Below are 43,419 nucleotides of genomic sequence, written 5' to 3'. Positions count from 1 at the left end.
AGGCAGTTCACAAGTGCCGAGCGCTGTGCAATCGCTTAAGGTTTTAACCTCGCTTTGACTATGCAGTCCGTTTAGTTCTCAGCCTTCTTGATCTTCTCGCCAAGTTTTTTATCAATGACGACGTAGAGGTAGCCCAGGGCAACAAAGACAACAATCAGAATCACAATGGTCAAAGTAACTGTTGGGACTCCTAGCTTGTCAAAGTCCATAAATCCATAAGGCCAGCGAGACTTCTCTTTAATCTGCACGCCAAAGCCCAGGACCAAGACAATGATGTACGCAAAATACGTGAGCGGATATAAAGGCCAGATCAGAGGCTCTTTAAAGCTCATAGTTGGCTTCTCGTCAAAGAGCAGCCAGTCCAAAACGGCGCAAATTGGAGTCACATCGTGCAGGATAAAATTATTGAACTTAAAGACGCCATTTACAAAGACCTCGCCGTGGTCAAGCAGGAAGTAAGCTACCAGGCCGGTTACCGTAATACCCAGCATAAGTGTGTGCTTAACCGTTGGCATCCATGGTTTCTGAGCGGTCTCGGGATGCTTGTAAGCTTGGAACAGCGCGCCCCAGAAATAGGCAACAAGCAGCACGTTAGAGATGTTAGTGAAGTAGTACAAGAAAGAAACGCGGAAGTTCATTCGGAAGACGCCTGCCGAATCACACAGCACAAAGGTGCCAATCACAGCAATAAACAGCTTAAAAATAAATGACGCTTTCTTTGATTTAATCAACGCAGTACCTCCTTCTGTAAAGCGAGAGGTCACTGTAAACCTACCGCGCCGCGTCAAAAATACGTAATTCTCAGAGTTAACAGTTATGTTTCAAATGAAAAAGATTCAAAAAATGCGGTCTTCTCGTTTTTGTGGCGAGAAGACCGTGGAGTCGCAAGAAAACCGTGGTGTTGCAGACTTTATTAGCGCGAGCCTAAGACCTGTGCAGAGCAAACCTTTGTCGTCTACCAGCACTTAATTACTGCAACGCATGCTTGATGACAAGAATTGGGTGGTGCAGTAAAAGTCGTGGACCCGAAGATTTCATGACCTCTTTGACTCGAGCTCGCATCTCTTTGTTGTAGCAATGCGATATGCATTTTGAGCAAAACGTCTTTGTCTCAATGTGAGGACAGCGGTCCACACGCGTATGCGCATACTTCTCAAGCTCAGCACACTCGTCACACAGAGGTTCGTGGGCTTTGGTACGATGGCACTTCTCGCAATAAAAGCGAATCATGAGCGAGAAGAGATCCTTTTCTTTTTGGCGCTTCCGTTCAATTTCTTCCGGTGTCATTAGCTCACACGTCCCCCATCAACGGTGTAAACAACATCTGCAATTCCCATGGTAGATGCTCTGTGAGAGACAAGAACCACGGATTTATGCTCGGTCTCTTTATCAAGTGAGCGCAAAATGATGGCCTCATTTAGGCTGTCCAGGTTACTGGTTGGCTCGTCAAGCAACATGATCGGTGCGTCATGTAGAAATGCGCGAGCAAGGCCAATACGCTGGCGTTCTCCACCAGAAAGCGAGTCACCAAGCTCTGCAACAGGCGTGTCGTAGCCCTGAGGCAGCGTGGAGATATACTCGTGAATTGAAGCCTTCTTGCATGCCTCAATAATCTCTTCATCTGTTGCTTCAAGCTTTGCAATGCGCAGATTGTTCTTGATGGAATCATGGTACAGATGTGTATCCTGCGTCATATAGCTCTCAAGATCACGCAGGTTAGAGGTGTTAATCTGCTCCAAAGGAGTTCCAGAAATCTCAATAGCACCAGGCGTTGCTGGCCAGAAACGCATCAAAAGTTTAAGCAGCGTAGACTTGCCAGAGCCGCTCTTTCCTACAATTCCCACGATCTTATCGGTAGGAATGTCAACGGAGATGTTGTCCAAAATCTGCTCGTCATCATACGCAAATGAAAGCTGAGAAACGCGAACACCCTCATAGGAGATATCTTTTTGACCCTCTACGTCTTCAACCAGGGGTTTCTCGTCCAGAATATCTAGAACGCGATTGCCTGCCGCAAACGTACTGGTAAGCGTTGTGCCCAGAGCTGCCAAAGCCACAACAGGACCAAACGAGCTCATCAATGCAATAGTGACAATAAAGGCTTCGTTCATAAGAATCTGCTGGTTATAAGCCAGATAAAACGAGCTAAAGAACATAACAAGACCGGAGAGCAAAATAATCGTTGAGGTGACGGCATCGTTGACACCAAATGCCTTCTTAACTGCCTGTTGTCTGTCACTTAACTGGTCAGCTAGTTGACTTGTTTCCTCAATCATCTGTGCGCCAGTGTTATATTGCAGAATCTCGTCAAGTCCACGCAGGTTATCAAGGGTAACCGTTGAGAGCTTACCAGCAAGATCTCTTGCCTCAGCAGAGTCCTGCTCGGAACGTTTAGACATAGCAAGTGGAATTGCCACGCCAACTATCAGGTAAGAGACAAGTGCAATAACGCCTAAAATCCAGTTGCTAGTACTTGCAATAAACCACACCATAACAATGCAGAACACGACCGCAATGCAAATAGGCGAGATAGTATGTGCATAGAAAACCTCAAGTAGCTCAATGTCTGAGGTAATGACGCTCATCAGGTTGCCCTTATTCTTGACCTCAAGCTTTGCAGGAGCAAGCTTTCTGAGCGCCGTAAATACGCGGTCTCTAATAAGTGCAAGCAGTTTAAACGCAATAAAGTGATTGCATTCCTGCTCAGCGTAGCGCAGCAGACCGCGGACCAGCGCAAACAGAAGCATGCCTCCAAAGAGCAACACCATAGGAGAAGACGAAGCAAATCCCATAGCGCTGAGCAGCGCATAGGCACCAAAAATGCTAATGAACGTAGCAGCAAGATTGCCTAACACACCCATCAAAATTGCAAGTATCATAAAGCCAGCCAGAGGGCGCACCAGTCCCACCAGTCTCAGCATAATAGTGAGCGCGCTACGGCGAGAAGTACGTGCAGTTGTGGCGTTGTTCTTAACTTCTGTCTTCATTACGCCTCAACTCCTTTCACATAATTCTCAAGCTCGGTCTGGGCCTGCGTCATTCGCTTGTACTCGTCATTTGTTGCAAGCAACTCTTGGTGTGTACCGCTTCCAACAACGCGACCACGTTGCATAACAACAATCTGATCGGCGTTTTTAACGTTTACCAGTCGATGTGAAATTACCAGCACCATCTTCGTCTGAGCAAGCTGGTGTACCTGCTGCATAATAACGTCTTCACTCTCGACATCAATGTTTGAAGTAGCTTCGTCAAAGATGTACATCTGGCTATTGTGAAGCAGTGCTCGAGCAAGTGCCAACCTCTGGCGCTGTCCACCTGACAAGTTGGAGCCCTTCTCGGCAACTGGAGCGTCAAGTCCACCTAAAGACTTTACAAACTCAGCAAGATTGACCTGCTCAAGGGCATGCCAAAGCTGCTCTTCGGTTGCTTCTGGGTTACCCATAGCAAGGTTAGATCGAACGCTTCCCATAAAGAGGTGCGCTTGATGTCCAATATAGGTAACGTTTCGAAGCAAATTCTGGTCAGAAATATCTGCCAGGCTGGTGGTTCCAAACAGTACATCTCCCGTATACGAGCGAAGCTTTCCCGTCAGAAGTGCGGCAATTGTTGATTTGCCACAGCCTGACTCTCCTACCAGGGCATTCAGAGAGTTGGCGCGCATTCCAAAAGAAACGTTCACTAAGACGGGTTTCTCGCCATCGTAGGAGAAAGAAACGTTGTGCAAAGCGACATCGCTAGATGCTGGAACGGTCTTGGTCCCTTGCTCTCGAACAGGCATATCAAGCAGGTCAAAGATCTTATCCGATGCCGCCATACCGTTCATGGCAATATGGAAATAACTGCCCAAAAGACGCATAGGCAAGAAAAACTCAGCTGAAATTAAAATGACAAAAACGCCCTCCCACATAAAAAGGAGCTGGTCATTTACCTGCTGAATTGCAAGAATTGTGCCAAGCGCGCTTCCACCAAATGCAACCACGTCCATGACGGTAATGGAGTTGAGCTGCATGGTTAGAACTTTCATAGTAATACGCCTAAAATGCTCGGCTTCCTCGTTCATCTGCTTGTGTTTAAAACCATCAGCCTTGTAAATCTTTGCCGTGGTCAGACCCTGCAAGTTCTCCAAAAACGTATCGCCAAGCTGCGTATACTGGCCCCAATACTTAGACAAAAGCTTCTTTGCAAACTTCTGGATAAGAACGATGGTCATGGGGATAAGCGGAACAAATACCAGCAAAACAATGCCAACTACCGGACTAATAAGGAGCAAAACAAGGAAAAGTGTGAGCGGAGCTAAAACAGCATAGAAGAACTGTGGCAGGTACTGCGCAAAATAGGTTTCCAGCTGATCAACGCCTTCCACGGCAAGCTGGACAATCTCGCTGGTAGCATACGAATTTTTATACGAAGGGCCAAACTCCAAAAGCTTTTGATAGATCTTCTGGCGAAGAGTCTTTTTGACCCTTCTAGCTGCGTAAAAACTTGTCTTGTGCTGAGCAAGTTTGCAGAAATACCTAATCACAATAACAATAAGGCAGAGTGCAATAAACACCAACTGCTCTTTGAGGACAAAATAATCCAAGAACAGGGCTTGTATCATTCTTGCCAAAGAATACATAAATACGATATTGGCGAGAAGCGCAATCCACTGATAAAGCACGGTCAAGCCAATGTATTTTTTACTCTCCTCAATAAGGGCAATGAGGCGTTTGTTGATCATCATAAAAACTTCTCTCGCTCTTCTTACAAGCAAAATCTTAAATCCGCTAACTGTTTCAACTACTTTATATGCAGTTCGGCCGTTGCAAATATGAGTTTGCCTTATGCAACATTTAAAAACAACACACAAAATAGCGAAAAGAACTGCTATTTTTGAACACGTTCCCAGTCCACTTTTGTGAGCATTGATATACCAAACTGCTCTTCTTTGCCTGTGTACTTATTAAAGTCTGTAATAGTACCCATCTCCGTGAAGCTGCACTTTCGAGCCACTGAAGCAGACCTTTTATTACGCTCAAGATATCTAATAATCACCTGGTCAATACCATGCTCTTCAAATGCATAGGTGACAAGAGCTTGAGTACCCTCAGATGCCAATCCTTGTCCCCAATAAGGACGACCAATCCAATAGCCAATTTCTGCCTGATGTAACTGCTTTGAGGAATCTTTTGGATCAGAAATTTCTTCAAAGTCCAATGACATCGAGCCAATTACATGACCAGTCTTCATATCCTTTACGGCATAACAGAACTTCTCGGACAATATATTTGCAAGAACTTGCTTGGAATCTTCTAGAGTCTTGTGTGGTTCCCAGCCACAAAGTGGTCCAATCTCCGGGTCTTTTGCCAGTTCATAAAGCTCATCGGCATCAGATGCATGCCATGGGATAAGAAACAATCTCTTAGTGGTAATCATGCAAACTCCCTTTGAAACTCATTTTCTCTTACTGCTTTGTCTTACAGCTATTTTTTACTGTCCAATCTGTTGGACACTCATTCTTTAACAAATCCGTATTCTGTTCTCAACATCTTCTAAGGAGGCTCTTATGTACAGTCCTACAAAGCTTGTTGATTCCTTCGTTATTTCCGGTCTTCCCTACTACGACGCTCCTCTTATCTTTGATCAGCTCAAACTAGGCTCAGATCTAACCATTGTTCCTGAACGCGATAACCCTTACGATCCAGAGGCTCTTGCTCTGTACTCTAATGACAACAAGCTTGGTTTTATTCCTAGAGAAAGCAATTCTCTCTGGAGTACTTTGCTCTTCTACGGACATCAAAACATTGTTACTTGCAAGATCACGCAGCTCAGCGATCACCATGGTCATCTTCTTGTTAAAGCAGGTCTTTACGTCATTGATGCTCGTTAATTGATACACGTGACTGTCCGGTTTAGCCCGTCCGTTTTATCCCGTCTTCGCCGTTTGGCTAATCCTCTTTCTCTGATTGGTAGCTCTGAAGAATTCCACTCAAGTACTCTTGATATTTCTGCCTGGTCTTCTTTGGAGCTACCAACTCAATATCTGTTCCAAAGGTTGCAAGCCAACCATAAAACGTTGGAGCTTCCATGACAGAAACGTGCACGTCAGCCGTTATGCCATCAGAACTTGGGTTATTCAAAATAATGTTCTTGCCAAAACGGTCATACACCGAGCACATTACGCGCTCATTAACACGAAGTGTGACCTCAACAACCTCGCCCGAGTACATACCAAAGACACGCTCTTGATACTTATCTATGTCAAACTGCTTGATTTGCTCGTTAACCGTAGCGTCGGCATCAGCAACCTCAAGCCTAAACATACGATCCACGCGATAATTGACAAAGTTTTGATGCTTATCGTTCCACACAATAAGATAGTAAAAATCGTCAATATACGTAAGTTGAACAGGTGTTTCTTCTCTTACAGGAAGCTCTTCAATAACCTTATCTTTAAAGCCCTTCTTGCGATACTTAAACGAGACTTTTTTCTTCTGCAAAAGCGCCGTCTGAATAGCATTAAGCGCATAAAACACAGACTCATTTTGCGACTTAATACGACCTTCAACATGAATACGCTTCTTGAGCGTGTCAGAGGTAGACTTCCCCCCCAGCTCTCCAATGAGGCTCACCAGATTGTTTGCCTTACGCTCCGTCAAAAACTTTGATGACTGTACGGCATCAGCCATCAGCATAAGTTCCTCAGCCTGAAATTTCCTGGTAGCCAGGCCGTATTCAACAGGATGGCGCTGATAAGACTGGATATCGTAACCAAAATTCTGCAACGATTTAATATCGTCATACAGCGTCTTACGCTCTACACTAAGCCCGCGTTCAGCAAGTCTTTCGATAAGCTGAGGGGTACTCAGACCGTGATCATCATCGGTTTCTTCTTCAAAAATCTGAATGAGATGCAAGCAGCGGGTCTTCTCGCTTGGCATACTGCCTCCGAAGTCTAGCGCCAATAAAAAAACTCCTGTCCATTTTAGTGGACAGGAGTCGAGAAGAACGTATGGTCAGAAACTCTTCGGTAAACGGCGTGTAAGTCGCAGGCAAGCCGTGAACCAGCCGATGTCTAGCCCCAAACCTCTTCTGCAATTTCTTTAACCAGCGCAATCTTTGCCCACTGCTCATCTTCGGTAAGCTTGTTACCAATCTCGCAGCTTGCAAAGCCGCACTGGGGAGAAAGGCAGAGATTCTCCAGAGGTACGTACTGAGCCGCCTCATGAACACGCTCAATAACCTTGGCTTTCTCTTCCAGCTGGGCGTGCTTGGTGGTGATCAGACCAAGCACAACTTTTTTACCAGCTGGAACAGAAGCCAGGGGCTCAAAGCCACCGGAGCGATGATCATCAAATTCTAAGAAGAAAGCGTTTACGTGCTCTTGAGCAAGAAGAGCGTCGGCCACATCGTCATAACCACCTTCGCAGGCCCAGGTACTGTGGAAGTTACCACGGCAAACATGCGTGTTAATAGTCAGGTCAGCTGGAGCCGCATCAAGAACACGGTTGTTAATCTCCAAGAGCAGTGCCTTAATCTTCTTAAGACCCTCCTGGTCAGCGCCAAAGAAAAGCTCTGCACGTGGGTCAACCAGCACGCCCCATGAGCAGTCATCAAGCTGAAGATTACGACAGCCTGCAGCATATACCTGCTTAATAAACGCACTGTAGCCAGCAACAATATCTTCAAGAAGGTCCTGGTCGTTGGCATAGTACTTGTTAGTCTGCTCGCGATTCATGGGCATAATGAACTGCTCAATAAACTGTGCAGGTGCAGGAATAGTAAGCTTGGCAACAGTTGTCTCGTCCTCAAACTGCTGAACAAAGCGGAAGTGCTCTATAAAGGGATGCTCTTTGGTGAGCTCCACTTTTCCTACGAGGAAGGTGTCGTCAATCTCTGCAGTCTCATCGTGGAAAGGCAGTCCAGTATTAGTTGGCGCATGGCCAATACCTTCAAACGCCCACATAAAATCGAGGTGCCAGGTTGCACGTCTAAACTCACCGTCAGTAATGACTTTAAGGCCTGCCTGCTTCTCCTTTTGGATAAGCTCTGTAATAGCTTTGTCCTCTACTTGCTTGAGCTCATGTGCATCAATCTGACCTTTTTCGAACTGAATACGAGCCTGCTTGAGATTCTCTGGACGAAGAAAGCTACCAACAACATCAAAGCGATGTGGAGTAGTTTTATCATTTTTGATTGCCATCATAGCCCCTTAGAACTGCTTACGAGAAACCAGTATGACAATCAAAACTTTACTTGTGAAATACAAATACTTAACTAATTCATATAGCTAAAAACTATATCTTAGCGTTCACCGTTCCACTCATCTAAGAACTGGTCAATATACTCACGCATGTACTTCTCGCGAGCTTTTCCTAGCTCTTTTCCACTGCGCGTATTCATCATGTCTGCCAGTAAAAAGAGTTTCTCGTAAAAGTGATTGAGCGACGTTGATTTGTGTGAGTGATACTCCTCACTGCTCATATTAAGAGTTGGTGGCTCATCTGGGTCATACATACCACGACCATGACTTCCACCATAGGCAAAGGTACGTGCGATGCCAACAGCACCAAGCGCGTCCAGGCGATCTGCGTCTTGAACACACATACCTTCAAGCGTTGAAGGAACTACCGAGTCTGTTCCCGAGAAAGAAACCTCATCGATTGCGGTACAAATTGCCTGGATAGTGGCCTCGTCAACAGCATGCTGGCGCAGAAAACCAACAACCCTATCCTTATTCTCATGCGTCTCTGGAGAAAGCTTGATGTCATCAACATCGTGCAAAAGCGCAGCAAGGGCAACAATCTCTTGATTTGCTCCTTCCTCTTGCGCAATTCTTACAGCCATTTTGTACACGCGCAACGTGTGGAAGTAATCGTGGCCACTAAAATCTGTGGAGAAGACCTCTTTTACAAAGTCCAAAGCGTCATCGATAATTTTTGAGTCCATAACTCCCCCGCTCAACACATTCAAACGTATCTTTCGCGCACTATTTGCGTAGACTGCACATCCTCTTAACTGTCTTTTTCTTAGTGTACAAAGCTTCTCTTGCTAGAAAATTTTGAACTCCAAATTTCATGAAATTGTTAACTATCCAGCTTCCGCTATTCAGTTTCCGCATAACTCACATTTGTCTTAAAATTTAATACATTTCTATTGCAATTTTTATCCGTTGCACGTTTATGACAAATGTCGAGAAAATCGTTAAAAATAGAGCAATTTAAATGCCATTTTTCAACGTACCAAATATTTTGATTAAATTATTTATATAACATGAGATGAAGACGTTTTTTGAAATGTGTTCAAACTATAAAAATCGCTGGTTGAGCTAACAATTTTTACCAAAATAATAGATAATTATCTATACAAAAAATGCTCTGAATATGTGTCATTTGTCTCCATCGTGCTTATCGTGATTTATCACTTTTGGCACAAGATTTAATTGCAAATTTTGTTGGGGTATTCACTATTTGTTAGGGGTAGGTATGGAAAGAAAAAACAAGAACTTTGCAAGCAAAGGGGCAAAGACAGCTATGTCTTTGGTACTCGCGCTCTCTTTGGTCCCTTCTTCAGCGTTAGCAGAAATTGCTAGCACTCAAGAAGTAACTCAGACGCAAGAAGTTGCAGCAACTCAAACAAGTGATGCAACTGCCTCAACTTCGGAGGCAACTGCAGAGAGCTCTACTGAGGCTACCACTACCGCAGAGTCTACTTCCAACCAGCAGACCTCTGAACAGACTGCTGCTCCTGCAGAAAGATCTTCTCGCCGTGTTACAAGAAGCCTTTCTTACATCTCAACTGAGCTCTGGGTAGACGGAACCAACGGTAGCGATACTAACGAGGGCTCCAGCTCCGATCCTGTTAAATCTCTCCAGAAAGCACTGGAGCTGTGGGGAGAAACTTCTTCAATCTACACCATTCATCTCAAAGGCAACCTCAATCTGACCTCTACGGTTACCATTCCTTCTGGTCTTACACTCAAGATTGAATCTGAGGGCGCAACGCTTACTGGCACTGGAAACAGCATTGACGGTCTGGTTCTATCACCTGGCTCAACGCTGACCGGCACGGGCACTCTTACCATGTCTGGCTTCAAGACAGCACTAACCGCACAGGATGGGTCTACCATCACTGATGGTACTTATGTCTTCAGGAACAACGCAGGTGCAAGCGGCTCGCGCGGTATTTCTCTTGGCGGAACCGTTAGCGGCAGCACCAACAAGAGCAGCGTTACCATCACCGCAGACGATAAGAGCAATACAAACTTCTTTGAGTCTGGTGTCACCTTTGAAAACGCTACTATCAAAGTAACTTCACAGGCTCGTACCTGGAATGACGCTCGCAACCTCAACCTTAGGAACACAGACCTTACCGTTGAAGGCTTTGGTCAGACTTTCTACGTCAACCAGCTCAACATGAATGACTCCACCCTTACCATTAATCCTTCATGGTACGGCGCTACGGGCATGACCATCCAGGGAACTTCCAATATCGTTAACTCCACCATTAATGCTAATGCTGGCTCAACTTCTGGCATTTCTGTTGGTGTAGCTGGTGGAACAGTAAACGTTACTAACTCAACCCTTAACTTCACCAACGGTGGAACTGGCGGTCTTAACGTCAACACTGGTGATGTCATCATTAACAACTCCACCATTAAGGGAGACGGTCGTAACTCTGGCGCCCTCTTTGGAGCCCAGACTAACGGCTCCATCCAATTCACCGGAAACAGCCTGGTAGAAACCCCTGCTACCAAGAACTCCGATAACGGCGCTGGCCAGACTCGTCAGAACTACAACGTTGTTGGCGGCTCTTACCTGCTCAAATACGCACCAAGCTACAACAGTGGCTTTGGTAGCACTATCCCTACAAACGGTGCAGCTAACGGCAACGAGGTTCTCTCGCTCTTTACCCTTGCTGACCCATCAACTAACTCTCTAAGCCTCATTAATGCTAACGGAGCAACCTATACCTACCCAGTTGCTAACGCATCAAGCGATGGTCAGAAGCACGTTTGGGCACCTGCCGCAACCGTTACCTTTGACCTCAATACCCCAGGCGTTACCGGCGTCAACCCAACATTTGCTGACGGCACTACTGCTAACAAGACTGCTCTTGCTATGCGCGGCAACTCTCTTGCAACTGCTTCTTCTGTAGCAGAAGGCTCCACTACCCTACCTGCAGATCCTTATGCAAGTGGTCAGGAGTTTGACGGCTGGTACTACACCGACGCTGCTGGTACCGAGCACCAGTTCACCGCTGATACCCAGGTCACCTCTGACATGACGGTCTATCCACATTGGAAGGCCAACACTGCTTGGCTCTATGTCAGATATCACAACGGCAACGGCGTTACCGTTATTGAGCGCGTTGCTACAAATGCTGGTCGCACCGTTAACGTTCTTTCTAACACTGACGTTAACAATCGCGACAGCAACTTCAACATTGCAGGTAAAACCTTCAAGCGCTGGACCACTCAGGCAAACGGAGCTGGCGATGAGGTAGCGGCTAATTCCAGCCTTGCTGTTCCTGCAGGTACTGATACCGTTGATCTGTATGCAGAGTGGGAAGAGCAGCACCTTACCGTGTCCTTCTCGGCAAATGGTGGAACCTTCTCTGCGAACAGCGTCTTTAAGCAGAATCCAAACGTCTTTGACATCACCACCGATGCAAACGGCGGAGAAGTTGCAACTATCAAGACTCACCCAACTGTTGCTGAGCAGACCAACGTCAATGCGCTGCTTCAGAACCTCAGTAGCAACACCCTTAGCGCTACAACTGCTGGAATTGCAAGTCCTACCAGTTCTAACACCAATACTGCCTACACAAATATTGCAACTTTTGAGAACCACATTCTGGACAACGCGGATGATCCAATGACCTTCTTTGGCATTGTTATTGGTCACAACTATCACTACTGGTTCACCGACGCTGCAGGTAACTCCCCTGCAACCATCAACGGTGGAGCAACGCTCACCAACGATGTCACCTATTACCTCAAGTGGAAGGAAGATCCTTCCATCCAGAGAGTAGAGCTTACTAGCGATCTTCCTGCTGATATGTGGAGTGATTCTCAGAGCAACACCACTCAGATCAAGGAAGTTTCTAACGATAAGAGCTTCAGTCTTACAGGCGCTATTGACGCTACTTCCGTCATTAATCAGATGAGCGCTTTTGAGAATGGCATTGCTGGCGGCCTCGACGACCTAACCAAGATTACGCTTTCTGGCACAACTTCTACCTTTACTGCAAAGCTCACGCTTCCTGCTGGCGTTGTTGTCCCAGCTAATCCAACAGTAACTACCTCTGGCCTTGGTGATCTCTTTGAGGTTACAAACGTTTCCGTGAACGGTCAGGAAGTTACCGTTACCCTGAAGCTCAAGGGCACTTACACCAACTACAAGCAGCTCAAAGACGCTGTCGAGACAGTTGGCAAAGACGATGCGGCTACCGCAGAAATTGCAAGACCTCTTACCGTAACTGTTGATGGTCTCACACTTGACCCAACTCAGGTAACCAATGGTCAGGAGCTCACCGCTACAGGTACTCTTACTGGCTCCTTTGAATCTTTTGCAAAGAACACCGTCACCAACGTCACCAAGAAGTTCGAACTTTCTTGGAACGGCGTTCAGATTGCTGCGAGCAGGGACCCTCGTGGTACCGGCATTCAGCAAACTCTGATTGTGAACAACCCAATTGAGATGAATCTTCCTGCAGATATGCTTGCTGACGAGAATACCGAGCATGACCAGGTCATCACTATGAAGGCAGGTTCTACCTTTAACCTCACTGGTTCCATTCTTGCTTCCTCTATCCAAGAGCAGATGAACAACATTGAGCGCGCCTACCCTAATACCAACCATGACACTATTACGCTGAGCAACCTCAAGTTCAAGTTCACAGCAACTCTGACCGTTCCTGAGGGAATGACACTTCCAAGCAACCTTGATGCCAACACTATCCAGGCTTCCAACTTTGGTAGTGGCTTTAAGGTCAGCGATGTTCAGGTCAACGGTCGTACGGTTACCGTCACCTTTGAGCTCAGCGATCCTTCCTCCATTAGGACGTACTCTGACCTTGAGCGCATTGTTGATGAGGCAAGTGCCAACGATGGCTGGATGAAGCTCACCATTCCTGGCGTCACCATTGACTCCAACGTTGCTGCAGGTACCCAGCTCACCGCTGTCGGCACCGTTACCGGCTCCTTCAGCGCTATTGCTGATTCCGCAGCTGGCAACCGCAAGGTCTTCTCGTTCACCTGGAATGGTGTCCAGTGGCCAGATGGTAAGGACGCCGTTGCAACTGATAACGACACAATCCAGCTAACCATTACTGTTGCAGAGGATGAGACTCCAGAGACTCCTTCTACTCCAACTAAGCCATCTAAGAAAAAGAAGCAGAAGACTCCATACACCGGAGATGCTTCTGCTGCAGCACCTCTTGCTGCACTTCTCGCTGGTATGACCGCTGTAATGACTTCACTTGGCATTACTAAGCGTCGTAAGAATAAGTAAGAAAGAAAGTGATTGGTTCTGTATCGCTCTAGTTAGGATGTGCTATGAAAAGTAAGGCAAGGATTGTAGCGGGGTTGCTTTTAGCTGCCGTTGCATTCGTCGCAGCATTGCTGCCCAACCTTAGCGTAGCTTACGCAGAAGACACCACAGGTCTTCAAATCAATGCTCTGAGCATTGAAGATGCGTCGACTCACGCCCAAGTTGCTGACCTTCTTGCAGGTCAAACCCCTGCTCTAAAGGCGGGAGTCACCTACGCCTTGAATGTTGGCTACACAATCCCTGCCTCGCTGCAGTTCTCGCCAACCTACCTCAACGTGAGGTTTGGAGACGGACTCTATGTCACAGGTCTTCCAGGTGCAACGTTTACCGTTGGTGGCATCTCAAACACCAGCTTCTCTGACCTGGTTACCACACCTACGGGAACGGGAACCCTTCCTTACGGCTATCCTGGCGCAAGTTCCGAGAAGAACCGCAGTGGTGATCTGGTCTACATGACCAAAAACGGCTTGACCCAGGTTTCTTCCGTAAGAGAAATTCAGTTCAAGCTTGACGATGCTGTTGAGAACCAGAGCGCAAGCCAGGTTATCGCAAATGCAATTCGTGTTAGCTTGAGCACCGCTGCAACACAAAACATTGATCCACATACCTCATCTGTTACTGCAGCTGACGCCATGACCTATGGTTTCTGGGCTGATCAGTCCACCGAGGTTCTCTCTAAGGGTGGCACCACCTCTACCCTGCAGGTTTCTACCACAGGCTCTAAGGTACTCACCGAGGCAAACAGCAAGACTACGGTTCAGGTTGTCTACCCAAGCGATATGGAGCTAGTTGGTGTCAACGAGACCAGCCTCTACAACACCGCAGGAACCATTGTTTCTACCACCGATGATGGTACTAACAAGACCGCAACAGTTGAGTGGAACGAGCCAGGTTCTTACGCAGGTACTCCAACCTTTAAGCCACAGATTAAGGTTCCCGCTTCAAGCACCAGACCTAACAACTCAACCTTTAACGTCACCATTAAGAATCTCACTATGTCCGTTTGGAATGACACTCCAAACGTCAACCGTACCTCTGCAAACGCTTCTTCTACTCTTACGGTTACCGTAATTGACGGTCTTAACCCAGAGCGTCTTACCACACACGCTCTTGTCGACACAGCTCCTAACTGGGCATACAAGAAAAACGATACCTACAACGTTCGTCTTGGTACCTACCTCATCAAGAACGAGCTCTCCACAGACACCGCTCCAAAGACGCTTGAGATGACCATCGATCAGAACCAGACCGCTATCATCCGCGGCGTCACCATCCCTTACAAGGCTGGTATGACCTATGGTCCAATCCACTGGACCGCATCGGACGGTACGAGCGGAACTGCTGACCCAAGCATTTTGCAAACCTCTGGTGTCTCCGCACTTATCACCAACACTGCTCTTGGCCTTGATATCAATACCTCCATCACTTCCATCAAGGTTGACCTTGGTCCAATTCTTGGCGGATACGATGGTATTAGGCCAATGAGCGATCTTCTCGATACATGGAATCCGAACAACAAGCATGTCACTGACGAGTATTACGGCTGGAGTTACATCTCCAACGGCGTTTACGGCTCTTGGAAGAAGGGCACTAACGCCGACGTTGTCACTAACGTCAAGCTCTACAACACCGGTACCACTCCTGACGCAGGCGTTACGCTGACCGCTAAGTCCGGCGCTCCCAAGGTTCTTAACGGCGTTGGTAGCATTGATAAGACCCAGATTAACGGCGGTGAGACCTTCAAGATTTCTGGTCGCATCGACGACGCAAACTGGGACTGGAATCCTCTTCAGGAGCCAGTGCTCTACGTCATCATGCCTGAGGGCTTCACTTACAGCAACCTCACCATTTCCAATGGCACGCTCAGCGCTCCAGAGTTTGTAGGAACGTACGATAAGGACGGCGTAGCTGTTAAGGTTTGGAAGTACACCATTGATGTTGGCGACGAGACTCGCGGCCAGTATCAGCCAGACTTTACCAGCAAGAACATGACTCTGAGCATGGATGTCCACACCACCGATCTTGCAGGTAAGGGCATCTACCACATCAACGACTTTGTTGGCATTACCACCAAAGACTTCAAGGAAATTGGCGCTCAGATTAAGGCCGAGCACTGGGACCGCAGCAACTGGAACACTTCCCAGTACACCAGCCTGTTTGGCAACAGCGTCAACTCTGGCGAGACCATGGTTTCTCTCTCCGAGCGCCCTGGTATCAACATTGCACAGGCATCTGCTATTGCCGCGGCCTCCACCCTCTCCGTTAAGGATGGCATTACCGGAAGCGTTACTGACTACACCTACGATTCTGCAAACAAGGATGCAACCACTCCTGTTCTGCAGCGTGGAGACACTGCTACCGTTCATATTGCAGTCCGCAATAACACCGGCAACACCGCAAATACCACTCAACTGTTTGTTCCATTGCTGTCTAAGTCGGTAAATCGCGGCGCTGGCATCACCCCAGAGGGTGCAACTCAACTGCCTCTGGCACTTGAGAGCGTCAACTCTTCTTCGAACTTCTCCCACAAGTACATTAAGCTGAATCCTGGTGTTACCTACGATGCCAACCATGCTCCGCAGCCTGGTGACTACACCGTAGTTAATGATCCGGCTGAGGCCGACATGGTGCTCTTTACTTCTACACGCGCTCTTGCTGCAAACAGCGGCGGCTTTGTTGACGTCACCTATAAGGTTGCCGACAACGTTGACGCTTCCTACACCAGTAAGCGCAGCGTGTTCAGCAGCGTTCTTGACTACGACATTGCTGGCAACCACTCCACTCGTAGCCTTTCAACTCATGCGCTAAGCTTTGCAGGCATTGATATCACCATCAAGAAGATTTGGAAAGACAACAACAATGCAGCTGGTAAGCGTCCAACTCCTGCCGATTTTGGCGCTAACAACCTGGAGCTCACCAACGATAAGAACCTTGATACCAGTGTGGTAACTCCTACCGTTACTGATAACGGTGACAATACCTACACTATTGTCTACAGGGGTCTTCGCAAATATGTTGACAATACAGCAACAGACACCGTCTCTTATACCATTACCGAAACCCCTCTCAACTACTATTACGCGGAGAGAACCCACATCTTCACTGCCGAGCAATACGCTGAAACTCAGACCCTCACCAACGAGTATCGCGTAATGCCTGTTATCGTTAATCCATCCGTCAAGAAGGAAGTTACCGGTGATGTTCCAGTTGAGATTCACCCTGGCAACCCATCTCCTGTTTCCCTTCTAAACTCTCTTCTCAATGGTGGTGCTGCTGACGTTGCAAACCCACCTGGCGCTGGCAATGACGGTCTCAGCGATAGCTTCATTGATGGCCTCATCAATAACTTCCTGGAGAATGGCTCCGAAGACGAAGCTGATGCTCCTAACGTCTTTGTCTTTGAGCTTAGGCGTCTTGATCCTTCTTCCCCAATGCCTGAGGGCTCCACAGGAGACACCGCGCGTACCCGTAGAATTCTTGCTGGTGACGCTAAGTTCAAGAGCATCACCTTTGAGCAGCCTGGTACCTACGTCTATACCATCAAAGAGATTGAGGGCAATCAGGACATCGATTACGACAAGAGCGTCTACACCCTCACATACACCGTCACCGACAATGGCTCCGGCCAGCTGCAGGCAAAGCGCGCTCTGAGCAAGACTGCTCCTGACGGTACCGTTACTGTCATCGATCTTGGCGAGAATAACGACGAGAATGGTGCGGTATTCACCAACCACTACCCAGAAGAGGGTAGTGACTACCTCTACCACGAGGAATATATTGAAAAAAATATAACAGGTGATATCCCTCATTTCCCACCACCTAAAGCTGGTGAGCCTTCTCCCGCATCTCTCCTCAACGATGTTGAGCCTGTAAACGAGCCAGACGTCTTCACTTTCACGCTAACCCGCGATGATTCTTCCTATCCAATGCCCGAGGGTACCGAAGGTGATACCGCTTCAACAACTATTTATCTCAACGGTACCAGCTCATTCGGCCAATTCAAGTTCACCAAAGAAGGTACCTATACCTACACAGTCCGCGAACTTACCGGCTCCCAGACTAATGTCAGGTACGACAAGACCTACTACAAGCTAAAGTATGTGGTTTCTCGCAATGAGGATGGTAAGCTAGAACTCAAGCGCTTCTACACCAAGATTAATCCTGATGGAACCACCCAAGAAATTACCGTTGCTGAGAGCTGGGAAACAGGTATTAGGTTTGTCAACCACTACTCCAACGAGGATCCAGAGCCAGCAAAGCATGCTCCATCTGTCACTAAGATTGTTGAGGGCGGCTATCCTCGCAATATCGTACCAGATACCGACACTCCTGGCATGGCTGCAACCTCACTTGGTAGCACAAGAGCTGCAACCGAGAATGAGGATCATACTTTCACTTTCACGCTTAAGCGCACTGATCCTTCTTACCCAATGCCTGAGAACTCCGACGGCGATACCAAGCAGACAAAGATTCTGCTCCACGGAACCGCTTCATTCGGCGAGATCACCTTCACCGAAGCAGGAACCTATACCTACACCATCTACGAGGAAATGGGCACCCAGGGCATCAGGTATGACCAGTCCGTCTACACCCTCACCTACAAGGTAACCTACGATGGAGAAGGCCACCTGAAGGCCGAGCGCACTATGACCAAGGCTGATGAGAATGGAAATGTCACTACCGTTGACCTTGGCGAGAATAACGATGCAGTTGGCGCAGTATTCACCAACGTCTATCCTGATCCACTGCCAGCCAGGGACTATCCAGTTGTCCAGAAGGTTGTTACTGGTAACGCACCAGATGCTCCAACCGACTATCCATCAGTTCTCCCCGACGACAACGGCGGCAACCCACGCACTGCAACAACTCAGGATGTCTTCAAGTTCACGCTCACCCGCAACGATCCTTCCTACCCAATGCCAAACAACGCAACAACAGATAGCGTTGAGACTTCTGTTGATGTTTCTGGCGATAATAACTTCGGTGAGCTAGTCTTTACACAGCCTGGCACCTATGTTTACACCATCAAAGAGGTTACCGGCACTAACCAGAGGGTTACTTACGACAAGTCCGTCTACACCCTCACCTACACCGTCTTTAAGAATGATGATGGTGAGCTTGATTTCACCTACCACATTACTAAGACCGCTGAAGATGGAACCGTAACAGAGATTGATCAGTGCGAGTGCAGAAGCACGCCTCCTCTGGTATTCACAAACGACTATCCAGAGCCTGAGCCTCAGCCAACACCAGATCCTGAGCCAACTCCTAGCCCTGATCCACACAAGCCTTCTAAGACTAAGAAGAAGCGCGTTCTGCCAGACACTGGCGATGTTGCTGAGCTTGTGATTGCTTCTGTTGGAATGGTTGCTTCTGGCATCACCGCTCTCGGCTTTGCACTAAGGGTTCGCAAGCAGAAGTAAGATCTATAACATTCCTTAGTACGTAAAATGACCTCGATTTATTCGAGGTCATTTTTTATTGACTTTTCAAATAATCTATTAAAATATCTCTTATCGGATGTTATTTCATTTCTAGAAAAAGGAATTCCTATGCCCGAAGAGAAAAACAATTTTCATTTGCCTATTGACTTTAAAAAACTAACTGAAGTTGATGCTGGAGAAATTCTTTCAGATATTTATGGGAAAGCTTTAGATGGAATTCCAAAAGTAAGTCGTTCAGTAGAAGAAATGGTAAATGACTACGCTTGTAAAGCCGACACACCTAAAGATGCCGCTCTTATGCTCGTGCAAAATCAAGTTCTCAAATGTGGTACATCAGGTTTTCTTACTGGTCTCGGTGGCCTTATTACACTGCCTGTCGCAATTCCCGCAAATATAGGTAGTGTTCTATACGTCCAATTAAGAATGGTTGCCGGAATTGCAAAATTAGGTGGTTATGATATTAAATCGGATCAAGTACAAACCATGGTATATCTTGCCTTAACGGGATCTGCATTAAAAGATGTTGTTAAACAAGTTGGAATTAAGTTTGGTGAGAAAACACTCCAAGCTGCTATTAAAAAAATTCCAGGCAAAGCATTAGTTGCTATCAATCAGCGTATTGGATACCGTTTAATTACAAAATTTGGCGAAAAGGGAATTATTAATCTCGGAAAAGCAATTCCTCTTATTGGAGGCGTTGTTGGAGGAAGTATTGATGTAATTTCCACTAAAATAATTGCTAAGAATGCAATTGATATGTTTATTAACAATGTAATGCCAGAAGGCTCAGAATTGTCTAATGAAGAAATTGCTGATATAGACTCTATTGATATCACTGATGAAAGTGAATTGATTTAATATTTGATTTAACAGTAAAACAGCCGTCTTCTTATTGAGGGCGGCTGTTTTTCTTGGATAAGACGTTTTTCTCGCCAGGAGTTACTCCCCTAGCATGGTTTGTAGGTCATAGCCAAAGGACTTAACAAACTCGTAAGCGTCCTTCTGCCAATCCTCTTTGAAGACGCCAGGGGCGGTCTCGAAGAAGCTAGAGTCCAAATAACGAATAATAATGAAGTTGCTGTTTGGCTGGTCGAATCCATTGCCTCTACTGAAATCGATACCGTGACCAGTATTTTTTCTCATTGCGGCCTCAAGAATAGGAACTGTGAGCTCGTTGACAGGAACTACGATATCTGCCCTATCAAAGAAGCCACCCTTCTCTTTAGTGAAGACAAAGAGATTGTTGAGTGCGCCACCTGCAACGCACTGAACTCGGCGAATATCAGAAAGCTTGACCTGATGCTTTGCGCCGGAAATTACGCCGTTTGCGATTGTGATCTTTTTCTCTTTGAGGCTGAACCCGAGCTTAGTGTTTAACGTATCAAGGTTATTAGGGAACTCAGTAGTAAGCTTATTGGCTGCAAAAGCGAGGATGATAGTCTTTGTATCTAGGATGTTGTGTCCAAATCCACGAAGCTTAAGGTCTGTGTCAATGCTAACGAGATTATGGCCGTCGTTATCCTTAAAGGTAATCTCATAAGGACCGTTTGAGCTGCAATAATTCAGCATGAAGGTTGAACCGACCTCTGAAAACAAAACCTTGACCTCTGGCTTTCCATTACCCGGAACATAAGCCAGACCATCTTTTGTAACGGTATAAGAATATTTATCGTCGCACTTAATTGATACCTGTCGATCCTCAAAAATGCTTCTCATATACCTTTTACCTCCACGTTTTGCAGTACAGGAAATAACCAGAAACTACCTTAAAATTATATCGTGTTGCTGGATAATTCTTTGGTACACGCTAATTTTTCGGCGGATGAAGATAACTTGACGTTGGCAGAGTCGTCAAAATTGTTAGAGCAATTTGATTTCTACATAATGGACTCTGTTTATTCATAATCGTGAATACCGCAATTTTAGGTTACTGATTTTAGTGCCCAAAAAGGTAAAAAAGCCGTTTAGTTGGGGATGAAAATTGAAATTTCGTTATTTGATGCCCAACTAAACGCATTTTTTACCATAGTTAAAAGTTTTTCCTGGGCAAACGCGTATGCAGAAAAATGTAACCCCCAACTAAACGAATTTTTTACCACTTGGCGCTGTGGTAAATACAGAAGTTTTACAAAACACCAGGATAGCCATACGACGGGATAGTTCTGCGCCGCACATACGGTGGCTTTGACAGACTGGCGGATTTGGCGGCCTTCCACGAGCCACGCAAAACAGGCTCCTGGTTTTACCAGGAGCCTGTTTTTAGTCAGCTATCAACGAGTTCGAAAAGCCTAGCTATTAGCTGTTCTTCCTTCTCAGAGCAATACCAAGACCACTCAGAGACAGAGCTGCAGCTCCAACGATTGAAGCAATGCCTGAGGCGTCACCAGTATAAGGAAGACCTGGCTTCTTAGGCTCTGGAGTAGTAGGTGGCGTAGTTGGAGGAACAACAGGAGCAGTGTTGGTCACTGTGAAACCGTCGTCCTGATTACCTGTGATCTGGGTTGTGTAGCCAGAAATAGGAGTCTCGGAGATGGTGTATGCGTACTCGTGACCATCAGTCTTGTCGTAGAACTCAAGGTTGCTGAAGGTGTGCTTCCAGTCGTCAGCCTTGGTGATGGTTACCCTATCAACCTCGACACCATCACGATACAGAACAATCTCAGCAGAGTCGCCTTCCTGGTTCTCCCAAACCTTGGTGACCGGAATATCGCGAGTCTTCATGTTGGTGTTGGTTACTACATAGTTAGTAGCGTCGCCAGTAATCTGCGTGGTGTAGCCATCAACTGCATCCTCAGTAATGGTGTAGTTGATCAGTGCGCCATTGTTGTACTGGTTAAGGTTGCTGAACGTGTGCTGCCAGTTGTCTGCAGCAGTCAGAGTAGCGCTCTGAACCTCGACACCATCAGCGAGCAGGTGAATAGTTACGCTATCAGCAGGTGCACCAATCCACTTCTTTGTTACTGGAACAGAAACCTTACCTTCAATGGTGTTGGTAACTGTAAGCTCAGTAGCTGAAGAACCAGAGTAGGAAGTAGTGTAGTGAGCAATTGGGTCTTCCTTGACGGTGTACTCAATCTCGTGACCAGCAGTGTAACGTGGGAGGCCGTTGAAGATGTGAGACCAGTTGTTGCCTGCGTTCAGATCAAACTCGTCCACCTGGGTGCCGTCTGCATAGAGCCTGACGTGAACACTAGTAGGACGCAGGCCCTGAGCATTATTGTCGTCAACCCAGACCTTCTTAACTGGGATACTCAAAGCCTCAGGAGCATGCTGGTTTGTAATCTCAAAGCCATTGATGCTTGTGGTGTAGTCAGGTACTGCATCCTCAGAAACGGTGTAGGTAATCTCTGTGTTGCCATTGAACTTAGGCAGGTCAGAGAAGGTGTACTCCCAGTTATCTGCAGCAGTGACTGTCTTGTGCTGAACCTCAACACCATCTGCAAGAAGCCTGACAACAATGGAAGCAGGGCGCTTACCGTCGTTGTTGTTAGAGTCGTCCCAGAGCTTCTTGCCAGAGACGGAGACCTTCTCCTGCTGCAGCTGGTTGGTAACACTCAGTGCAACGGAATCGTTTGGTGAATTCTCATCTGCCTGACCAGAAGTAGCAGTCACCTTGTACTTCTTGCCATTGTAAGTGACCATGCCATTGGCGTCTGTGCCTACCTCTTCAAGAGTGTAGACGATAGGAGTCTTTGTGCTGGTACCGTCGTTGTGAGTCTCAACAGTGTACTTACGAAGATGCGTGAACGAAGCAGTCCAGTTGTTGGCCGCGGTAAGGTCAAGCGTCTTACCAGTATCAACGCCGTCAGCAAGAAGCTTTACGGTAATGGAGGTAGCATCTGGCTGAGCAATTGCGTTGCCGTCAGCGTCAAGCCACTTCTTCTCTACCTTGACATCCATGATGTCAACAAGCTGGTTTGCGACCTTCTCGGTACGACGCATAGCAGCTTCATTGTTGTAGATAACGCTCATGTCGTTGTATGCAAGAGCCTCGGAGAGGTTTGGATCATACAGTGGTGCCTTCATGGTAAGAACCGCAGAAAGAACGGTGTATGGAGGCAAAATAGTGCCATCCTTACCAACAATCTTGATTGCCGTTACCTTGGTGTAGTCAGCTGGAGTCTTAGTCCATTCTGGGCTGTTAATCTCGTTGATATCGTTCTGAGCTGGGTGTTCATCGGTGCGATAGTAAATCTCGTACTGGGAGCTGACATCAGTTGAACCAATCCTCAGATCAATAGGACCCTGAAGTGTATTGCTGAAAGCAGAGTTTCTGCCGTCGCCCACATATGGCAACACGTCGTACATAAGAATCTTATTCATTGGCGTGTTGTAGTAGTTACGAATGCTCAGACGATACTGGAAGAGTCCGCTGGTATCAGTGACGCCAGCAAAGTCAGTCATGATAGTAGCCGAGGTAAATGCCCTACCGTAGAATGTACCGCCGCCAGCAATATTTGGCTCAAGACTACGGATGTGTTTATCAGACTGGATACTCTCAACGTTGTTGCCAAGAACCTTTGCAGTTGCCTTCAGAATAGTCTCGTCAGTGACACCATTCATATTGATGTCAAGATTATCCCGAACAAAGTTACTGGCGTTATACATACCAGAGAAGTCATCTGGTGTGCCGTGAGTCCAGTTTGTGGCGTAGAAGTAGACGTCATTATTGTTGTTCAGAACGTCATTCTCGGCCTTAGAAGGAATGATGTCGTCGTTGATTACCAGGTTCCTAATCTCATAACCCATGGTTCCATACTGATACACGTATCCAGATGGAAGGGTAATCTTGATTGCATTGCGACCGGTCTCGTTGTAGTTCCTGATGTACTCAACCTTCTCAGGCTGCAGCGAGTCAGCAATTGGTGAAACCGAGGTGTTCGCGTCATAAGAAACGCCTGCAGGGAGAAGATCAACGAAGGTTGGATTCTTCAAATAACGAGCAGGTGAAAGCTCTGACAGTGCAAAGCCAAAGCGAGCACTGAAGCGCTCGTTTGGCATACCAACGCGCTGGTACCAAGAGGACTTGGACAGCCAGACCTTCTCGCTAAATGGAGTAAAGCGAGAAGACCAATTTGCGGAGAAGTTCATTGGGGTCTTAGTGCCGTCAGTATTAACTTTGTTGGCGTTGACCTTGATGATGTTGGTAATAGGCCTATCGCTGTAAACCTCGCCAAATGGATTCATGAACATCATCTGGATGTTGAAATCAATGTTGCTGGCTGGCTGCAGGGTTACGTTCTTGAAGTAAATACCAATCTTCCTGTACTGAGGAGATACAGCGGAAGCATTGGATGGATCAAGCGTACCCTGGTTGATCTGGTCCAGATAGGACTGCAGCTGCTGCTTGCTTGCCGAATTCATGTCAGCGCGGTAAAGCCAGTTTGCTCCATTTTTCGTAGTTGGAATAATGTCGTAGCTGCCGTCTGCCTTGTAGCCACGGACCTCAATCTGGTCCATGGAGAGTCCAACTCGCTGGCCAACTGCAATAAGGTTGCCGGTCAGCGCAGTCATGAAGAGGCGGTTGTCAGTGTTGGCAACATCCTCGATGAACTCGATGTCGGTGAGTGGGGCGTCCAGCTTGTTGACCAACTTGATGGTGTAGTCAAGCTTCTTAACAGCAAGACCGTTCTTGTCGTACTGGATGGTAACGGGACCGCGCTTGCTGAGCATACCGTTGCCGCTGAAATCATTACCAGCAAGACGGAATTGCTTAGAGTCGTCGTCAAAGTTGTGCTCGTTACCAGGAACCTGACCCACGGTCTCTTCTGCAGCACTTGGGTTGTAAGGAATACCCTGAAGTGTTGCAGTGTTGTTGAAGATTACGCGATTAGTGCCATCGAGGTAGCGAGCGCCTGGGAAAGAAAGCTTGAGCTGGGAATATCCAGGAAGGTTATCTCTGATGTAGTCATTGAGAACGGTGGTTCCTGCAGGAATATCAAATTTGAGGGTTACGGTACGTCCATCTGGGCTGAGCGTCCAGTTGGGGTTCTTAGCTGGGTCAAAGTGAGCGGTAACGGTCTGACCTGCTGCGTTTACGTATGTAGGAAGGGTATCAGTAATGATGATGGAGCGATAAGCACGATGATACTGGAAAAGCCTAAAGCTGAAGATAACGTCTGCAGTTTTATCGTTGGAAAGAGCGGACGAATCACCTGGGGCGTTAATGCCACCGTACAGGAGCTGATCATTAGTCTCCTCACCTGCAACCTGCTTCATGAGCCAAGGCTTGTCATAGGTGATGGAGTATGTCTGATCCGGCATGTTAGCAAGCTCGGTGCCGTCAGCATTGTACACACGAACAACTGGCTTGAGCTGGAAATCTGCTGGGGTAACCAAGTACCTAAAACTCATAACATAAGGGAGCTCCAGCTTAACGGTGGTATCGATAGTATTGAGGTACAGGCGCTTAATGGTCCTACCATCAGGGGTAACGATGGTCTCCTCGCGCTTGATAATAGGCTGTGTAGCTGCTGCTGGAGTAGCAAAGTTATCAAGGTAGGTATCAGGAGTAATGTTGTTGGTGTTGTTGACATCCGTAGAGGACTGCTTGGTGTTTACCTCAATCTCCAGGTAAAGACCGTCGATTGGCTTATGGAGGCCGGTTGCGTCAATCTCGATACCTGTAGAGATGTTTTCATTGTCCTTAACGGTTGTGGGTGAAGTGGGCTTAAGGTTAACAGTAAGTTGTCCGTCAGCGCCAAAATCAATGTTTTGCGTCAACGGATATGTCACTGCCTTTGCAACAGTGCTTGTACCCAAAATAATGATACCGGTGAGCATCATTATTGCTGCAAACATAGTTGCAAACGACTTCTTAAAGTTGCTCATATCAACCCCATCTTTCCTATCGAACGTACCCCTGGAGATATACATAGCTCCATTAAACATACTAACGGTTTTTGACCTAATTTCTTAAGAAATATTGTGTTCAAATAAAGTTTTTTATCTCAATCTTGGACAAAGACTTTGAAAACTGACTATATTGCGCACAACTAATGCTACTAAGTGCGTAGATTTAACTCCATTACTCCTGGCGAGAAAAACGCTCACACCACGCCATCCTATTTTCCATTTCCTTCATGCTCCTTTAAAAAAATTGGCTGGCGTATATGCGTCAACCAAAAATAATTCTTCGGTCAGTACTTTCTGCAAAAAATGATACTGGAATAAGTACATATCAACAATAAACAGACATCCCTATGAATAAATAATCAAATTAACTCCATAGTTTTGTACCACGGAGTCGTCGTGGCGACGAACGTTGCTTTTTGGATTGACTTTAAGTTGCCTTTAGGTTGTTTTTACTTCCAAGTTCATCGGGTTTCTCGCCAAAATGTTGTGGATACAACAAATGAGCGTAACAAACAAACGTAAAATAGAGTTACTGCTAAGCAATCTGCAAGTAAAATTAAACAAACTGCTGTTAGACACTATAGGAGAGTCGTGCCAGAACGAGCCTACATTTCCAGATCAACTCACCTGATGGGCGCGACTATCACCATTTCTTTATTGCCACCCTCCAATGATTCGCAGGAAGAGCGCGCTGCAGAACAGCTACTTGATAACGTCTTTGAACTCCTTAACATCTATAACCAGCGGTTTAGCGCAAACGACGCCAATTCCGAGCTTATGCAGATCAATCATGCAGCAGGCAAGCATCCTGTCCCCGTTGACCCCGAGCTGTTTGAGCTCATTCAAATTGGCAAAGAACAAAGCCTTATACCTGCAAGTCATTTAAACATTGCACTTGGCCCCTTGGTACAAACCTGGCGAATCGGCTTTTCTGACGCTCGCATTCCAAATAACGCCGAGGTCACGCACGCGCTGTCGCTTACTGATCCACAACTCATTGAATTGGATCCTCTGAGCTGCACCGTGTTTCTCGCCAAAGAGAGCATGAAGCTGGACCTGGGGTGCTTGGCCAAAGGCTATATCGCTGACAAAATTGCAGATTATCTGAAAAGTCAGCACGTTATGTCCGCCCTTATCAACCTTGGCGGTAACATTAAGACAATTGGCTCCAATGTGCTCTCGAACAGGCCGTGGCAGATTGGCATCCAGAATCCGCGACAACCGCGAGGCACCAACCTTGCTGTGCTGCCTATTTGCAACCAGTCCGTGGTGACCTCCGGTACCTACGAAAGGAAACTGCAGGTAAACGAGCACACCTATCACCACATTCTTGACCGCAAGACAGGCTATCCAGTTGACACGCAACTTACGAGCATCACGATTATCTCGGACAACTCACTTGATGGAGAAATTTGGACCACGCGCCTTTATGGCGAGAAACCCAAACAACTCCTTGCCCGTGTTGAACAAGAAAAAGGCATCGAGGCGCTCATAGTAACCACTGATAATCGCGTATATTATTCGTCGGGAATCTCGCCTGAGTTCCTTGCGTAATTCAGAAAGGAAGTTTGATGCTTAACTTTGTTGGCCTTATTGGCACCAATTCAAAAGAGTCAAATAACCGAAGACTCCTGCAGTTTATGCAGAAGCACTTTGCCGACAAGGCCTCTATTGAGCTGGTGGAGATTGACAACATTCCCCTGTTCAACAAGCCTCAAAAGATGAAGGTCCCCGAGGTTGTCTCAGAGCTTGCAAAGAAAATTGAGGCCGCCGACGGCGTCATCATCGCAACTCCAGAGTACGACCACTCCATTCCAGCGGTCCTGCAAAACGCGCTTGCTTGGCTGTCCTACGGCATCTTCCCTATGGTCAACAAGCCAGTCATGATTGTCGGCGCATCCCTGGGCACACTCGGATCTTCTCGCGCACAGCTTCAGCTCCGTCAAATTCTGGACGCTCCCGAGCTCAAGGCCGCAATCATGCCAGGTTCCGAGTTCCTTCTTGGCCGCGCCGCCCAGGCATTTGACGAGAAGGGCAGCTTGAAGGACAAAGCTACCGTCAAGAAGCTTGACCTGCTTTTTGACGATTTTCGTCTGTTTGTGAAACTCAACGAGAAAATGGCCGCATCGCGCGAACTTCTCCGCAAAGAGGCCGAGAACTTTGACTGGGAAAACCTGTAGGCCTGGAAGGAACTACTACTATGAAATTTGTCGGAATCGTCGGTTCAAATGCGGAGATTTCCTATAACCGAAAGCTTCTGCACTTCATCAAAAAGCATTTTGCCAAGCAGTTTGAGCTTGAGATCCTTGAGATCGATAACATCCCTCTATTCAACCAGGACCTCAAGTGGGACGAGAACTTCCAGCTCCGCCTGCTGTACAACAAGATTACCCGCGCTGACGGCGTCATTATTTCTACGCCCGAGCACAACCACACCATCTCACCTGCGCTGAAGAGTGTCATCGAGTGGCTCTCCTACGATGTGCATCCGTTTGAGAACAAGCCCGTCATGATTGTCGGCGCTTCTTACTACGACCAGGGCACTTCTCGCGCACAGGTTCATCTGCGCAAGATTTTGGACGCTCCGGGCGTAAATGCATACGTTTTACCTGGTAACGAGTTCCTTCTTGGAAAGGCCAAGCAGGCTTTTGACGAGGATGGCAACATTATCGACGAGCGCACTGTCGGCTTCCTGGGCCTTTGCCTGGATAACTTTGTCAAATACGTAGAGGTGGTCTCCAAGTTGAAGAAGCCAAAGCCAATCGCGCCAGAGGATCTGGACGTAACCAACTCAATTTCCACCACTATCCAGGGCATTGATCCCGACGATCCTGATTGGGTCGAGAAGGCCGCCGAGCTTGTGGGCGCGGTTTCGGGCGACACATACGTTAAGCTTGACCACGGCATTTTGACGGTCAACCAGATTGACATGTTCCTGAAGGCAATGCCATTTGAGCTAACTTACGCGGACGACAACAACCAGTTCCTTTACTACAACAACGCTCATGACAACCCAGACACTATGCTGGCAAAACGCGTTCCTGAGCAGTCGGGTGACCGTCTTTCCACAGTTCACAGCTCTCTTCCAGAGGGTCGCATGAAGAACGTTGAGTTTGTCATCGGCGTTCTTCGCAACGGCGACAAAGAGTATGTACGCACCATTGTCCCAGGTACACCAGCCGACATCATCAACACCCACAACTACCAGGCAATGTACTATCCTGATGGCTCATACGCAGGCATTAATGAGATTGTCTTTAACTTCAAGCCATGGCTTGATTGGTACCTGCAAACCACAGGTCAGCGTCTCGTAAGCGCTAGCGGCGCAGTTGTTCCGCCAGCTGGTGCTCCCGCCCCTGCTGCTGGTGCTCCCGCACCAAGTGCAGGCGTAGATGCTACCTCCGGAGCAAGCGCTTAACGTGCAGCTATGTGCTGCAACGCGCTCAACGCGCAACAGAGCGCAAGTTGAAGCGCGACTGCGACGCCCTTGATGCGCCTACCTACACATACGTGCGACCAAGTGCAATGACACGCAACTGGAGTAATATACTTCCCTCGCCTTCCAGAAATAGACCTCTGGAAGGCGAGTTTTTTGAGTTAAGTTACAAAATTTCTATTTCAGCTAGAAATGTATTCATTTCTACGAATATCTATCATCGGATATTCAATATTGTGTATCACTCAATTTTTAGGCCAAAATTTAGGGGACTAAAAAGGTAAAAAATCCGTTTAGTTGGAGATCAAATCTTTAAAAAGTCATTTTTATCTCCAACTAAGACCATTTTTTACCACCGTTGCAATTTTTTATCTGCGAAAACTCGTTATGCAGAAAAATGAAATTCCAACTAAACGCATTTTTTACCACTTTGGCGAAAATCAGCATTCGGTATTACTGGACACACCTCAACCAACTGGGCATCTTTCACTCAATTGTTCATCGCTTGACTACCGGGCACCGTCAAGCACTACCGAAGCCATCTAACGTTATCCAACAACACTCGACAGCTACTACCCTTCAAACTTGTTGATCTTCCGGTCGTAAGTGAGCAGGCCGTTTACCTCTTCCTCGACGTCTGATACCTGGGTGTAAATGTATCCCGCAAGGCCTTCAACCTGCAGCGATTCCGCCTCTGTAAGCAACTTTTTGACAGCCACTCGCCAATCCTCAACCGTGGCAAAATCCCCGTACCCATATGAGTGGTCAAGTGACGTATGACCTGGTGTCATCTGCGCAAGACCACCAAACTCAGAGATTATTGCCGCTCGATTCCCCCGTTGCTTCCCGCTCCAACCTGCGCGAAGTGGGCGGAAGTAATTGTGAATGCTCATAAAATCTCCACAGCCCTGATCATACCAGCCGCTTGTCGCATCAATTGGACGTGTTGCATCCAGCGCGCGAACAGCCTCAGTAGCTGCGCAAGTATCAAACTGTCCCCAGCCCTCATTAAAGAGCGTCCAAAATCCAATCGATGGATGCCCGTCCAGGAGTTTGACCATTCCTTGACAGGTTTCTGTCCACTCTTTGCGATATGCCTCGTTACCTGCGGATAAAGCCTGATGATGTTCTGGAGTTGAGTCGTCAAATCGGCCCCAAGTAAAGCTGAACAGCGTCGGCTTCTGACTCGTGTGCCAGGGACTATACGCACTACCTCCCGAAACACAATCCTGCCAAACCAGCATGCCGAGTCGGTCGCAATGGTAGTACCACCGCTCGCTTTCAATCTTGATATGTTTACGCAGCGTATTAAAACCAGCCGATTTCATAGCCTCTATGTCAAATACCAGCGCATTATCGGACGGTGCAGTCATCAATCCGTCAGGCCAGTAGCCCTGATCAAGCACGCCGCGCACAAAATATGGCGCCCTGTTCAAGTGAACCCTTGGCACGCCAACCTCATCAGGCTTCACCTCAACAGTACGAAACGCGCAATAGCTCCGAACAAAATCGACCGCCGCACCATTCTGCCAAAGTGTTGCCTCCACGAAATAGAGGTACGGTCTCTCCGGAGACCACAACTGCGGTTTGTCTACCTGTAGTTCCTCGCAAATTTCTCCTGCTTCGCTCACCGGAAGCCTGGCGAGAAGAACGTCTTGCCCAAGCTCATCCTTGAGCGCCAACTCCAGCTCCAGTGCCTCCGACTGCAAGCTTGCCTGCCCGCTTACCTGTACGTTCGTCTTAACTTCAAGCACGCCGTACATGTCGCCCTTCAACGTTAGCGACTCAAGATGAGCTGCAGAAACAACTTCATACCAAACGCTCTGCCAAATGCCACTTTGAGCGGTGTACCAAATGTCGCCACGAGAAAGTCGCTGTTTACCTCGCAGTTGAGAGCCAGCGTCACTTGGATCCCAAACGCAAAGCACAAGCTCAGCGGTGGTCCCACTCTTCGCCGCGTCCGCCACCTTCGCCGCAGTCGCCACCTCAGCCGCACTCTCAGCCACGCCTTCCGCCTCGACCAACCCAAGCAGATCCGTGATGTCAAACGAAAACGGCAGGTAGCCGCCGGTATGCGTGCCGGCGAGCTTGCCGTTTACAAAACACGCGCACATCCAGTCGACAGCATCAAAATGCAGAATAAGTCGCTGGTCATCGACCAGTTCTGGCAAGTCAATTTTGCGCCTGTACCATAAAAGCTCATACGGACGCACCGTTCGACCAACCCCAGAAAGCGGAGCTTCTGGCGAGAACGGCACCACAATCTGTCCGTCCCAACAGGAAGGAATCGCCTGTTGCGCGAGGGTCTCTACACCAATCCCGCCATCTACCGGCACAATCGCGTAATCCCATACGCCGTTTAACATCACGTAATTGTCACGCTGCATACGAGGACACGGATACTCAGGCAACACGTTCGACGAATCAAGCGCCTCTCCCCACACAGTCGTCAGAGAATTGAGTGTCTCCTCCGTATGCTTTTTGGGCGCACTTGCCAAAACGCGACGAATATCCAGCATGGTATCTCTCGTTTCTCCTGAAGCAGCAGGTACAAGCACTAACAAACTAGCATGACGTGTATAGTGCAGGCATGACACAATTATGCCTTGCGGACGTATGTATATCATAGCCGCTTCGTAAAAGTATTTATATAGCGAGAAAATCAAATAAGCCCCAGCTCACCTATGGAACTGGGGCTCGAATAAAAGCAAATGGTCACGTTTATATTCACGTTAAACGCTAGTGTCTGGGAAACCATGGAATGCAGCGATTGACTCGTTTGCAGTACTCTTTGTACTCATCACCAAACTGCTCGAGAAGCCACTTCTCCTCCGTTGCCTGCATCATCACAGTTAAGAGCGCCCAAAACACAAGATGTAGAGGCAGCAGATAAAGATTACTAGAGAGCAGCACCGCACCCGACATAACAAACGCAAATGCGGAGTAGATAGGGTTTCTTACCAGCGCATAAACACCAGTAGTTACCAGCTGATTTGCAATGATCTTCTCACGAAGTTTTTCTTTGATGGCAGCTGAAACCCACAGCCAGATGCCCACAATCAGAAAAGCCGTGCCCACGGTGTGCATCACGCCGACCGTGGCTCGAATGCGAAGGTACGGAAGAAATCCAAGCTTAGACAGGGCAATGCACGCAACCGTCAGCACCGTGATGGCAATCACATAAGCGGGGCCGACACCAAGTACTGGAAGGTGATCCTTCTTCTCGTTCTGAGCAGGCATTTGTTAAGCTCCATTCGGTTAGCACTTTGTTAGCCTAAGTGAACTATGCCATAAAGTTTACACCAATATTTACACTTTGACGTGCGGATTTTTATACTGACCATGTCTGTTCGTTGCCCCCTTACCATACTGAATGGCAAACGTAGGACAATGATGCAGGCAACGAAGACATGCGGCGCACTGGTCCTTAACCCACACAGGTTTCTTATCCTTCATCTGAATGGCTTGAACTGGGCACTTTTGTGCGCAAAGACTACATCCGATGCACTTTTCTGAAACCGAGAAGTGCTGCGTCTTCCTTTCATTGTTGTATATGGGATCCATAAAAAGTCTCACTGCGTACGGGACAACGCCCTGCATGTGATTACCAACAGATCGCTCTTTGATTCCGCTTAGTACAGCGTCAATATAACTCTCGGCTTTGTTGTTAATTTGCTGGACCTTTGCCTTGTCGCTCAAATCAAAAATTGGAGTCCAGGTATCAGGCATTTTGACGCTAAAACCAGCGTTGAGCTCTAGTCCTTTGCTAGCAAGAATCTTTTTTGCGTCAACAAACGTACAACCAGCCGTTGTCCCGTATGTTGTCACAATAAACATGTACGGCGTAGAGGCACCAGTAACCTGGAGATTCTGCAAAAACTCACGAGTCGTAATGGGGAGCTCCCAGTTATAAACTGGCGTCACAATGCCAAGCATCTCATCTTCTGAGAGATTTACCTGGCCGTTTGATACCTCGATCGAGACTGCGGTGTCATTAAACTCCGCGGCAATTCGCTCGGCAACATATTTGCAATTACCGGTTGCAGAAAAATACAAAATCATGTGTCCCTCTCCTGCGCGGTGATTATTAGCCGCACTCCCATGACACTAATAATAAGCCATTTCATCTGGTTAATATCAGTTACTACCCACTATATGAGTGTCCATTACACTGGACACTCAGAATCCTTTTTAAGCCTATGATTATTCAACGATGAGAAATAAATTACCTGTTCAAACAGCTGATTTTTTCTCTAACATCTCTGAAGGGAACACACCATGGAGCGAACAATTGACGTATCTACAAACCTGAGCACGCAAGTTCCGCCTGACACCATAAGCGTAGACATTACTATTCAAGGTGTTTCTAAGAACCGTGAATAATGCACCGCCAAATATAACGAGCTACTTCAAACAATCAAAGATGCGCTACAGAAAAACGGGTTACCTGCCTCAATTCTGAAAAACAACAGGTACTCGATTTCAGCTCACGAGATTAAGCAATATCAAAAAGAAAAGTGGGAGCGTTATTACGTTGCTCATACAATTGTTGAAGGATTTGATTTTCGTGCAGAATTATCTATTAAAGAACAACTTGAGACAAACCTTGTAGAGAAAATCTGGAAAGCGCTCAGTTCGTGTGGAGATGAAGTGACTTTCTCAGTTGAATTTGCAATAGAAAATGAAAAACCTATTAAGAACAAACTTTCTACTGACGCTATTATTTCTTGTCGTCAGCAAGCTAACCTTCTTGCCAAAGCAGCTGGTGCAAAGGTTGTTGGACTGCAAAATGCGACTTATGACATTAAAGAAAAAGACTTTGTCTATACGGCTTGCGCTTGTAGTGCGTATGACGATTACGAAAGTAAAAATCAAGTACCTGCATTTGATCCATCGGATATTGACGTTAACTGCTATGTAAAAACTACATGGGAAATCGAGCTGCTGCCGCCGGACGATCTGCTGTAGCCGTACAATTCACCGCACTTAAAAGGGTTTCTCGCCTGGCGAGAAACCCTACTTGTAGCACGTCATTTACTTTCAGCAAGCGGTCTGTGAACGCAAGCTGTTTACCAACAGCAAGCAATCTCTGACCACAAGCCGTTTCGAACGCACCCCGTTTACTGGTAGCGGAGCGACTCCACAGGATTGAGCTTTGAGGCTCGACGAGCAGGCCAGTAGCCAAAGATGAGTCCGATGCCAATGCAGATTCCCGAGGTGATCATCACGATATTTGGGGTGATGATGGGCGTGATACCAGTTTCAAGCTGTATCATGCTGCCAAACGAGCCGGCCAGACCCCATGCCCCAGCGTAACCCAGGGCAATGCCAATCACGCCGCCCATAATGCAAATTAGGATGGACTCGCACAGGAACTGCTTGGTGATGTCGGACGCGCGAGCACCCAGAGCCTTACGCAGGCCAATCTCCCTAATGCGCTCCGTCACGTTGGTGAGCATCATGTTCATGATGCCAATACCGCCAACTAGCAGCGAGATACTTGCCGTAGCGGTAACCAGAACCTGGAACGACATCAGTGTGGCGTTCATCTGCTCAATGATGGACGAGAGCGTCATGACCGTTACGCGGTCTTCTGCCTGCGCGGAAGGAATGTTAAACCAGTCCAACAACCAGGACTTTGTTTCATCTGCAAGCGCCTTCATGTCCACGTTTTCGCGAGCGTAACCAAAGACCTGGCTGATAGTTTTAGTGCCCGTCAGACGCGCCGAATACGTGGAATACGGGATGTAGGCAAGCAGTGTATCGCCTTGCCCGCCCCCATTTGGACCACTATCAACCACACCCACAATGGTGTAGCTATCGTTGTTGATGCGAACAACCTGTCCAATAGAAGCATCTGCACTGCCAAAGAGCTTCTCGGCAGACAACTTGTCGAGAAGAACGTTTCTAGATGTGTCATCTACATCGGACTTTGTGAAGAGCGAGCCCGCGGATGCCTTGAGGCCCATGACGGTAAAGTAGTCGGGCGTGCAGCCGATGATTCGCGCGTCAAACTGCTTCTCGGCCGAGTTGACGCGGGCCATGGTGGAGTCGATGCCAGTCACAAGCTCGTAGCCAGGTACACTAAGCTGCAGCATGTCAAGATCTTGCTGCGTGACCTCGCGGTCTGGCCATGCGTATATCATGACCATACGCGACTGGTTGAGGCCCAAAGAGCTTACCAGCGAATACTTGATGCCGTCGATAAGCGCCGTCATAGCAATAACTGCGCTGATGCCAATAACAATGCCCAGTACTGTCAACAAGCTGCGACCGCGGTTGGCGTTGAGCGCAGACAGGGTTTCTCGCAGCAGATCCATCAGCCTCATAGCGCAGCACCTCCTGTCGCGGGTCGTGCGCCCGTCGCAGCGTGCGCGCCTGTCACGGGGTGCACGCTCGTCGCGGTCTGTGCGGCGTGTTGCTTCACAAACTCCTTTTCCTGCTCGTCCGTGAGCAGGCGACCGTCACGAATATGCACCACGCGGTCGGCCCAAAAAGCGGTCTCGGGGTCGTGCGTAATCAGCACGATTGTCTTGCCGCGCTCCTGCATGGACTTGAACGTGTTGAGGACCATCTCACTGGTTGCGGAATCCAGGTTACCCGTTGGCTCGTCGGCAAAAATGACCGCCGGGTCGTTTACCAGTGCGCGAGCAATAGCTACGCGCTGCACCTGACCTCCGGAAAGCTCGTTTGATTTGTGCTCGTAGTACTCCTCGGGCAGGCCAACGGAGCGCAGCGCCTTCCAAGCACGTAACTCTCGCTCTTTTGCAGGAATGTCTGAGTAGATGAGCGGCAACATAACGTTTCGCAGCACTGTTGTGCGCGGTAGCAGGTTAAACGACTGAAAGACAAAACCCAGACGCGTGGCGCGAATCTCTGCCAGGTCGTCGTCGGAAAGATCTGCAACCTCAAGTCCCTCTAACTTGTACGAGCCGGAAGTAGGCGTATCCAGGCACCCCAAAATGTTCATCAGGGTTGATTTGCCTGAGCCAGATGGACCCATAATGCAGAGAAACTCGCCCTTCTCTACAGTCAGAGAAACGCCACGTAAAGCGTGCGTCAAACCCGCAGCCGTCTCGTAAATGCGATGCAGCTTATGTACCTCAATTACCTTGGACATACGCGTCGCCTACTTGGAATCTTTGGAGCCCGTCGCACCGGACGTTGTGTCAGTCGATGAGCCAGACGTTGCGCCCGCTGGAGCGTCCATAGCCGCGCCCTGAGATGGACCGCCGGCGCCACCGCCAATCATCACCTCAGTGCCGTCCTCAATGCCAGCACCTTCAATGACGGCCGTCGTAGAACTTTGCGCCTTTACGGTCACTGGCACGCGCTCTACCTGCGGGTAGCCCTTCTCGTCACGAGAAGTGACCACGTTGACGTAAGCGCCATCGCCGTCGTCCATGACAGCAACAAGAGGCACAGTCAGCACGTTATCCATGTGCTGAATCATGATGTCCACATTGGCAGTCATACCTGGCTTGATGGAGGCGTCGGGACTGCTGATGAGCAGGTCAACGGTGTAAGAAACGATGGAGCGACCAGGACTATCGTAACTTGCACCTGCATCGGCACCGTTGGACGAAACAGCAGAAACGTGAGTAACCACTGCATCGCAATACAGATCTCTCAAAGCTGTAAAGCTGACCTGAGCCTTCTGGTCAACAGCTATGCGAGAAATGTCTACCTCGTTAATTTGAACGTTTACTTTCATCTGGGAAAGGTCCGCGATAGTAATCAGAGGACCGGCGTTGCTAGCACCTGGCGCGGACGAGCCAACCGAAGCGCCGTTCACCGCGTTCATCACAATAACCGTTCCGTCGCATGGGGCGGTGACTACACGCTTATCTGCCTGGGCAATTGCGTCGTTATAGGCGGAGCGAGCCTCCTCAAGCGCAATCTGAGCGCTCTCCAGATTTGCCTCCGCTGCTTCCACGGCAGCAGCAATGGATGCAGCATTTGCCTCCTGGCCCTCCGCACCTGCCTCTGAGACACCATTGCGAGCGGAGACCAGAGCCGAGCGCGCTTTGCTAACCTCATTCTCAGCAGCTTTTACCTGCTGGGCAGCCTTACGCACAGCTTTATCTAACTCGTCATTCTTAATGGTAAAGAGCTTGTCGCCCTTATGAACGTACGTGCCTTCAGAAACCTGAACATCCTGAATAATGCCATCTACCTCGGGAGTTACCACAGTTGACGACACAGGCTTGATGGATCCAGACGCGGAAACAGAATCGCTGAACTCGCCGCGCGTGACAAACGTAGTGCTTGGCATCACGGTGGTGTTCTGGTTCTGTCCGCCTTGGCACATAGGCAAAATAAACAACGCGACGAGAAGAACAAAGACTCCGGCGGCTATTCCTGCCTTAATAAGTTTCTTTTTACGACGAGCTTTGCGGTGACGTGCAAGACTCTCGTACGCCTCACGAGCTTCAGCGTCTTCTTCACTTTCACCTGGAGAAATGACACCAATCTGGGAGCCTAGGTTAGCCGTCTGATCAGCTACCGTTGGAAGCGTAGACGCAAAGGATGCCTGTTGATATCCCTCAGGAGGTGTGGGGATGTTGGGGATCCCGGCGTCCGCACCGCCCGCATTTCCCTCGTTGGCTTCTTGCTTTGAACCGTGGTTGAAGTGAAGCATAGGTCCCTCCGAAATCCATGCTTAAAACACGAGAAATCCCAGAAGAAATCAGTTTGACCTTTCAGTTTATATAAAATTTTTCAGCAAAAGTTAGCTTGCTAGAACAACTACGGCGAGCGGTATAAAAGCAGCGGTCTGTGTCAGCGGGCTACACAAACGCGCAACCCTCGTAACTGTCCAACGTGTTTCTCGCCCCTATTGCACTACCAGCTTAAAGTTGTCATTTGATCGCTTGATGCTCCATTTTATAGATGTAGCGGAATCAATCAGCGAGAGATCATGTGAGACCAACAATAAAGCTCCTGGATATTCAGACAGTAAATGTTCAAGCGCTATGGTTGAACCAAGGTCCAAATAGTTAGTTGGCTCGTCCACTACGATAAGCTCTGGTGATTCAAGCATTCCCAGCGCAAGCATAAGCTTTCTCATTTCACCTGGACTGGTAGACTCACCTGCAAGAACATAATCAGGATCTGAATTGAGTTGTGCCACAATAGACAATACTCTTCCACGCTGGGAGTTTGATAGCCCTTTGATTTTTCTTACTGTCTCTGTTTTTTGCAGTTCAGTTGGCTCCTGAGGAATATATAACATCCGCACATCGTCAGAAATACCTGAAATAATTTTCTTTATCAGCGTTGTTTTGCCACAGCCGTTATCGCCAACAACACCAATATGATCCGTATTACCAATAAATAGCGGTGGTGTTTGTAGATGGCAATCTCCTATGAGAATGCTGTTAGGCTCCATCCTCAATAAAACTTTTCTATTACTTGCTTCACTATCCAGCCAGATATTGGAATCGTATTGTTTCTCAACCTGAATACCTGTGGCTTTACCTGTTGCCTTCTCAAGTCTATCCAACATGCGAGCAGCAAGCTTCCCAGCTTTACCGTCTTGACCTGAAACTATATAGCCCCGCTTTTTTGCACGCGCATCACTGTCATGCTTATCAATGTTTCTTCCACTTTTACGAGCCTGAACTCTAGAAGCCTCTTCTCTGCGCCGTTGGGTTTCTCGCTCTATGCGAGCCTTCTCTTTTTGCGCCGCTTCCTTTGCGTGCAATACGCTAGAGCGTTCAAGCTCTACCTGCGATGACGCCTGAGAATAACCGCCGGTCCTCATATTTGCCGTGCCGTTAGCTACAAATAAACATTGAGTACAGAGTTTATCCAACAATTCCCTATCATGTGAAATAAGCACCCCAATACCCTTGAACTGCGACAAAGCCGAAAAAAGAGCATGCTTTGTTGATACATCTACATGATTGGTAGGCTCATCTACAACAAGAACGTCAGGCGAAGCCCATAAAGCACACGCTACCTGGAGTCGCTTCTGTTGGCCACACGAAAGCGTTTCAAAACGCCAAGGCCAATCTTCTTCTAACAAAAGCTCTCGCCTCAGCTTAATTGCCGCTTCATCATAGGCAACCGCAAAATCAAAAAGAGTAGCTGGGGCCTCCGTTGCATTTTGAGCACAATATGCCGAGAAAAACGATGGGCTTACGACTCCCCTGTCAGGTTGCAATAAACCACATACGATACGTGCGAGGGTTGTTTTACCAGATCCGTTATTACCAACAAAGCCGGTCCATCCCTGTGGGAGTGTAATAGTCACATCCTGTAAGGTGGGCTCTACCGCTGATGGATAGGTATATTCAATATTTGAAAGATTAAGCTGCATGATACCTCGGTTCTGCCGAAGACCACGCGGAGTAGCATGCAATTATACACAGATAAATAGCTACAAATTAAGACATGATTAAGCAATACTACACCCGCGGTAGTGTCGTCGGTGACGTTACGTGAATTCGGGCTTTATGAGTATCGCTAGTTGTTCATGCACCTAATCCCTTCTCTTGCCAGTGCTTGCCAAAGGCCCTGGTGAATCAATTGAGACCATAATAGCTTTGAGAACACACTAGTACAAGAAGAGATTACTGAGGCAAAAAAATAGTTTTATCCTAAATCTTCAGCTCAAACTTTTCTTTATCCAACATTTTGATTACCTTTGCTGGACTTTCAGCCACAACTATTCGACCGTTACTGACTTTGCAAGGTTTCTTGGCTTATCAACGTCACAACCACGTGCAAGAGCCACGGAGCGCGCAAAAAGTTGGAGAGGTACCGAAGCAATGATTGGCGAGAAGGCATCTCTGACTTTAGGCACGTAGATGATATAGTCGGCATGCTTTTTGATTTCCTGATCACCTTCGGTCGCCACGGCAATAATCATGGCGCCGCGTGCTCGAGATTCTTGGATATTGGAGATCATCTTGTCGTATACCGGAGAGTTAGTTGCTACGGCAATGACAGGATAGCCTTTGGACAAAAGTGCAATGGGGCCATGCTTCATTTCTCCTGCAGCATATGCCTCAGCATGAAGATAGCTAATTTCCTTGAGTTTAAGGGCACCTTCGTAGCAAATAGCGGCTCCCATGCCACGACCAATGAACAAAGCATTATTGGCATCTTTGCAGGCCTGCGCGGCAATGTCGATAGCCTTTGCATCGCTGAGGACTTCTTCGACCTGCTCGGCGGTATCGGCAAGTTCTTTAAAGAGCAAGCGTATCTGAGCAATTGAGAGCTTTCCTTTTGCCTGTGCAAGAACCATGGCAAGAAGAGTCAGGCTCACAATCTGGCCGAGAAAAGATTTGGTTGAGGCAACGGCAATCTCCTTGTTAGCCTTAGTGTAGATAACACCGTCAGACTCACGGGCCACGGGACTGCCAATGACATTGGTGATGCCAAAAACCTTAGCGCCTTTGATGCGGGCATCGCGGATGGCAGCCAAGGTGTCAGCAGTCTCACCGGACTGAGAAACGGCAACTACCAGCGTTGACGGAGTAATAATGGGGTTGCGATAACGAAATTCACTTGCAGCTTCAACTTCGACAGGTATGCGTGCCCAGCCTTCAATAAGCTGACGGGCGATAAGACCGGCGTGGTAGCTAGTTCCGCAGGCAATGATATAAACGCGATCAATTAAACGGAGCTGTTCCAAGGACATGCCCAGCTCATCAATGGAAAGAACGCCGTTGGTCAAACGTCCTGCAAGGGTATCGCGGATGACACGAGGCTGCTCATGGATTTCTTTGAGCATGAAATCGGGGTAGCCGCCCTTCTCGACAACATCAACATCCCAATCAACATGCATAACTTTAGGTTGAATGGGGTTTCCATCGGCATCGGTATAGCTAATACCGTCGGGCTCCATAACAGCAAACTCGTTGTCACCAAGAACAGTGACATCTCGGGAGGCTTCGATGACCGCGATGATGTCGGATGCAACATAGCTGCCCTTCTCGCCATGTGCAAGGACAATGGGAGAATCTTTGCGAGTAACTACAATGCGACCGGGTTCCCGAGAGCATATAACAGCAAGGCCATAGGTTCCTACAATTTGCGAGCATGCCTTGGCAACAGCATCGCGAAGGTTGCCTCTGTAGGCTTCTTCAATAAGGTGAGAAACGACTTCAGTATCGGTATCGCTGCGGAATTTGTGCCCCCGAGCCTCAAGCTGCTCACGGAGTTCGGCAAAGTTCTCGATGATGCCATTGTGTACGACAGCAATTTTATTGTCACAAGAGGTATGTGGGTGGGCGTTGCGTTCACTTGGAGCGCCGTGCGTTGCCCAGCGGGTATGTCCGATGCCACAGGGGCTTGCATTATTGAGGTACTCCACCGCTTCAGCTAATCCCGCAACCTTTCCTACGCGATGTACGACCGTAAGTTCTTCGTTGGTTGCGTTTTGCAAAGCAATACCGGCAGAGTCATAACCACGATATTCGAGACGTCTCAGACCCTCGATGAGGGTATCTTTTGCGCTTTGGTGTCCAGTAAAACCAACGATGCCGCACATATATAAACTCCAATCGTGTGCTTCTGGGAGTGTCACAGAAACGATTAGTTTTAACCAACCCACTCTATTTTAGCGAGTTATATAGGCAAACTTGTATGGTATTAAAAATGAAGACCGGAGTATACAAAATGATGTAACAATGCTATTTGAGGGTAGCACTTTTGAAAATATAATAAATATGCTACTCATAACTTAATAATAACGAGAAGATCTAAAGTTCTCAAAATATAATTTTTATCACTACACCCCGAGAGCTCTTATTGGTACCACCATCACTCCATCTTCACGACAATAGCTAAAGTCACCTAACCCAACAAGCACCATAAGAAATGCAGGTGAACTCATACGTTTCTGATCAATCTTTTCCATGATTTTCTTAAGCGTCTGCGCACCTTGCTCGATTGCAGACTCACCGCCTAATTTAATTTCCACAAAACCATAAGATCCGTTCCTTAAATGAACAACAGCATCAACCTCTAGACCAGATTTGTCACGGTAATGTGCTACTGAGCCACCTAAAGCAGACGAGTAAATTCTCAAATCACGGACACACATGCTTTCAAACAAAAGACCAAACGTATTCAAATCAGCAATTAAATTAGCAGGTGATGCTCCAAGTGCCGCAGCCGCAATTGAAGGGTCAACAAAATGTCGTGTCGGTGAAGTGCGTATTGCAGTTCTGGAGCGCAAATTTGGACTCCAAGCTTCAAGGTCATCGATTACAAACAACCTTCTTAAGGCCTCTATATAACCTGAAAAAGCACTTTCTCCCAACGTAGCAAAGGAATCCATATCTTTTCGAATAGATTCGAGCGTCCCTTGAGAGGAACTAAACCTTGCATAGGAACGAAGCAGCGCGTGAGCAGACGCTTCATTCCTGTCAACTCCATCAACACGGCTTATATCAACGCTGGTAAGAGCATCTACATAATCGATAGCTTGTTGTAAGGATACATCTTGTTTCTGTCCAATTGCTTTTGGCCAACCTCCTCGGCATACCAAAAAAGCTAGGTCATCGATAGTACCTGACTGTGCTTGAGCTATCGGCTGTTTGCCCGCAAACATATCCTTAAGCGAAACTGAACCCGAGGAATCTTGCGACTCTAGTAATGACATTGGACGCATACGCATCCTGGCAATTCTTCCAGTTCCAGAATGAGCCGTTTTACGGACGTCTACTGGCACACTTGAACCAGTCAAGATAAATTGGCCGAACTCATCGCGACGATCAACCTCAAAACGAATTGCATCCCACAAAGAAGGCGCGTCCTGCCACTCATCAATAAGTCGTGGTGTATCACCATCAAGAAGCAACTGAGGGCTGAGTTCCGCCATACGCATATTCTGCTCGCGCAAATCAGGAGCCTGCATATATAAGATACTGTGTGCTTGCTGAACACATGAGGTTGTTTTACCGCACCATTTTGGCCCCTCAACAAGCACAGCACCTTTTGAACGCAAATGAAAAGCGAGAAGATCATCGCATACTCGAGGAAGATACTTTTTCATGAAGCCATCTACTTTCTTTTCATTAGCTTAAGGATAGCGGTTGTTTATATCATACCACGGCAGTTGGCTAATATTTACCACGGCAGTTGGCTAATATTTACCACGGCAGTTGGCTAATATTTACCACGTATATTGGCCAGT

26 protein-coding genes and 1 pseudogene are annotated in these 43,419 nt (G+C 47.7%); 8 read left to right on the top strand and 19 right to left on the bottom strand.

The window, feature by feature from the left end:
- Positions 1-71: 71 nt before the first annotated feature.
- The 5 genes from HMPREF1647_RS04995 to HMPREF1647_RS04975 all read right to left on the bottom strand — a co-directional run bounded on the left by HMPREF1647_RS04995 (position 72) and on the right by HMPREF1647_RS04975 (position 5,415).
- Positions 72-731 carry a Pr6Pr family membrane protein gene (locus HMPREF1647_RS04995; RefSeq protein WP_035432642.1) on the bottom strand — a complete coding sequence of 220 codons (660 nt, stop codon included), beginning with the start codon at positions 729-731 and terminating at the stop codon, positions 72-74.
- 238 nt (positions 732-969) lie between these two features.
- The gene (locus tag HMPREF1647_RS04990) at positions 970-1,287 is read right to left on the bottom strand and encodes a nitrous oxide-stimulated promoter family protein (RefSeq protein WP_035432640.1); all 318 of its coding nucleotides are present in this window, start codon (positions 1,285-1,287) and stop codon (positions 970-972) included.
- A complete protein-coding gene (locus HMPREF1647_RS04985; RefSeq protein WP_187468927.1) occupies positions 1,287-2,987 on the bottom strand; it encodes an amino acid ABC transporter ATP-binding/permease protein in 1,701 nt (566 codons plus the stop codon). The genes HMPREF1647_RS04990 and HMPREF1647_RS04985 overlap by 1 nt, the downstream gene beginning before the upstream one ends.
- Complete coding sequence (locus tag HMPREF1647_RS04980) at positions 2,987-4,723, bottom strand: ABC transporter ATP-binding protein/permease (RefSeq protein WP_187468926.1); 1,737 nt, start codon at positions 4,721-4,723, stop codon at positions 2,987-2,989. The genes HMPREF1647_RS04985 and HMPREF1647_RS04980 overlap by 1 nt, the downstream gene beginning before the upstream one ends.
- A 143-nt stretch (positions 4,724-4,866) precedes the next feature.
- Positions 4,867-5,415: a GNAT family N-acetyltransferase gene (locus HMPREF1647_RS04975; protein WP_035432639.1), complete on the bottom strand. Its 549-nt coding sequence runs from the start codon at positions 5,413-5,415 to the stop codon at positions 4,867-4,869.
- A gap of 130 nt (positions 5,416-5,545) precedes the next feature.
- Here HMPREF1647_RS04975 and HMPREF1647_RS04970 point away from each other — a divergent pair, with 130 nt between their 5' ends.
- Complete coding sequence (locus tag HMPREF1647_RS04970) at positions 5,546-5,869, top strand: HIRAN domain-containing protein (RefSeq protein ID WP_035432638.1); 324 nt, start codon at positions 5,546-5,548, stop codon at positions 5,867-5,869.
- Between the two features lie 58 nt (positions 5,870-5,927).
- Here HMPREF1647_RS04970 and HMPREF1647_RS04965 read toward each other — a convergent pair whose 3' ends face one another.
- The 3 genes from HMPREF1647_RS04965 to HMPREF1647_RS04955 all read right to left on the bottom strand — a co-directional run bounded on the left by HMPREF1647_RS04965 (position 5,928) and on the right by HMPREF1647_RS04955 (position 8,928).
- Positions 5,928-6,920: a helix-turn-helix transcriptional regulator gene (locus tag HMPREF1647_RS04965; protein ID WP_035432636.1), complete on the bottom strand. Its 993-nt coding sequence runs from the start codon at positions 6,918-6,920 to the stop codon at positions 5,928-5,930.
- A 134-nt stretch (positions 6,921-7,054) separates the two neighbouring features.
- Positions 7,055-8,182 carry a 5-methyltetrahydropteroyltriglutamate--homocysteine S-methyltransferase gene (locus tag HMPREF1647_RS04960; protein ID WP_035432634.1) on the bottom strand — a complete coding sequence of 376 codons (1,128 nt, stop codon included), beginning with the start codon at positions 8,180-8,182 and terminating at the stop codon, positions 7,055-7,057.
- A 101-nt stretch (positions 8,183-8,283) separates the two neighbouring features.
- A complete protein-coding gene (locus HMPREF1647_RS04955) occupies positions 8,284-8,928 on the bottom strand; it encodes an HD domain-containing protein (RefSeq protein ID WP_035432632.1) in 645 nt (214 codons plus the stop codon).
- Between the two features lie 536 nt (positions 8,929-9,464).
- On the opposite strand from HMPREF1647_RS04955, the gene HMPREF1647_RS04950 reads away from it, so the two are divergent.
- From HMPREF1647_RS04950 to HMPREF1647_RS04940, 3 genes are all read left to right on the top strand, one after another.
- Positions 9,465-13,493, top strand: a complete 4,029-nt coding sequence (locus HMPREF1647_RS04950) for a beta strand repeat-containing protein (RefSeq protein ID WP_035432631.1) — start codon at positions 9,465-9,467, stop codon at positions 13,491-13,493.
- A gap of 44 nt (positions 13,494-13,537) precedes the next feature.
- The gene (locus tag HMPREF1647_RS04945; protein ID WP_052039152.1) at positions 13,538-18,955 is read left to right on the top strand and encodes a Spy0128 family protein; all 5,418 of its coding nucleotides are present in this window, start codon (positions 13,538-13,540) and stop codon (positions 18,953-18,955) included.
- Between the two features lie 129 nt (positions 18,956-19,084).
- Entirely contained in the window at positions 19,085-19,834 is a 750-nt protein-coding gene (locus HMPREF1647_RS04940) for an EcsC family protein (RefSeq protein ID WP_051485317.1), read from the top strand.
- Between the two features lie 81 nt (positions 19,835-19,915).
- Here the strand turns inward: HMPREF1647_RS04940 and HMPREF1647_RS04935 are convergent, their stop codons facing one another.
- Both HMPREF1647_RS04935 and HMPREF1647_RS06825 read right to left on the bottom strand, forming a co-directional pair.
- Positions 19,916-20,692: a hypothetical protein gene (locus HMPREF1647_RS04935; protein ID WP_035432629.1), complete on the bottom strand. Its 777-nt coding sequence runs from the start codon at positions 20,690-20,692 to the stop codon at positions 19,916-19,918.
- 579 nt (positions 20,693-21,271) lie between these two features.
- The gene (locus HMPREF1647_RS06825; protein ID WP_052039151.1) at positions 21,272-25,807 is read right to left on the bottom strand and encodes a Cna B-type domain-containing protein; all 4,536 of its coding nucleotides are present in this window, start codon (positions 25,805-25,807) and stop codon (positions 21,272-21,274) included.
- Positions 25,808-26,422: 615 nt separating this feature from the next.
- Here HMPREF1647_RS06825 and HMPREF1647_RS04925 point away from each other — a divergent pair.
- The 3 genes from HMPREF1647_RS04925 to HMPREF1647_RS04915 are packed head-to-tail and all read left to right on the top strand — an operon-like array spanning position 26,423 to position 29,249.
- Positions 26,423-27,385, top strand: a complete 963-nt coding sequence (locus HMPREF1647_RS04925) for an FAD:protein FMN transferase (RefSeq protein ID WP_222926893.1) — start codon at positions 26,423-26,425, stop codon at positions 27,383-27,385.
- 17 nt (positions 27,386-27,402) lie between these two features.
- A complete protein-coding gene (locus HMPREF1647_RS04920; protein WP_035432627.1) occupies positions 27,403-28,011 on the top strand; it encodes an NADPH-dependent FMN reductase in 609 nt (202 codons plus the stop codon).
- 20 nt (positions 28,012-28,031) lie between these two features.
- A complete protein-coding gene (locus HMPREF1647_RS04915) occupies positions 28,032-29,249 on the top strand; it encodes an NAD(P)H-dependent oxidoreductase (protein WP_035432625.1) in 1,218 nt (405 codons plus the stop codon).
- 590 nt (positions 29,250-29,839) lie between these two features.
- Here the strand turns inward: HMPREF1647_RS04915 and HMPREF1647_RS04910 are convergent.
- The 3 genes from HMPREF1647_RS04910 to HMPREF1647_RS04900 form a co-directional block, all read right to left on the bottom strand.
- Complete coding sequence (locus HMPREF1647_RS04910) at positions 29,840-31,825, bottom strand: glycoside hydrolase family 2 protein (RefSeq protein ID WP_262363813.1); 1,986 nt, start codon at positions 31,823-31,825, stop codon at positions 29,840-29,842.
- Between the two features lie 181 nt (positions 31,826-32,006).
- The gene (locus HMPREF1647_RS04905; RefSeq protein ID WP_035432622.1) at positions 32,007-32,507 is read right to left on the bottom strand and encodes a methyltransferase family protein; all 501 of its coding nucleotides are present in this window, start codon (positions 32,505-32,507) and stop codon (positions 32,007-32,009) included.
- A 69-nt stretch (positions 32,508-32,576) separates the two neighbouring features.
- Entirely contained in the window at positions 32,577-33,329 is a 753-nt protein-coding gene (locus HMPREF1647_RS04900) for an EFR1 family ferrodoxin (RefSeq protein ID WP_035432620.1), read from the bottom strand.
- Between the two features lie 342 nt (positions 33,330-33,671).
- Between HMPREF1647_RS04900 and HMPREF1647_RS06945 the strand changes: the two are divergent.
- Positions 33,672-34,235 (top strand): annotated as a pseudogene (locus HMPREF1647_RS06945) (SIMPL domain-containing protein); the annotation flags it as partial.
- Between the two features lie 152 nt (positions 34,236-34,387).
- Here the strand turns inward: HMPREF1647_RS06945 and HMPREF1647_RS04890 are convergent.
- The 6 genes from HMPREF1647_RS04890 to HMPREF1647_RS04865 form a co-directional block, all read right to left on the bottom strand.
- Positions 34,388-35,596 carry an ABC transporter permease gene (locus HMPREF1647_RS04890; protein WP_035432616.1) on the bottom strand — a complete coding sequence of 403 codons (1,209 nt, stop codon included), beginning with the start codon at positions 35,594-35,596 and terminating at the stop codon, positions 34,388-34,390.
- Positions 35,593-36,387 carry an ABC transporter ATP-binding protein gene (locus HMPREF1647_RS04885; protein WP_035432614.1) on the bottom strand — a complete coding sequence of 265 codons (795 nt, stop codon included), beginning with the start codon at positions 36,385-36,387 and terminating at the stop codon, positions 35,593-35,595. The genes HMPREF1647_RS04890 and HMPREF1647_RS04885 overlap by 4 nt, the downstream gene beginning before the upstream one ends.
- A gap of 9 nt (positions 36,388-36,396) precedes the next feature.
- Positions 36,397-37,908 (bottom strand): efflux RND transporter periplasmic adaptor subunit, encoded by a 1,512-nt coding sequence (locus HMPREF1647_RS04880; protein ID WP_035432612.1) that lies wholly within the window; start codon positions 37,906-37,908, stop codon positions 36,397-36,399.
- 195 nt (positions 37,909-38,103) lie between these two features.
- Positions 38,104-39,591, bottom strand: a complete 1,488-nt coding sequence (locus tag HMPREF1647_RS04875; protein ID WP_035432610.1) for an ATP-binding cassette domain-containing protein — start codon at positions 39,589-39,591, stop codon at positions 38,104-38,106.
- Positions 39,592-39,939: 348 nt separating this feature from the next.
- On the bottom strand, positions 39,940-41,769 hold the full coding sequence (gene glmS, locus HMPREF1647_RS04870) for a glutamine--fructose-6-phosphate transaminase (isomerizing) (protein WP_035432608.1): 1,830 nt from the start codon (positions 41,767-41,769) through the stop codon (positions 39,940-39,942).
- A gap of 240 nt (positions 41,770-42,009) precedes the next feature.
- Positions 42,010-43,278 (bottom strand): ATP-binding protein, encoded by a 1,269-nt coding sequence (locus HMPREF1647_RS04865; protein WP_035432606.1) that lies wholly within the window; start codon positions 43,276-43,278, stop codon positions 42,010-42,012.
- Between the last annotated feature and the right edge of the window lie 141 nt (positions 43,279-43,419).

The organism is Lancefieldella parvula DNF00906 (assembly GCF_000758945.1).
Lineage (GTDB): Bacteria > Actinomycetota > Coriobacteriia > Coriobacteriales > Atopobiaceae > Lancefieldella > Lancefieldella parvula_C.
Note: the sequence above shows the minus strand (reverse complement) of the source record. Positions and strands in the feature narration are given on the sequence as shown.

What these genes read in the sequence shown, in the direction of transcription:
- HMPREF1647_RS04990 (WP_035432640.1), bottom strand. Translation starts at nt 1,287, where the DNA reads ATGACACCGGAAGAAATTGAACGGAAGCGCCAAAAAGAAAAGGATCTC.
- HMPREF1647_RS04985 (WP_187468927.1), bottom strand. Translation starts at nt 2,987, where the DNA reads ATGAAGACAGAAGTTAAGAACAACGCCACAACTGCACGTACTTCTCGC.
- HMPREF1647_RS04980 (WP_187468926.1), bottom strand. Translation starts at nt 4,723, where the DNA reads ATGATGATCAACAAACGCCTCATTGCCCTTATTGAGGAGAGTAAAAAA.
- HMPREF1647_RS04975 (WP_035432639.1), bottom strand. Translation starts at nt 5,415, where the DNA reads ATGATTACCACTAAGAGATTGTTTCTTATCCCATGGCATGCATCTGAT.
- HMPREF1647_RS04970 (WP_035432638.1), top strand. Translation starts at nt 5,546, where the DNA reads ATGTACAGTCCTACAAAGCTTGTTGATTCCTTCGTTATTTCCGGTCTT.
- HMPREF1647_RS04965 (WP_035432636.1), bottom strand. Translation starts at nt 6,920, where the DNA reads ATGCCAAGCGAGAAGACCCGCTGCTTGCATCTCATTCAGATTTTTGAA.
- HMPREF1647_RS04960 (WP_035432634.1), bottom strand. Translation starts at nt 8,182, where the DNA reads ATGGCAATCAAAAATGATAAAACTACTCCACATCGCTTTGATGTTGTT.
- HMPREF1647_RS04955 (WP_035432632.1), bottom strand. Translation starts at nt 8,928, where the DNA reads ATGGACTCAAAAATTATCGATGACGCTTTGGACTTTGTAAAAGAGGTC.
- HMPREF1647_RS04950 (WP_035432631.1), top strand. Translation starts at nt 9,465, where the DNA reads ATGGAAAGAAAAAACAAGAACTTTGCAAGCAAAGGGGCAAAGACAGCT.
- HMPREF1647_RS04945 (WP_052039152.1), top strand. Translation starts at nt 13,538, where the DNA reads ATGAAAAGTAAGGCAAGGATTGTAGCGGGGTTGCTTTTAGCTGCCGTT.
- HMPREF1647_RS04940 (WP_051485317.1), top strand. Translation starts at nt 19,085, where the DNA reads ATGCCCGAAGAGAAAAACAATTTTCATTTGCCTATTGACTTTAAAAAA.
- HMPREF1647_RS04935 (WP_035432629.1), bottom strand. Translation starts at nt 20,692, where the DNA reads ATGAGAAGCATTTTTGAGGATCGACAGGTATCAATTAAGTGCGACGAT.
- HMPREF1647_RS06825 (WP_052039151.1), bottom strand. Translation starts at nt 25,807, where the DNA reads ATGAGCAACTTTAAGAAGTCGTTTGCAACTATGTTTGCAGCAATAATG.
- HMPREF1647_RS04920 (WP_035432627.1), top strand. Translation starts at nt 27,403, where the DNA reads ATGCTTAACTTTGTTGGCCTTATTGGCACCAATTCAAAAGAGTCAAAT.
- HMPREF1647_RS04915 (WP_035432625.1), top strand. Translation starts at nt 28,032, where the DNA reads ATGAAATTTGTCGGAATCGTCGGTTCAAATGCGGAGATTTCCTATAAC.
- HMPREF1647_RS04905 (WP_035432622.1), bottom strand. Translation starts at nt 32,507, where the DNA reads ATGCCTGCTCAGAACGAGAAGAAGGATCACCTTCCAGTACTTGGTGTC.
- HMPREF1647_RS04900 (WP_035432620.1), bottom strand. Translation starts at nt 33,329, where the DNA reads ATGATTTTGTATTTTTCTGCAACCGGTAATTGCAAATATGTTGCCGAG.
- HMPREF1647_RS04890 (WP_035432616.1), bottom strand. Translation starts at nt 35,596, where the DNA reads ATGAGGCTGATGGATCTGCTGCGAGAAACCCTGTCTGCGCTCAACGCC.
- HMPREF1647_RS04885 (WP_035432614.1), bottom strand. Translation starts at nt 36,387, where the DNA reads ATGTCCAAGGTAATTGAGGTACATAAGCTGCATCGCATTTACGAGACG.
- HMPREF1647_RS04880 (WP_035432612.1), bottom strand. Translation starts at nt 37,908, where the DNA reads ATGCTTCACTTCAACCACGGTTCAAAGCAAGAAGCCAACGAGGGAAAT.
- HMPREF1647_RS04875 (WP_035432610.1), bottom strand. Translation starts at nt 39,591, where the DNA reads ATGCAGCTTAATCTTTCAAATATTGAATATACCTATCCATCAGCGGTA.
- glmS (WP_035432608.1), bottom strand. Translation starts at nt 41,769, where the DNA reads ATGTGCGGCATCGTTGGTTTTACTGGACACCAAAGCGCAAAAGATACC.
- HMPREF1647_RS04865 (WP_035432606.1), bottom strand. Translation starts at nt 43,278, where the DNA reads ATGAAAAAGTATCTTCCTCGAGTATGCGATGATCTTCTCGCTTTTCAT.